Below are 57,671 nucleotides of genomic sequence, written 5' to 3'. Positions count from 1 at the left end.
ATAAGGATATAATTAGATATTTACTTGCTAGTTGCCGTATAATTTCTGTTGATTTATTCAAATAAAAAAGGGGATGCATCATTCATTATGCATCCCCAGAGTATTTTATTCTTAGATATCTATTGTAAAATAAAGTCTTTTAGAGCTTTAAAATCTGAAGATAACTTTGTTTTATGTCCTTCTTTTTTCAATATAGTATTTATACTACTAGGGTGGGGTATTGAAAAGTTAATACTATCAGCAACTTCGTTGGCAAATTTGATAGGATGAGCTGTACTTAGTATTATTTTTTCTTCGTTTTCGTGGTTGTAGTTTTTACTACCTAGATAACCTACAGCAGTATGTGGATCCAATACATATCCCAGTTTATTGTGTACTTCCACTATGGTTTCTACTGTTTCTTCATCTGAGATAGAGTATCCTAATATTTCTTCTTTAATATTGTTCCACGTGGAACCATAAAGATCTAAAATTCTATAGAAGTTAGAAGGATTACCTATATCCATAGCGTTGGATAGCGTTTCATATGCCTGTATTGGATTGTATTCTCCTGAAGCTAGATATTTGGGAAAAACATCATTTTTATTGGTAGCTGCTATAAATTTTGAAATAGGTAGGCCCATCTTTTTAGCCAATAAACCTGCTGTCATATTACCAAAATTGCCAGATGGTACTACAAAAGAAATAGGTAAGTCAGTTGTTAATTGCTTATAAGCTTCAAAATAATAGAATGATTGAGGAATTAATCTAGCTATATTAATGGAGTTAGCTGAACTTAAATTGCATTTTTCATTTAATTCAGGATCTAGGAAAGCCTGTTTTACTAGGGCTTGACATTGATCAAAATTTCCATCTATTTCTAAAGCCTTTATATTTCCTCCCCAGGTAGTCAATTGTTTTTCCTGTAATTTTGATACTCTACCTTTGGGATATAATATAACTACTTCAATATTTTCAATGTTGTAAAAGCCAGCAGCTACTGCGCCCCCGGTATCACCAGATGTAGCAACTAATATTTTAATTTTTTCATTGCTATCTTTTAGGAAATACTGCATTAGTCTAGCCATAAATCTAGCTCCGAAATCTTTGAAAGCTAGGGTAGGGCCATGAAATAATTCTAAGATGTGTGTTTTATCTTCAATAGTTACTACTGGAGCAATAAAATTGATGGAATCTTCAACTATGTTTTTTAGATCTTCCTTAGGTATAGTTTCACCAATTAGATTTTCGGCAACTTTAAAGGCTATCTCTTGAAAAGAATATTTATGTAGATTATTGATGAATTCATCGTCTAATTTTTTAATTGCAGTGGGCATGTATAAGCCTTTGTCTTTGGGAAGACTATGTAATACTGCTTCCTTTAAATCTACAATGTTGTTTTTGTCGTTGGTACTGTATAGTTTCACGTGGAACAAAAATTTATAATGTTATTTAGAATCTGTATGCACCTTCAGGATTAACTCTTGATACAATTACAGTGGATTCAATTTTTACGTTTTTAAACACTTCTTTCATTGCATAAGCGATGTTTTCAGCATCAAAACTATTTTCTGACAATGCAAAGATAGAAGGACCTGCACCTGAAATGCTACAGCCTATGGCATTGTTTTTTAGAGCAGCTGCTTTTACTTCCTCAAATTTTGGAATTAAATGTGCTCTTTGTGGTTCGATAATTATATCATTTAGACATTGCCTCATTAAATCAAAATTGCTTTGATATAGACTCGATACAAAACCAGCTAAATTAAAAGATTGGTCGATATGACTATTTAGAGAAATACTACTCTTTATAATTGATCGAGCATTTTTTGTCAATATTTCTATGTCGGGATGTATAATAGTAATGAATAAGCCTTCAGGAGTTGGAAGCCTTTGGTGAATTAGGTTTTCTCCGTTCTTTACCAAAATGATTCCGCCCAATAGGGAAGGAGCTACATTATCAGCATGGTATGATCCATCTGCTATATATTCACCTTGTACACAGAACGGAAGTAACTCTGCTTTAGTAAGTGGGGATTTAAGTATTTCATTTACTGCAAAAGCACCACCTACAGCAGATGCCGCACTGCTTCCCAATCCACTTCCTATAGGCATTTTCTTTATTATTTCTAATTCAATCCCTATATCAGTAATGTTGAGATGATCTAATACCGCTTGACCTGCCACAGAAGCGGTGTTTTTTTGAGCAGCCTTAGGAAGCTTTCCTCCGTCATTCCTAATATTACTTATTCTTACACCTGTAAAATCATTACTTATTTTGGCTATAATTTCATCCCCAGGAGATTCAAGAGCGAGTCCTAGTATATCATAACCTACCGCTAAATTGGCGATTGTGGCTGGTGCAAATACTTTTATTCCTGCATTCATATCTAAGATGGACTTATTTGACTTTCAATATTTATTATTTCCGCGAACACTCCAGCTGCAGTAACTTCTGCTCCTGCACCCGGCCCTCTAACGACCAATGGTCTTTTATTGTATCTACTGGTTGTAAATACAATCATATTATCACTTCCTTCTAAGTTGTAAAAAGGAGATGATTCGTTTACTGCTGATAAGGTTATATACACCTTGTCGGCTTCCATTGTAGCTATTACTCTTAGTCTTTTATTTTCTTTATTTGCTTCTACTATTAAATCAGAAAAGTATTTTTCATTGGATTTTAAACTCTCGAAAAATGCTGGAATATCTTTCGCTTCCATGCAATCTTGTGGAATTATTGGATCTACTTTTACCGATTCAGGTTCTATAACCATTCCCGCTTCTCTACTTAGAATAAGAATTTTTCTTTTTACATCCATTCCACTTAAATCAATTCTTGGATCAGGCTCAGTAAATCCTAAGGTCTTTGCTTCTACAACGATATCATGGAATGATTTTTTACCATTGAATTCGTTGAAAATATAGGATAATGATCCAGATAAAACTCCTTCTATCTTGAGAATTTTATCTCCAGAATGTATAAGATTTTGCAAGGTAGAAATGACGGGCAATCCAGCTCCTACATTGGTTTCGAAACCAAAAGTTACATTGTTCTTTCTAGCCAAATTTTTCAAATAGGCATATTGCTCATAGGAAGAAGAAGTGGCTATTTTATTCGGTGTTACAATATGGATACTGTTTTTAAGTATACCGTGATAAAATTCAGAAATGGAATGGTTGGCGGTATTATCTATAAATACTGAATTGATTAAGTTCATTTCATTCATGCGATGAGAAAATGTAGACATATCCATTTTCTCTGAATGATTAGCCAATTGTGATTGCCAATCATCCAAAGGAATACCATTTTCATTAAAGCACATTTTTTTACTATTGGCCAATCCAACAACTCTTATATCCAGTCCTCTTTCTCTCTGTAATAGATGGTGTTGATCTTTAATCTGTTGAATTAAAGTGCTGCCAATCAGTCCACTACCTACTATAAATATATTTAATACTTTTAAATTAGATAGGAAAAATCCCTCGTGCAATGCGTTTAAAGCTTTATTCTCATCGGCTTGACTAACAACTACTGATATGTTGCGTTCAGAACTTCCTTGAGCTATAGCTACTATATTTATACCATTATTACCCAAGGCACGCATCATTTTGGCAGCTACACCTGGAGTAAGTCTCATGTTGTCACCGATAATTGCTAGAATAGAGAGGTTTTCCTCAATATGTAAATGGTCTAGATCATTGCGATCAAATTCATTTTTAAACTCGCGTTTAATAGCGCCAACTGCTATTTTTATTTGTTTTGGTAAGATGGCAAAACTGATACTGTATTCAGAACTCCCTTGAGTAATCATCATTATATTGATATCAGCGTCTGCAAGGCATCTAAACAATCGAGCAGCTGTCCCTGGTACACCTACCATTCCATTACCTTGAAGGGTAAGAAGGGCTACATTATTGATAGAAGAAATCCCTTTTACAGGATATTCCGTAGCATAGGTTTGACCAGAAATATAGGTTCCTTCATGATCGGGATTAAAGGTGTTTTTGATGACCAAAGGAATATCTTTGTCCATGGCTGGCTGCATGGTTGGAGCGTAAATTACCTTAGCACCAAAATGAGACATTTCTACGGCTTCTAGGAAGGACATCTTAGGAATGGTAAAGGCTTGGTTAACCCTTCTCGGATCACTGGTTAGAACACCATCTACGTCAGTCCATATTTCTATGATTTCAGCCTGTAGACCCGCTCCGATTAAAGCAGCTGAATAATCAGATCCTCCTCTACCTAGGGTAGTACTTAAACCACCTTTGTTGGAAGCAATAAAACCGGTAACCACCTGTGTCTTATCGTTATTTGCATAATATTCGGCAATATTTTTATAGGTCAATTTTAAATTGACTTTTGCATTGCCAAAATTACGATTGGTTTTTATAATTTTTCTAGCATCCAAAAAATCGGCATCGATACCCAATTGACGTAAATATCGAGAAATGATAAATGCTGAATTTCTTTCTCCAAAACTCAATACATAATCCATGGTTCTTGGAGAAGCTTCCCAGACTAAGAAAATACCATATAAGAGATTTTCAAGTGTATTAATGTGTTCATTAATAACTTCGAGAACTTCTTGCTTATTTTCTTCTTCAAACAGGTGATCTATAGCTTCTAGATGCCTAGTTTTGAATATTGCTAATTCATCCTTGTACTCTTCATTACCAACACTGGCTTTCTCCGCCATTGATATCAACACATCAGTGATGCCGCCAAAGGCAGAAAAAACAACGGTATACTTGATACCTTTGTCTGAATAGCTTTTTAATATATTACCAACATTTTGTATTCTCTCGGCATTGGCCACAGAAGAACCTCCAAACTTTAATACCCTCATAAATGAATTTTATACAATAAAAATTTCTTCTTTCTGTATTTTATTTAATAAAAAGGCCAAATTATTAATAAATTTTAAAGGAAGGGAATAAATACCTGTATTAAATATTTTATATATGTCCAACTCTTAAGATGTTCAGATAGTAATCTTCCTTTTCACGCATAATTTTGGCGTCTTTTTCTGTTTTATCTTTATAGCCACAAAGGTGCAATATTCCGTGGATAATTACTCTATATAATTCATTTTCAAAGGGTATTTTCAAGGATTTTGCATTTTCTTCTACTCTTTCAATACTTATAAATAGATCACCTGATACTGGTTTATCTGTATATTGAAATGTGATGATGTCTGTCCAATCCTCATGGTTTAAATACTTTTGATTAATTTCAAGTAAATACTCATCATTGCAGAATACCGTACTGATTGAACTGGGTGGTAAACCTGTTTCTTCTATCACACAACTCTCAATCCATAAAACAAGGGATGTTTTATGTAAAAGTGTAAAGTCAATATTTTCTTCAAAAAAGTCGATTTCCGTGTGCAAGTCCATTCTAGTATTTTATACTAAAGTAAGGAATTTACGGATAAATGATATTGAAATTTAAGTCAATACCTTACAATTTGAATCTAAGTGTAACGCTATTGCCCTTTTCAGTAAAATGACAATCGTCAGAAAGATTTTTGATGAGATGAATTCCTCTACCTCCTGGATTGAGTATATTCTCAGATAGGGTAGGATCCTTTACTTCGTTGTGGTCAAAGCCACGACCTTGATCTAGAATTTTAATAACAAGAAAACCGTTCTCATTTTTCTCAGTAATAGAAACGGTTTTTTCGATGTCAAATTTGTTTCCGTGTATAATAGCATTATTGACAGCTTCGATAATTGATAGTTTTATATCAACAAATTTTCCAGGCAGGATATCGTAGTCTGTTTCCAATCTATTCAAGAAGGAATTTATTAATCTAACATTTTTTAAATCAGATGTAAAAGTTAAAGAAGATGCCAATTCTTATTAGTTTCTTTTAAGTTGTTCGTAATATTCTTCTACAAGTCTTTTATAATAAGGTTTTAAAGACGGAGAAAGTTTCTTAAATGGAGAAATATCTGCTCTTCTTTTTTCGAGATACTCCGCCAAATCAGGTGGTAAGGTCTTAGGAATTTGTTTAGCCGACTCTGACTTTCTCTTTTCATCGAGTTCTTGTTGCCTTTCGGCTTTTTCAGCTTCCAAGAGTTTGGTAAGGATTTCTTGTTGGCGTTTCATCATGGCATTGGTCAATTTTTTATTGACCAAATCGGTTTCCATTTGATCCATTAAATCGATCAATTCTTGTAATTCTTTAGAACCTTTGCCTTGTTCCATTAAACCTCGCTGTTTATCCTCAAGCATTTTTCTAAGAGCTGCTTGTTGGGCCGCTATTTGAGCAAATTCTTTACTCATACTTTCACCTTCACCCTTGCCCTTAACCTTGCCTTGTTGTTTTTCTTTAGCCAGTTTTTGCATTTCTTCAGACATCTTTTGTTGGCCTTCAGAAATTTTGTCCATAGGCATATTACCTTCACCACCAGGTTTATTGGGACTATTACAGTTGGCCGATGAAGATGACATACTCATTTGCATATTTTGCAGTGATTCGCTGAGTAATAGGGCGAGATCATTTACATTTTTCATGGTTCTACGCTGGTCATTGGAAGCGTTGGATTTTTCCCTTTCTTCCAGATAATCCATAGATTTATCGAGGTGATTTTCGATTAAATTCACTTTTTCGGTCACAGCTGTTTGGATTTGTGCATTTCTATTAGCCAAAGCCAATAAGCTATCTTGAATTAAACCAAAATCATTTTTTAATTTGAACTGTTCCTGAACCAACTGTACATATCTTGGTGTAGTCGTAGATGCTTGATTGATATCTTCTATAAGCGTTTCTTGATTAAATGACAATTTTACGAGATTATCTAAGATTTGACGCAATAATGCCATATCCTCCTGCATTTGTTCTTCCTGGGAATTAGCCATGCTGTTTTGCATCGATTGCTTCATTTCCTCCATTTTTTTAGCAGCATCTTTCTGCTTTTGGGAAGAGTTATTTTGGTCTCCTTTTTCTAGGCTCTCAGAAGCATCTTGTTGGTCTTTTTTAATTTCTTCAGATGGAGTCTTTGGATCCTCCATGTCCAATGGACTCTTAATCTCTTTATTTTTCTCAAATAACTTTTCTAACTCTTCACTCAGTTTTTCAAATTTTTCGTTTAATTTTTCTTGTTCGGCTTTAGGGCTATTTTCTTTATTGTCTTCTGTTTTTTCTTGATTAGAAGAATCGTTTTTATCGGATTCACTGTCAGAACTTTCTTCTGAATTTTCGTTTGAGTTTTCCTCATTCGATGAGTTTTCCTCACTTGATGAATTCTCTTCTTTCTCCTCGCTATTTTTCATCTCTTCTTCCTTAGATTGGTTTTCTTCAGCCAACTTCATTTGTTCTTCAGCTAACTTTTCCAATTTATCTATGGCGTCTTGAAGATCGCTTTCCATTTCCAATTTTTCATAGAGATCTTCTAATCTTTGCATATCCATTTCAGATTGGTTCATTTGCTGATCCATCTCCTGCAGCATTTCTATGGCTTCATCCTTTTTAAGCTTATCCATCAATTCCTTGATTTTTTCCATCAATTTTTCCATCTCAGGATTTTGGGCTTGTTCCATTAATTCCTGGATTTGTTGATTTTGCGGATCTTGCTCTTCCTTAAATTCAGATTGATTTTTCTGATTTTGTTCTTGTAATTTTTGTGTCTCCGAAAGAGATTTTTGAATTTCTTCTTGTTTTTTAATAAGGTTTTCCAATTCCTTTTTGTGTTGCCACTCTAGTTGCTTCTCTTGAAAAAGTTTATTTTTTAATTCCTCCGCTTCTTTTTTGAGTTGTTTTTGATCGTCTACCAATTTCTTAAGGTTTTCCTTAATGGTTTCTTCGGTGGCATCTTCCATTTCTTCAAATTCTTCTAAAGTCTTTTGAGTCCAACTCTGAATAGATGTTTTAGAAGCTTTGGGGCCATTGATTCTATCGTTGTCCAATACTTCAAAATAATATTGAAAGGTATGACCAGGGGGAAGAGAAATTTCTGACAAATCAATAACTTTTTGAAATGTAGACGCTCTATCAAGCGATTGATTAATAACTTCCTTTACAAATTTTGGGGACTCATTGGACGATGTGATAGCATAATTATAACTTAGTTCGGTTAGGCCATAATCATCTGAAACATCACCTAATATATATATTAATTCACTGTATTGTGAATCCAAATGTTTTTCAATTGAAATGCCTGGAAATTGATCTGGAATGGTTTCTATAAAATATTGAAGAGAGTCTGCATTGGGTAAACTAGAATTGTTAAAAGTCAATGCGTAGGGACTGCTCTTGTATATTCTTTTTTCAAAATGTGCTGTATTATTACTGGTATTTAATAATGTATCCAATTGATCATCAATAAATCTAAATTGTAAATTGGACATATTTTCCGTGTCAAAATTCCAGGTGATTTTACTTCCTTGAGGAATAGAAACATCGGCGGGATTCTTTAATACTTTATCTTCTACTTTGGTATAATCTGGGGCGTCAATGGTCATGGTCATTTCTATAAGGGCAGGCTTTTTGACCACTTTTATTTGATAATCAATAGATTGATACCCATTGGCTAAAAATGAGAAATCAACATCTTTACCAACATTTTTCAACGTATAGTTGTATATACCAGATTCATCTTTCGTCATTTTATACTGATATCCATCGAGTAAAATATCAATTGTACTGGGAGCTACTGAGCCAGAAGTAGATAATGATATGGTGATATCCTCAAACTGTGGAATCTCTAAGTCTTCGTTTTGTAAATCAAAACTAAAAGGAGCCTCTTTTACAAATTCGCGGTTATTGTGAATAAGACGATAAGAACTGTTGGTAATTAAACTGGGAGCACTAAATAATAGAGCTACGAGTACTAGAACAGGAGGAAGGGCGTATTTAAGATATTTTTTGTTCTTTTTTAAATCGATGGCTTTGGGAAATGGAACCCATTGAATTTCTTCTGTTTTTTGTTCAATACTGTGATAGATCAAATCGTTGTTGCTGCTATCATTTTGACGAGATAGATGTAATATGTTTAACAACTTGTCTTCCACTTCTGAAAAATGTTGACCTATAATGTTGGCTGCATCATCATAGGATAGGGTTTTCCCCAATTTCATCCATTTCAATAAAGGATCCAATACCCAAAAATAGGCAGAGGCTAAAAATATGCCAATCATTGAGTAAAAAAAGATTTTCCTTGTCGCTATCCCAAAATAAAACTGAGATTCTAAAAGGTTGAAAGCAATGAAGGCAAATAAATTTAGTCCTACCACCAATAGGGATCCTTTGATGATTTTATTCCAATAATATTTTCTAATAAATTGGTCAATCTTATGGATGAGGGATTGATAGGCTTTGGACTCTGTCATATACTTGTGTATCTTTCTTAATCTACTAAAATAATATATTTATAATAGTTGTTAGAAAATAGGGGACAATTATTGAATTTTTAACCGATCTAGCCCCCTATATGTTTACACATAAACGTTATTTTTTAATAAATATTGATTCAATTATATTGGTTTATAGCGAATTAGCCCAATCTTTTGAGACTTTGATCTATTTTCATTTCTGAAATCAATCAAATACCCTTCATTTTAGCCTCGGTTTATTTTAAGTTCAAGCTAAATAGCCTTGATTAACCTTAACATAAAAAGAGGGCATTAATGAAAATTTCATTAAAAATGGGAATATTTATTATTAGCTAGAGGTTATATTATAAACTTGAAATCACTTTTAAACTTAATTTGTTTGACACTATTAAGTATAACTCCTGTTAAATGCATTAACTTTTGTCAATTATTAGAATTTATTTAAACAATGACCGTCAAATTCTGTTTTAAATATAGAATCAGAAAATACTGATAGCTCAAACTAATAGAGGATTATAATTAGAAATAAAGAATAGTTTTAGAAAATACTAATATACGTTAAACTCTAAAATATTACCGATGTCTTTTTTAGCCAAATCATTGGTTAATAATTGTAATTCAATATATTAGGTAAATAGTTGTTGAGACAATATAGAAGGTTAAATTACATTAATAATAAAATTACATTATGGAAAAATTGAATGCCATTGGTCTAGAAGTTGGCCAAGCCAAAGAACTAGAGAAGAAACTTAACGTATTATTGGCCAATTATTCAATATTCTATCAAAACACTAGAGGTTTTCACTGGAATATTAAAGGAAATAAATTTTTCGAACTTCATGTCAAATTCGAAGAATTGTATAATGATCTATTGATAAAGATAGATGAACTGGCTGAGCGTATCCTTACATTGGGCTATACACCAGAACACAATTATTCAAGTTATGCAAAAATTTCTTCTATTAAAGAAAGTGGAAAGGTATCAGATGGATATGAGGCCGTTCAACATATTTTGGATGCATTTAAAATAGTCATTGTATTGCAAAGAGAGTTGTTGGATTTGTCGGGTGAAGCTGATGATGAGGGAACCAATGCATTGATGAGTGACTATATAAGGGAGCAAGAAAAATTGGTATGGATGTATTCTTCTTTCCTTAAGTCTGAGTAAGAACGGTGTATAGGAAAGGAAAATATTTTATAGGAAGTAGTATTGGTTAAATAGTTCGTCTCCTAATTGGATTTGAGTGAGGAGTGAATAGATCTAACTATTCGGAGTGGATGCGAACTATTTTTTATCAGACAAAATATTAAAAGAAGGGTCGATTTGTTCACAAATCGACCCTTCTTTTAATATGCTATTATTCAGTATGCTATAATTACTTTTGTTGAGATAAAAAAGCAACCAGAGAAGCGAATTCTTCATAACTCAATGCATTGGCCAAACCAGCAGGCATCATGGAAGATTCCATTTCTTTTCGTTGAGTGATATCTGCAGTCTTAATAGTAGTGGCTTGACCTACAATATTTCTAATGACCAATTCATCCGCCGATTCTTCAGTGACAAAACCGACATAGGAATCCCCATTTTTGGTGGAAATTTGAACGGTTGAAAAACCTTGAGATATAGATGCATTGGGTTTGATAATGGATTCAGCAATTTGCTGTCGATTCATAATTGAACCAATTTGACCCATAAAAGGTCCTTTCATTATTTCACCTTTATCAATGGCATGACAGGTAGGACATCCTTGCTTAGCAAAAAGTAGTTTACCCTGTTCAGCATCTCCTTTGAGTTTTTGTAGAGCCAACATAATGTCTTCAATAGATGCTTTACCAATTTGTCCTTTTTTATTTTTAAGTTTTTCAAGGTCAACGGCAGGTGCATCTTCTTTGGGTTGGTTGATTTCAATAATTCCAAAATCATCAATTCCCAATCTGTATTTAGTATTTAATTCGGTGTAGAAATCTTTATCTCCATCAGATTTCCAAGAGTTGACTAAAAATTCTCTAATTAAGGGACTTTCTTCCCACTCCATGGTCTTGTAGTATGGACCATGGGTATCCGGTCGAGTACTCCACCACCAAGAAGCATCATAGGGCTGCTCTTTGAAATATAGTCTAGCCAGAGTGTTTACAATCTTATGCTTGTCGATAATGTCGGCATCATCATAGGATTGAATTAATGCTTCTATTATTTTTTTATCGTGGATATACCGCATTGCCCATAATGCCAAATCTCGATTGTCAGTTTTCAATGATTGAATTATGGGATCAATCGCCCCTATTTTTACCAATGACTGAACGGCTAAATGAGCGGGGATCAGACTGGCATTGGGATTGGCGTGTTTACCTTCTGTACCTATGGCAGGAGCCACAAAACTTTGGTCTAATTCTGTATTTAACAATGGATTTGCAGCCTCGGGATTTCCAATTCTTCCCAGACCGATAATAGCAGCTAAACGACTGTGTATAGATTCGTCATTGAGGGCCGATAAAAATGGTTGAGGATCTAGGTCTTTGGCCCAATCCAATCGATCGGTCAATGTTCTGATAACATGTGGTTTTAATTCATTGTCTGCCAATAAAGTAGATATTTTTTCTTGACCATCTTTTCCCATTATTTGGCTATACGTATACAGAGCAGCAACGCGAATGGCTAAATCAGTGTTAGCGTTTTTTACTATTTTCCATATCGATGAGGTTGTTTTTTCCTTAGGGCGATTCAATAATTCGTATTGAGCGTACTGCCTTGTCTTAGCATTATTGGACTGGAGGTATTGAATCAGTTTTCTAACAGAGCTAGAACCCAAGTCAGGTAAGGTTTCATATTCCATAGATTTAGGGATGACTCTCACTACATAACCCTTGTTGGGACTTCCAGAATATCCGGCTCCATCCCAGGCAGACAAGTACATGGCTCCAGATCCATCTATGTCAACATCGGTAATTTGGGGCAGGGTGATAAATGGTTTTTCGGTTTGGGTAAAACTGCCTTGGTCTGGACTCACAGAATGTATATACAGTTGGTTTCGCCCCCAATCAGCCATTAGAGGTTGATGATTATAAGCAGCTGGCCATCTATCATCGTCGAGATAAAGCGCGCCAGTACCAGATCCTCCTCCAACATCAATTAAGGCAGGAATAATTTCTTCAGTAAAATGTTTAAATAGCATAGGATAGCCGTATTCTCCACTTTGGATTTGATGGGCAAAACGCACATTCCATCCGCCGCCATCATTGGTATTTCCCCGAGTAAATATGTTCATCAGCGGATCTATGGCTACATCGTAAATATTTCGGAGGCCATGGGTATATACTTCCATTTCAGTACCATCAGGTCGGACTCTGACTATACCTCCGCCTAACATGGTAAGCTGTTTACCAGATTTATCTGTCGCGTTGTAAAATCCAAAATCGCCTACAGCTATATATATCCATCCATCTATTCCCAATTGGATGCCATTGGTGGCATGATCGGTTCCTCGCTGTTGCAAATAAGCCGGATTGCTTAAGTCGCGAATCAATTCATCAGCTGGTCCATCAGCTATTCCATCTCGATTTAGATCTTCAAATACAATAAGATCCATATTTTCTGCTTTTTCAGTCTCTTTTGAGAATCGAGTATGTAAGACAAATACTTGGTCGCCGATGGCGATTATACCCCTAGGATTGTCCACTTGAGCAAAGGCAGTGTATTGGTCAATGATTCCGTCATGATTGCAATCGATAATTTTGACGATAGAACCCTGGTTCATTTCTTTACCCAATGAACCCATTTTGTCTACCCCTACAAATACTTCCCCAGTGGGTGAGACCGCTAAACAGGCCGGGCTAGGGGTAATATCTGAACCGGCAAAGACGGCTATATCTAAATCTTCTGGCCAGTTTAGTTTTTCTCGCAATGAGTCGGTTTTCGGAAATGATGACACATAATCTCCTCCATCACAGGGGGGACTTTCATTGTCACAAGCATAGAAAGCCATTATTGCAAAAAACAGAAAATTCCTTAATAAACTCATATATCCTTTTTTATTATTGTGATAATGAGATCAAAAATAAGATGAATATTTAAAAAATTGATATTAAATATTGTGTATGGCTATATTGTAGCCAATTATAAATGGGTGTTGTATTCATTTATCTATTCAAGTTTTATTTTATAGCTACGTAAGCGCCAAAACAAAGATTCTTGTGGAGGATATCTATGGTTGAAAAACCAGCATTGTACAGTGTTTTCATTTGAAAGTTGAGTGATCGTGGACTATCTTCTTTATCGATATAGGCCAAAACATCATCTTTGTAGGATTCTCCTCCCAAGTCGATTAAATATTCACCATATTGATTCCAAATAAATTGGCTAACCATACTGGATTCATGTTCTATTAAATCCACGACGAATAAACACCCTCCTGGCTTAAGGGCCTTGTATATTTTAGTAAATACGGTCTGCCAATCACCATCAGATCTAAGATGGTGCAATACGGCTCCAGCCAAAACGATGTCTAATTGAGAATCACCATAATGATATTGAAGAATGTCTTGTTGCTGAATGTTTACTTGACCATGGGTAATATTTTCCACCCTTTCCTTGGCTTTGTCCAACATGGCTTGACTGAGATCGACAAGGCTACAATTTAGATTGGGCAATTTTGATAACAATTTTACCGTATAGTTGCCAGCTCCACAACCTATGTCTAATACTTGATCGGCATTAGGGCAGAGGATTTGGGCTGCTGAAGTAATGAGTTCAAGAGTAAAAGGGGCATCGATGGTGGTCTTTTGTCCAGTATCGAGGTTGGAAAATCTTTCAACATCGTTGTCAAATCGCTGTCTTATTTCGTCGAGGCTAGATTTCTGCATAATTTAAGATTTTAGGAAAGATAAAATGCCTTGGACAAACAAAAAGACCTAATAACGAGTTAATTACGATTTTTAAATAGATAAATTTTTATCTATTATTTTGTATATTAACTAATTGTGATAATAAATTTTCCTTTCTTTTCAAATTTAAATACTAGTAATAAGAGGAATAATAATGAACAAAATTTACTATTTCGAATGATATTCCACAAGATAACAAGGTAATAAAATAGAATACAGTCAATATCCTCCCAAAGAGGTGGTCGATTCTCATAGATTGTTCTAATGCAATAGGATAGATTGGAAAATAAGTAAAAATTTAACTTTAGCGATGAAAAGGAAAATTGCCGTCAAAGGCAAAAATGCCAGTATTATAAATGCATTTTCTATTATATATAGATGGTTAAGTCTGAGAGAGAAGATTGATTTAATTATTTGGTAATGTATATTTTAAGGTAAAAATTTTAATATTAGCTGTTGTCATTCATAATCTTACATGGAATTTGTCCTAGTAGGCCGAAAAAATGAAAAAAATGGAAAGAAGAAGTTTTGTCAAATTTATGGTAGGCGGTATTGTAATGATACCTAACAGTAAATTATTAACTTCTGCCGATAAGCGTGAGGAATTGCGATTTGGAATTTGTACCGATGTTCACAAGGATATCATGCACGATGCCGATGAACGATTACAAGCTTTTATTGACGAGGCCAAAGAAAAGTCATTAGATTTTATAATTCAATTGGGTGACTTCTGTCGACCTTATGATTACAATCTGCCATTTTTATCGATTTGGAATCAATTTCCAGGTGATAAATACCATGTATTGGGCAATCACGATATGGATGGTGGATTTTCCAGAGAGGAAGTAATTCAGTATTGGAAGGCAAAAGGGAAGTATTATTCCTATGATGTTAAGGGCTATCATTTTGTGGTATTAGATGGAAATGATAAATCAGAAAAAGTACCCAATGGCTATGCCAGGTATTTGGGAAGGGAGCAATTGGAATGGCTAGAGAGAGATTTAGCTCAAAGTGATTTGCCCACTATTGTATTTTGTCATCAGGGATTGGACAATGACATGGGCGGGATATATAATGGGACGGAGGCGAGATTGGTTTTGGAAAATGCCAATCGACAATCCAGCTATAAGAAGGTTAGGTTGGTGTTTTCTGGCCACCATCATCAAAATTATCACAATGTGATCAACGACATTCATTATGTTCAGATCAATTCAATGTCATATCATTGGTTGGGAGGAGATTATTTACAGGTTAGGTATAGTGAGGAAGTAGATAAGAGTCATCCATGGATTAAGTATACGGTCCCATATCAGGATCCGATTTGGGCTTTAGTTGAGATATCATCAAAAGGTAAATTGACTATTATGGGTAGGGAGAGTAGTTTTGTGGGGCCAACACCGGAAGAAATGGGAGTAGATAAAAGCAGATATGGATATCCAATAGAGGCAAAGATTTCAGATCGAAAAATCAAATAGTAAATGGATGTTTTCGATTGATTATTTTGATTGACATTCGAAAGATGTATTTGATGTTGAGAAGGTTGGATGGATAAGGATGAACGAGCAAAGTGCGAAGCACCAGAGCCCGTAAATCGGGCTCTGGCGAGAACGACCGAATATAGTACAAAGTACCCAATCCATTAAATATGGATTGGATGAGGGAGCCGAGGTTACTGTACCTCGGGTGGGTTAGCCACTGCGCTGCGACGAGATTCCATGAAATTCCCTATCGACATACGGTGCAGTCACACCTCAGCACAGGTTTTTATCTGTAAGCGACCAAGCAACTACGTCTTTATGCAATAATCAATCGAGATGAACCTTTTGTAAAATGAACAGCTTAATTAATTAGGTTCTATCATAGAATACTCAGTCATACCCAGACATCTTTATAAATAAGTCCTGAAAGGACGTAGTCTAATAGCCGTGGGTGAAACCCACGGTATTGGCATCAAACAATGTTGATTTGGCGGACTTTTTGCTCTATAGGATTTCTTTGACAGATAATCATTGTTTTAATTCAATGATACTAGATATAATATGATTATTTCGGCAAAAAGTGTGACAAATCCATGAGCATAACCATTCATGGTATCATTCAATTCACGTCAAACTTTGATTTTAATAGAAAAATAATGTTTGCTGGGGATTCTCTCGGTAATTTAATATTAAAATATATTTCATGGCATTTCCACCCCCTACCCCCCGCCAGCGGGGGACATAAGAGATACTGGGAAAAAAATGTGACAAATCCAGAATCATCGTAATCTCCCTCCTTTCAAATTATTCAATCTGTTCATGTCCGTGATTTAAACTGAGGCATCGATGATTTCTGCCGACAGAAATGAATTCCTTCGTCCCTTCAGGACTTTTTCTAGGAAGGCATTCATTTCATAAGGTTTCACCCTATGCTATTAGACTACGTCCACTTCGACCAAGCTCAGTGCGCCGCTTTCAGTACTTCTTTATCAAGCTGGTTTGGCGTAATTACGCTTCAATTCGGCAGCGAAATACCCCTCCTAAGGAGAGGTATCTGACTTGTCAAACGGAAGGTTCAATTGAAAAAATTTAATTTTAATAATCCCTACAGAATTTACAAACCACCCCGTCAGTAAACTGACACCCCTCCATTGGAGGGGAATTCGACTATCGAATTACGTTGCAGTCATGCAAAAATCACAATATAAAAAGTCCTGAAAGGACGACATGTATCAGCATAGGGTGTTAACCCTATGAATTGATACTAGCATTGAAAATAAGTCCTGAAGGGAGGACATAATAAATTAAAGTAGAAACCTGATGAATTACAGGGCAGTCACGCCTCGACGTAGAGACGCAAGATCTTGCGTCTCTACGTCATTAAAATAAATTAACAAGATCATTCCTCTTTAATTCGCTGTCGATATACGGTGCAGTCACGCCGGAGCACAGTGGCTCCGGTTCCTTCATCCTTGGAAACCCACTCGATGCGCAGTGGCTCCGGTTAAATATCCTCGGCACAGTGGCCTCGGTTCCTTCATCCCCAGCCCTCCCGAAACGCGGAGGTTTCGGCTCCTTCATCAGATGGACATTTAGTCCATCTGGTAGACCTATTGGTCTACTTATTTCAGTCGTATTTAATCAATTGGGTTGCACATCGTGCAACTATATTCAGTCATTTTAAGAATCTAATCTTTCTATTTCTACGGTAAAAGGCAGGATTATGCGACCATCAGGACTCTTATAAAATGGGGTCAAATCAGTATCCATTTTGGGGAAGTCAATATCCATCCATTCAATGTAATTCCTGTCTTTTTTACTGTGCTTTTTAGTGTGAATAAAACTGTTGGCCTCCAATATCATTGAACCTCCCTCCTTGATCGGTTTCAAAAAAGTATATTTTATTTTATACCTACCGGCATTAGTGGAAACCCTCCATTGACCAAACGCCTCTTCTTGTCTCCAGATATTTCGTTGTCCACCTACATCGTTGCGATTTAATGTGACAGGATTTTCGTGTTCACTGCCTATGATTATTCGAGGTCCATCCAGTAAGTTGTCAGAAACCACCAATTCTTCGTAAATATTCGTCATATCTTCCTTTAGATCAGCTGCCTTTGAAGAATTGGAATGAATGATATTGTCTTTTTCATAGGGATCATTCTCAATATTATATAATTCAAACTCAGCCAATCTCGCATCATAGTCGGCATATGCTACCAATTTATATGGACCCTTTTGCAAGGCCATGTTTTGATATAGCTCGGGGTATTTTCTCGACCAATAAAAAAACAATGGACGTTCAGCCCAAGTATATTTAGCATCATTAATTAATGGCATAAGGGAACGACCATCAATGATGCGATCAGTAGGAAGTTGACCCCCACAAAGTTCTACTAATGTAGGAAGGACATCGATATGGGCTGTAGGAGCATCGATATCTCGATTGCCAGAAAATCCATCGGGGTAGCGCAGAAAGAAGGGTACTCTAACTCCACCATTGTAAACCGTAGTCTTTAAACCTTTCATACCAGCTACATATCGCATTTGTTGAGGACCATTGTCGGTCATAAATATCACTATGGTTTCACCCTCTATGTTCAATTCTTTTAATTTATCCAATACCCGTTTGACATTATCGTCAATGTTGGTCACCATTCCATAAACCTTGCGAGCGTCTTCCTTATCCTTTTCGGTCATTGGACGTCGGATTTGAACAGAATCTGGCCATCCAAGACTGACATCTACATCCTTGTACATCTGATAATATTTGTCTGGCACTTGTAGGGGAGTGTGAGGAGCGTTAAATGCCAAATAACAGAAGAAGGGCTTGTTTTTGTGTTCTTCGATAAAACTTATCGCTTGAGTAGTAAATATGTCTGAACAATACCCTTGGTATGACTTAGCTTTATTGTTGTCCCATAGTATGGGATCAAAATAGCTACTGTCTTTTCGATAATAGTTGGCATGGTCTCCGGGTTGGCCCATACCTCCTCCTTGGTGGATGACGGATTTTTGAAATCCTTGATCCGATGGCCTCATGGGATAATTGTCGCCCAAATGCCACTTCCCAAAAGCTCCTGTATGGTATCCGGCATCCCTTAGAATTTCAGCGATGGTTATCTCAGATGATGCCATCTGTGCTCCCCCATTGTTGGTGTCACGTACCCCTGTGCGAAGAGAATATCTTCCCGTAATTAAACTAGAGCGAGTAGGTGCACAAACTGGGGTAACATAAAATTGATTAAATCGTATGCTTTCTTTGGCCAATGCATCTAGATGAGGTGTCTTAATATAGGGATTGCCATTGATACCCAGATCTCCATACCCTTGATCATCGGTAAGGATGAGGATTACATTGGGTTGTTGTTGGCTGTAAATGGGCAGAACAAAGAAAGTATAAAGAAGGAGAGGTAATAGGAATTTAAAGTGCATGGTATCCGATAATTTAATATTATTTACTGCATAAGGTTGAGGACAAGTTACTGAAATACTGTAAAATTTTAATTTTTAAACAATTTATATTTAGTTCACGACTACAGATAAGAGAAGATGAAAATTTAATCCATTGTTAATCTCTTATATAATTGTAATACAAGGGATTTTTAATTAATTTAACAATTTATTCACAGAATTCATATCTAAACCTTTCACAATCAATTTTTATACTATGAGACTTATCATTTATATATCAGTACTGCCATTGTTGATATTACTAACTCAATGCCAAATGGAGGAAGAAGAATCTACTCAAAATTGGTATAAAGGAAATCTCCATGCACACTCATTATGGAGTGACGGTGATGATTTTCCTGAAATGATCATGGATTGGTATAAGAGAAATGATTATGAGTTCGCCGTGTTAAGCGATCACAATATATTGGCCGAAGTCGATAAATGGATTACCATTGGCGATAATAAAGGAAGACAGCAGGCTTATGAAAAATATAAAATGGCTTTTGATTCTACTTGGATTCAGACTAGGAGAGATAGCCTGGATCGCATCGAAGTTAAACTAAAGATGCTGTCTGAGTATAGAGGTTTATACGAAGAGGCAGATAGTTTTTTAATAATTAAAGCTGAGGAAATCACCGATTATCACGATGGCAAACACATCCATGTTAATGCGACCAATATTCAAGAGTTGATTCCCGCACAAGGTGGAGATAATGTGTCTGATATATTGCAAAATAATATTGATGCTGTAAATGAACAGCGAGAAAGACTGGGAGTCCCTATGATTCCCCATATTAATCACCCTAATTTTTACTGGTCTATTAATGCGGAGGATATTAAAAAATTGGACGGTGAAAGATTTTTTGAAGTATATAACGGTCATCCCGCGGTGTTTAACTTTGGTGATGAAACGCATCCAGGAATGGGTGAAATGTGGGATGATATCCAAACCGCTTATTTGACCAATGACAAACCAATGATGTATGGATTGGCTACTGATGACTCACATCGATATCATAATATGGAGGTTGGGCTGTCTAATCCCGGAAGAGGTTGGGTCAGGGTAGGAGCCGACAATTTGACGGCCAACGCTATTGTTGAGGCCTTGGAAAGGGGTGATTTTTATTCTAGCTCTGGGGTAGAATTGAAATCAATTAGTAATTCAAATGGAAAATTAGCTTTTACCATCGACCCTGAAGAAGGTGTAGAATATAAAATACAATTTATTGGTACTAAAAAATCAGATTTGGGACAGCCAGGTGTAGTTTTTGAGGAAGTTAGTGGAACTGAAGCTTCATACCATCTAAAACAAGATGATTTATATGTTCGGGCAGTGATTATATCCAATAAAATAAAAGAAAATCCATTTCAGGAAGGTGAAACGGAAATGGCATGGATACAACCGATAACTCATCCGTAAAATTTTGATATTCTATGGTATTTTAATAATATTGTTCAATTATAAATTAAAATACAATTTTTATGACGGATCAATCGAAAAAAATCTGGGGAAGGAGAAAGTTTATGCAATCGTCTCTATTAAGTGCGGGTGCATTGTATTTGCCTAATCAATTGGCTTCTTCACCCAATATTATCCAAAAGAGACAGAGCTCTGATGTTATTCGTTTGGGCTATATAGGATTGGGAAGACGTTGTATGAATTTATTGTATGGTTTTTTGCCTTTTGAAGGGGTAGAAGTGGTAGCTGGAGCCGATGTGTATGAAGTTAAGCGCCAACGTTTTAAACAAAGAGCAGATAAATACTACGAAGAACAGGGCAGTACACTCCGTGTTGATGTATATGAGGATTATCAAGATATATTGAGTAGGGATGACATAGATGCTGTAGTTATTGTTAGTCCAGATCATTGGCATGCCAAAATGGCCATTGATGCCTGTCGAGCCAAAAAGGATATTTACATTGAAAAACCTTTGACATTTACCATCTATGAAGGTCAACAATTGGTAAAAGCGGTTAGAGAGAATAAGATTATTCTAGCGGTAGGTTCACAACAACGATCATCCAGCAATTTTCAACATGCAGTAAAGATGGTTCAAAAGGGTATGATTGGCGATATTGAAAAAATTAATGCCTATGTAGGTGAAGGACCAAAACCATACAATTTGCCAAAACAACCAATTCCTCAGGGATTGAACTGGGATAAGTGGTTGGGGCCATTGGATACTGATATACATTTTAATGAAGAGCTCAATCCCCCTATTTCGCTCAATCCCAAAAAAGACGAAAAATTTTGGGGAGGATGGAGATGGTATAAAGAGACTGGAGGAGGTCTAACCACGGATTGGGGTGCACATATGTTTGATATTGGACAGTGGGGCTTGACCATGGATAGGGAAGGACCTGTAAAGATTATTCCCCCAGGTCATGAGGATTGTTCAGCCTTGACTTTTGAATATGCCAACGGTGTGCGTATGGAACAGTCGCCTTTTAATGAAAAACAAACCAAGGGTGTTAAGTTTACTGGAAAAGACGGATGGATTGAAGTAGCCCGCGGATATTATAAAGCATCTCATCCTGAATTGGATTTTGTGGAGGCGGAATCAACCAAAGGATTGCCATACAAAGAACAACAGCCACATTATTATGATTTTGTGCAGTCGGTTCAACGAAGAAAAGACCCATTTGTAACTGTGGAAATTGGTCATAATACCTGTACCACCTGTACCTTGGGAAATATAGCATATGAATTAAATCGTCCCTTGATCTGGAATGATAAGGAAGAGCGATTCGACAATGATTACGAAGCATCTACCTATTTGCATCGATCTTATAGACCGGGTTATTCCCTGTAAGCCTCTAGTTATATAGAACGTACACAGATTTTTTTAAATTATTTTAATATAAAACTGTGTACGTACACCCATGTGTGAATTATGCTTGTTATGCATAATTTTGTTTTTACATATATATAGCATTGACTTATAGTTAATCTATTTACAATAATATTTTTTGCAACTTTGTGTTTATTAGATTGTGTGTATCACACTAAACAACACAATTTGGACACATATGTGCGGAATATTTTGTTATATAGGAATGCAAGATGCCGTTGCCTTGGTAATGGACGGATTAAAAAAATTGGAATATAGAGGGTATGACAGTGCCGGAATAGCCATTAACAACAACGGTATTTTAATTCATAAACGCCAAGGTAAATTAGAAGCATTGTCTTCTTCTGTACCTCCCGCTTTTCGTGGTAGCAAGGTGGCTATAGGACATACCCGCTGGGCAACTCATGGATCACCAAATATTGTAAATGCCCATCCCCATGTCAGTGCAGATGGAAAAATAGCCATGGTTCACAATGGTATTATTGAAAATTATGAAACTTTTAGATCTTCATTTGGTGAAACTGATATCCAATGTGAAGGGGAAACAGATTCAGAAGTTTTGGTCAAATACATTGCCCTTCAATACCAAGAACCGTTTCAAAATCTGGAAGAAGTAGTCGCCAAAGTTCTCAGTGAAGTTCAGGGTTCTTATAGTTTGGTAATCATGGAAGAATCCAAGCCCCATAAAATTATTGCCGCACGACGAGGTAGTCCTTTAGTGGTCGGTAGATCTGATGATGGTTACTATTTGGCCTCTGATATATTACCGATTTTGCCTCATACTCGAAAAGTGGTTTATTTGGAAGATGGTGAAATTGTAGTCATTGAAAATAATCAATTACAGATTTTTGATTTTAGTTATCAACAAAAGCAAGCTGAATTCCAATACTTAAATATTGATTTGCACAGCGCCGATAAAACAGGTTATAAACATTACATGTTAAAAGAAATACATGAGCAACCCAAGGCATTGAGGCGGGGTCATGGTCAGCAAATGTCAAATGATAATTTATTGCCTGAATTACAACCTTTTATGGAAACAATATCTAAGGCAGGCAGAATAATTATTTTGGGTTGTGGTACTTCATGGCATGCGGGTTTGGTGGCAGAATATGTAATTGAAAAATTGTGTAGAGTGCCGGTTGAAGTTGAATATGCCTCTGAATTTAGATATCGCGATCCCGTTATATATGCCGATGATGTAATTGTCGCTTTGTCACAGAGCGGGGAAACTGCCGATACATTGGTGGCATTAGAAGAGGCCAAGAAACACGGTGCCTTATTGTATGGCGTAGTAAATGTGCCGACTTCGTCCATTGCTAGGTTGGTTGATGTTTATAGTAATATTTTTGCAGGGCCGGAGATAAGTGTGGCCAGTACTAAGGCTTTTATATGTCAGTTAAATGCCTTGTACCTTTTTGCTATAAAGTTGGGAAAGTATAATGGGAATTTGTCACCGGATTATTCTTTATCCGTACTTAAAGAATTGCGGCAAGTGCCAGATATCTTAAAAAATTATCTTTCATATATCGTTTATCGCATTAAGAACATAGCCATGATTTATAGTCATGTAAATCACACCTTGTTCCTCGGTCGTGGTTTACAGTTTCCCATAGCTTTAGAAGGAGCATTAAAACTAAAAGAAGTATCCTATATCCACGCTGAGGGTTATCCAGCAGCAGAAATGAAACACGGTCCTATCGCCCTTATTGAAAAAGGTTGGCCGGTTATTATTATTGCTTTAAAATCAGATCCACATTATAAAAAAGTATTAAGCAATATCGAAGAAATCAAGGCTAGAGGAGGATCGGTTATAGGTATTATTTCTGAAGGAGACGAATCCATCAAGGATAATGTAGAAAATTGGATAGAAATACCTCGTATATCGTTTCTATTGTCTCCCATGTTTACAGTCATTCCCATGCAGTTATTAGCCTATTACATAGGACTTCATAAAGGTTGTGATATAGATAAACCTAGGAATTTGGCAAAATCTGTTACAGTTGAATAAATCGAAATATGAATATTACAATAAAAAAACCCTTAACTGCTTTAGGTTATGGGTTTGTCCCTCATGGGGGTGATGCATCCCAGTCGCCTATTTATAAGGATGAATATTATTATAGAAAATCAGTAAATAAAGTCAGCTATAGATCTCTAACTGAAGATGAAATATCGTCTTTAATAAGTTGTGGAAATACAGCGGGTAATTGGGCTGATGTAATGGTTTCCAAAGAATTTTCTCCGCATTTAATACAGGACTGTCATTTTTATGGCCTGGTAAGAATTGGCAATTTAGCCCCGATGGCTTTGTCTCACAAAGATTTAGAATTACCAGTTGGACTCTATAATAGTACGATTGTCAGTTGTGATTTTGGCGATCACGTTAGCATTACCAATGTGCACTACATTTCTCATTACATTGTTGACAGTGAAGTGATATTGTTTAACATTGATGAAATGGTCACTACCTCTAATGCCAAATTTGGTAATGGGATGGTGAAAAAAGGAGAGGATAGCAAGCATAGGATAGTATTGGAATTGTGTAATGAGAAAGCAGGTCGAAGCGTCATACCGTTTGCGTCTATGTTGCCAGGAGATGCATATCTATGGACTAGGTATAGAGATGATGGTATATTTCAACAAGCATTACTTCGTATGACGGACAAGACTTTTGATATCTATCCAGGTCATTATGGGAGAGTGGGGAGTGGTACAGTAATCAAAAATTGTAAGATGATTAAGGACGCCAAAATAATGTCTTATGTCTATATCAAAGGGGTCAATAAGTTAAAAAATGTTACGGTAAAGTCATCTCAACAGGCTCCTACTCAGATTGGTGAAGGTTGTGAATTGGTCAATGGTATTATTGGTTATGGCTGTAAAATTTTCTATGGGGTAAAGGCGGTTCGCTTTATATTGTCTTCTCATTCTCAACTAAAATACGGAGCGCGATTGATCAACTCTTATTTGGGAAATAATTCTACGGTATCATGTTGTGAGGTGTTGAATTCACTAATTTTTCCAGGTCATGAACAGCACCACAACAATTCATTTTTATGTGCTGCTTTGGTAATGGGACAATCAAATATGGCTGCGGGAGCCACCATAGGTTCCAATCACAATTCCAGAGGTGCGGATGGAGAATTGATAGCTGGTAGAGGTTTTTGGCCTGGTCTCTGTGTAAGCTTAAAACACAATTCTTGCATTGCCTCCTTTGTTTTGTTGACCAAAGGCAATTATCCACATGAATTAAACATTAAATTGCCATTTACTTTGGTGGCCAATGACGAATCCAAGAATCGGTTGATTTTAATGCCGGCTTATTGGTTTATGCATAATTTTTATGCCCTGGCTCGAAACTGTTACAAAGCCTATGGAAGGGATGAGCGGCTGATTAAAAAACAAAGTCTAAATTTTGATTTTCTAGCGCCGGATACCGTTTATGAAATTGTGAACGGAATAGAGCTGTTAGAAAAATGTGTAGGGTCTATTTTTTGTGATCAATCAGCTTCAAATCAAGATCAACAAAAAGAAGGGAGAAGAATTCTTAATCATTTTCCAGAATTGACAAAGGAAATTGAGGTATTCAACAGTAAGTTTGAGAATGGAAAACGACCTGTGATTTTGCGTAAAGTAGGAAAAGCTTATGGAATTTATTTAAAATTACTGCGTTGGAATTTAGCTCAATCCATTTTGGAAAAGGATAGAAATACCTGGGAATATGAATGGAATAGATGTAAGGAACTTTCTAAGGAGGAGTTAGTTCTTCCAAAGTGGATGAACGTAGGCGGCCAATTGATACCTGAAGATTCTGTGTTTCGATTGAAAGAAAAAATAAAGACGGGGCTTATAGAAGAATGGACAGAAGTTCACGATTTCTATTTGAATGAAAGTAAATTTTACAATAAAAATAGATTAATCCAGGCAATTGTCGCTTATATGATTACCCATGATGAGGGAAGCAGCCCTCAAGTATTGACTAAAATATTGGAAGAGAGTAAAGATATTCACCGGTGGATGATGGAAGGAATAAAAGAATCTAGGCAAAAGGATTACGACAATCCATTTAAAAGAATGGTTTATGAATCTATGTCAGAGATGGAAACTGTAATAGGAGCCCTCGATCAGGACGGATTTATACAACAGAGCAGAGTAGATTACGAGTTGTATTGTAATAAAGTAGATGAATATTTAAACTCTTGATTATTAGGATTTATTAGAATTAGGGTGATTTTTGTACATTCGGAAAAATCAATTATGACCTTATGACAAGAAAAATGTTAATGTTCTGGATTATGCTCTGTATTGTCAACAGTGTAAGTGGGCAAAGTGAGATTAGTCAAGATGAATTATATGGCCATATTGAGTTTTTGACCAGTGATAAAGTTGCAGGCAGATTTCCAGGAACTCAAGGAAGTAAGAAGGTGAATAAATACATACGCAAAGAATTTAAGCGTGGAAATATTCAAAAACTAGGAAAGACATATTACCAAAAATTTGATGCTAAATTGAGATTGCCAAAGGGAGAGGAAGGTGAGGCAGTAGCTTCAACTTGCAATGTAATCGGATATATTGAAGGGCAGCATCCTATATTAAAAAATGAATATATAGTTTTAGGAGCCCACTATGATCATTTGGGTATGGGAAGTCCTTCTTCTAGAGCGGGAGATACAGTAGCCATACATTATGGAGCCGACGACAATGCCAGTGGAACAGCGGCTTTGTTGGAAATTGCTGAACAACTGGCCAATCAAAAGGATGAATTAAAACGCAGCATTATCTTTGTTGCTTTTGGAGCTGAAGAACAAGGTCTATTGGGGAGTAAATATTTTGTAGAAAACAGTGCTATTCCTTTATCAGACATAGTATTGATGATCAATATGGATATGGTCGGTAGACTCAACAATAATAACCACTTATATATGGGAGGTGCTGGTACTTTTCCCAATGGAGTAGAATTTATGAAATCTATGGGAGAAAATAGCGACCTGAATCTCATTGTCCATGCCGGTGGAGTAGGTGGATCTGATCATGTGTCCTTTTATAAAAAGCAGATTTCTGTTTTGGGACTCCATACAGGAGGCCATCCTCAATATCATAGACCAGAAGACACCATTGATTTGATCAATTTTTCTGGGATGGAAAAAGTGTGTCAATACATATATCAGACCATATTTACATTGGCCAACTCAGATGAAGACTTTAAATTTATCCCTAGGGATTGATTATTTAAAAAGACCTAGATAGTGTTTGGAATCATCAAAGATGCCACCGCTTTGTTTATAAAATTCCGATGACAAATTAAATACGCCATCTTTAACTTCAGTCCATGGAGCATGTCCCTGTGGGTGATAACCTCTTAGTTCTTCCCAACGGGCATAATTTTGATGACCATTGGTTTCCAACAATCCCGTATCCAATCCTGGTAACGGAAGTAATCTAGCAGCTACTGATTTATTCCAATCGACCAAAACTGGGTTTACGGTTAAGTCGGCACAAAGGCAAGGTATATTGCGCTCGTAGGCTAACTTGGCAATTTTTAAGGTCATGCTCAGAGTCTTGGCTATGGGTTTAAGTGCAATAGCTGTATATCCCATTTCTATCCTGCGCAATGCATCGCGATCGGTATGAGCACTTTCGTCGGCGGCTACCCTCAATCCCATATCAGACACATCAATGTCTAAGTTTTCATTAAAAGGTTCTTCCAGGATGGATATCTGATCTAAAGCGCCAATTTTGCGACAGTGATCCAATAATTTCATCATATCGTCCTTGGATTGATACCGTCCATTGGCATCAAAATAATATCTAATTTTTCCGTCCGCCGTATTGGGTGTTGAAAATTGACCAATGGTTTTGTGGATTAAGGTCATTCTCTCCATATCTCTGCGCAACATTTCCTCTTGGTTTCCGGGAGATCCTATTTTTACTTTTAAAAAGAAAAAACCATCGGTTACTGTATTTGCAATTTCTTGATCAGAGGTAGAAAACGATATAGAAGGTATACTTGCTACCTTTTTGTGTTGATAACTCAAAGCTTTGCGATAATCCTTGGGCAACATTTCGTCGAAGGAAGATAATTTGTTTTGAGCAGCATAGAGTAACCAAGCAGCATTGTCTACAGAGACTAAAGCATTGAGAGCGTATGTCATACGCAAATCCTTTTTCTGACTGATGGATTTGCCGTAGTCGTACACTTCTTCCAATATCTGATCTAACATATCAATTGGAGATTCAAAGCTTTGCTGCTGAATAAGTTGGGTGGCTTTGGCCGTCATGGCATACATTAAGGCATTGCTACCGCTTTCACCCCATTGGCCTGTCAGGGTAGAATCCGACCATAGAGGACTTTGAATTCCCAAACCTACTTTTTTGTGTGAACCCTGTGACAGTTGAGTCACTATCTGCCATAATGTGGTAATATATCCACCTTTAAAGCCATAGGAATGAATGAGGGGTTCTCTTTCAAATACCGCTTCCGCTTTTTCTATTTTCAATGATAAATTTTTATCCCTTGAAGGAGCAATGACAGGCAATCCTGTGGCTGAAATAGAGCCAAGTACAGCGGCAGATTTTACAAAATTTCGACGATCCATTTTATTCATAGAAGGTCAAGATATAATATTTTTTTGTATTAAAAAATGTTGACTTCTAAATGGATTTAGGAGTTATTGACTATGGCTTCAAAATTTATAAATAAAAAATGGATTTAGTCGAATAGATAAGTTGAGTTCTCTAGGTTCGAATAAATAAAAATTTGGATTCATCATGGTTAAGACCTCATAAAAAGGCCCTCGTGTTTTATTAAATATATTTATAATTGTCCTTCAAATGAATTGTTGAATACTGATGACCATTGTCTTTTAAATTGAGTATTTTGATATTCTAGGATATAAAATGCCTCTTTTAGTGTACTCCATTTAAATTTAATGGTATCTCCGGGACCCAGATATGCCAATTTGTAAAGATCAGCTTGGATGACTTGGGCGAGTCGTGGATATCCTCCAGAGGTTTGTGCTTGATTTAATAATAATATGGGTTGATTCCCCGAGGGCCATTGAAGAGTGCCAACTTGCACACTGGATGACAACATAATTGGTTTTAGAGTATCAAAATTTATATTCGTATCCAATCGCATACCCATACTATTGCTAGTTGGATCTATACTAAAGTTGTGATCTTCTATAGCCGACTTTTGAGAAGTTGTGAGAACTTCAGATTCAGGGGCGGTTAAGATTCTAATGGTTTGATGGTTATTCGGTTGAATGGTTGTGTTCTGTGGTAGTGATATATTCTGGAAGATAGGTTGTTGTGGAATGATGTTCACTTCATCGTCAACCATAAGACTACGACCTAATAGTCCCTCGAATGGTGTTAATAAGTCACTGGAATAGCTATTATAGATTTTGGGCAATTGCCATTGACCATCGATAGCCAAGTAGATAGTCCCGTTTCTAAACCGAGATTTGATTTCAAGTATTTGACCTTTTTTAACGTATAAGTGACCTTGTGTTTTTACTTCGAATTTATCTATGGTCAATATGGCTGGAGAGCCGGTAACAAAAATGCTGTGGTCTTCAGTAAACTCCAATTTGGGGCCAAGGGTTTGAATGCTGAGGATAGGCATAGATAAATCGTTGCCCAATAATCCATTGGCCCAATAATAGCGGTATTGATCTAAAACTCCTGACCTTGGGATACCAAATTTACGTAAGCCGGGTCGTCCGAGATCCTGAACTGTGGTTTGCCAACCCGGTTTAATTACTTTAAATCCCATTAGACGTTAGTTTTAAGATATTAATGCCTTTGGAGGCCTGAGATTTGAGTTCTAAAAACTGTGTTTTATCGATTTCTTTCCAGTGAATGATGTCAAGTGGATGAAAAACGGGAAAAGTATGTGGATTAAAATTATTGAGAACGACAGGTGTTTGACCAATAATATTCCATCCACCTGGACTGTCAATAGCATATATTCCAGTCTGTTGGTCTGCTATACCAATAGAACCGCCTAAAACTTTTGTCCTAGGTTTGTCTAGTCGTTTACACGACAATCGACTATCCATACCACCCAAATAGACAAAGCCCGGGATAAATCCCAACATATAAACTCGATATTCATTGTGACTATGAATTTGTTTGATAATGTTCCAGTTTAGGCCAAGTTTTTCTTCTAAGCGAACCTTATCTAAGGCATATTCCTCGTCGTAACAAATGGGAATAGTGTATTTTGAAATTTCATTTCCGGGAAAAGTAAACACAGATTCTTGAACTACCTGATTGAGTTTTTCTTTAAATGCTTTAAGACTTCCAGATTGAGGGCGAATGGTTATAGATATTTCGTGGTAAGTAACCATGGTTTCTCGGATGAGATCGGGGTATCGATTTAATACAAATCTTTCAAGACCATATAACCACTTGAGTTGATCGAGATCGATTTTTTCTTTGAGTTGCAATACCAAAGTCGTTTCACCAAAATATTTAAACCGGCATTCGTCAATCATAGTGCAAAGGGGATTCCATTGTAATATTCAATTCTGATAATCTATTTTTTACCGCTTTTGCCAATTTTATGGCATCGCTGTGATCACCGTGAAGGCAAATGGTTTGGGCCTGCAGAGGGATATAGCTTCCATCATCTACTTTTACCTTATTTTTGATTACAATTTCTTCTAATTGTTCCAATGCCTCTGACAGGCTATGGATGACACTTCCTATTTGATTCCTCGGTTTCAATTGGCCATTGGCAAGATATTTTCGATCGATAAATGCCTCAGCCATTACTTCTATATGATGGTTTTGGGCAATGTTATAGAGTAGGGAATGGGCTGGACAGTAAAGAGCTAACTCAAGTGGCCAATCGATTAGAGTCTGGACTACAGTTTGTGCAATTTCTTCAGAAAGGTTGGCATCATTGTATAAAGCGCCGTGAAGTTTTACATGTTGTATTGGAATTCCTTGTATCCAAGCCATACCGTACAGAGCGGATAGTTGATATTTTATAATAGCTTTGAGTTCCAAAGGAGGAATCTTCATTGACCTACGTCCAAATCCCATTAAATCTGGATATGAAATATGGGCACCAATTTGGACTTCATGTTGGGCTGCCAATGCAATACTTCGTTCAATGGTCAGGGGGTCTCCTCCATGAAATCCGCAGGCAATATTGCAACTGCTGATGAGGGACATCATCTCGACGTCATCGCCTACTTTAAAGTGACCATAGCTTTCACCGAGGTCACAATTGATGTCAATTTTTCTTTGGAGCATGGTCTGGTTGTTTCTGAGTGAGAAAGATATAAAAAAATAAGGCAATATCAATATCGCAGAAACCCCATTTAAAAACTATTTCATGCTTGTATATTACTGGCTATTTTAGGGAGAATAATAAGGTGTTTATGTAATTATAATATTGAATGTCAATGTTATAGGAGAAAGCTTGCCATCTATATTTGGATATAGCCTAGCTATTTCCCATCTATCTATGATTCAATAATTCCTTGGATTAGAAGGATATATCAGGTAGTAATTATTGAATTAGCAATAAAAAATTAATATTGAAGTCAATATATGTGAATTAAGTGTTTTGAAAAGAATGGAATCCTTCAATCCATTATTATATCTAGATTAAGTGAAAAGATAAAGGAGGGTTGTGGATTAAACACTGCTTAAGTGAGGAAGCATTACAATTTACCTCACTTAATACCTTGTATTTAACACCTACTTTTACTTAATCTTCGTAATAATTATTCTCCCTGACCAAATTCGAAAACAACTTTTTCTGACATTTTCTCACCTGGTTTTACGATGGTATTGGGAAAGCTTGGAATATTTGGACTGTTTGGAAAGAATTGTGGTTCCATACAGAAGCTACCCCATTTTTGGTATTTAACTCCATCTTTTGCAGGATTAGGATTATTTGAATTACAGGTATAAAATTGTAGTCCTGGCAATGTAGTATGGATTTTCAAAAAACGTCCGCTATTATTTTCTTTTACGGTTGCGGCTAAGAGTAATTTTCCTTTACTGTAGTCCTTTAAAATGTAATTGTGATCGTAACCGCCGGCCAATACTATTTGTTCATCGTCGGAAATAAGTCCTTGTCTGATAGATTTAGGTTGACGCAAATCAAACACTGTATCTACCACTGGACTTGCATTTTCACTTACCACCAAGTATTGGTTCATGGCCAGAATTTCATCGCTATTGATCTGAAAAACATGGCTGTCAACATTGCCAGCATCGTGACCAGCTAGATTGAAATAGGGATGAGAGGCTAGATTTATGGGACATGGTTGGTCTGTTTCTGCCTCCAAATCGAGGTGTAATGCCTGTCCATCTATTCGATAAGTTACTTTAATTTGAGCATTACCAGGGTAACCAGCGTCACCGTCAGGGGAAGCGTATGTGAAAATTATTTTGTCGTCAGTATGAGAAACTACATCCCATTGTTTGGTTTGAAACCCTTCCACTCCACCGTGGAGACTGGCTCCGGGTACATTTTCGGAGAGATTATAGGTTTTACCATTTAATGTAAATGAAGCTCCAGCAATTCGATTGGCCACTCTACCACATATGGCACCGTAGGCATTGGTAATATTGGCAAAATCTTCAAGGTTTTCATAAGCTTGCAATACATCTACTTTGTTACCGTCTATATCAGCAATCTCAGCACCTATCCATCGGGCACCTAAGTTGATAAATGTAAATTTTGCTAAATCATTTTCTAAGACAAACTTTTTAATTTCCATGTTAGTTTGGTATTGGCCAATAAAGGGTTCAAAAGTATTATTAAATTTTTAAGTGTGAAAAGAAATGCATAACTTATACAAAAGAATTTTTGACATGAAAAAGGAATATAAAAAGGACGATTTAACTGTTACTTGGGATGCGAAAAAGTGCATTCATTCCGAAAAATGTTGGCGAGGATTGAATGCTGTATTTCAGCCTCGTTCTCGACCATGGATTGTTGTGGATAATGCAAGTGCTGAAGCAATAACCCGGCAAATCGATCAATGCCCTTCTGGCGCATTGGGCTATTATTATGGCCAGGAAGAAGAGTCAAAGAAAGTGACTGAGGCGGAGGAGATTGTGATAGAGGTTATTTCCAATGGACCATACAAGTTAGTGGGCCAGCTTTCGATTACTAAACCCAATGGTGAAATTGAAAAAAAGGATAGAGCTTTTCTTTGTCGATGTGGTCATTCTGAAAACAAACCCTATTGTGATGGATCCCATAAGGGTATAGGTTTTATTGGTTAGCACATATATTTTAGAGAATAATAGGTGTTAGCATATTATAGTAAAAGTCATGTTGGCTATAGATAAATTATTGGCAAATGTCTTTTACATTAGACAGATATTGTACTATTCAATATGAATATTAGCTTATAGGGTATGAATCTATCAATAATCTATTGGTTAGATTTAACTGGGCTAGTTGATCTATTACCTAGATGAAATTAAAATAGTTCTTCAAATCCATACTTATCATAGGGACTTTAAGGGAATTGGATTTTATACCATAATAGGTTCGAGGTCAATGGAATGTCTTCTGGTGTATGTTTGGATATAGGGGCATACTGCTTTTACTTTCCAGCCCAATTTTGATGCCTCTTCCAAGGCAAATTGAGTTAATCGAGCTGCAATATTTTGCCCTCTTAATGCAGGGGGCACATAAACGTGGGTATAGGCGTACACTGAATCGGATAATGTAACATAATCTAAAATAGCAATTTGTCCATCAATGTCCCAGATAAATTGCTGCTGCTGTGTATCGTGTTTTATTTGATCTTCCCTCATCGGATTAATATTTGCTTAGTTAGTATAACGTAATTATTAATATTTAAAATTGTTCAAATACGTTTTTTTCTGCCAGTTTGAAAAATCCTATCTTTGTGATTTTGATTTCATTTACTTACTAATTAAGATCTATTATGGCTTCCATTCAATATTCTGAATATATTTCTCCTCTTTGCCAAATGGTAAGAAAGGCGGGAAGGGTTTTATTGGAAATCTATCACAGTGATAATTCCATTGACGTAGAAAAAAAATCCGACAATTCACCAGTTACCATTGCAGATTTCAAATCCAATGAAGTATTGATTGCTGGATTGACTGCGTTAGATTTAGATATTCCTATTATTTCAGAAGAGAATGTTGACATTCCCTATGAAACGAGAAAGGAATACGAATATTTTTGGATTATTGATCCTTTAGATGGGACGAAGGAGTTTGTAAAAAAATTGGATGAATTCACTATACATTTGGCTTTAGTGAAAAACAATCGGCCGGTATTGGGTATTATCTATGCTCCTATATATGACGATATGTATTATGCATGGAAAGATGGAGGGGCATGGAGAGAGTATGAAGGGAAGAAAACTCAGCTTTTTGGTCATGAGGTAGATTTAGATGACAATGGTTTGAGAGTTGTACGATCACGATCCAATTTAGATCCCAAAACTCAGGCTCAAATTGAAAATCTAAACAATCCAATTAGTTTGACTCTTGGCAGTGGATTAAAATTTATGCGACTGATCACTGACGATGCCGATTATTATCCTCGCGTAGCTACCAATATGAAGGAATGGGATGTAGCTCCTGCGCAAATTTTATTAGAAGAAGCTGGAGGTGGTTTATTGGATTGGGATACAAAATTGCCTTTGGTTTATAATAAGGAAGAGTTATCGGTTAAAGGTTTTGAAGCTGTGTCCAAGGTGTAGATATATTAATTGAGGAGTTGATTAATCTTATGGTTGAGATTCATTTAATTTAGATTGTGAATCTGAATTAAAACCCAAAGAATCCATTTTGCACTGAGTAGTGGATACTATATTTTCTAAGCACAGATCTTGTAAAAATTTCGAAATAGGAATTTCAAAGATCTGGAATTATGCCATTTTATCTTGAAGTGAGTGGAAATTTTTTGGTTTAGAATTTTGAATAAAAATGAAAAAAATCTGGAGTGATGTGGATTATAGGCATTGCGATTTTTAATATTTTATTTCAGTATTAAAGAGCATGTAGGGGGAATTTAAGTTATAATTTTAGTATTGTATTTTTTTATTTGCAATAATTTGGTGGATGATTTAGGATGAGTTGGCTGTGGGAATATTTCTCGAAATAGGCGCGTACGTAATAATCTCTTTGTAGGTTCTCGGGGGGTGATTTATCATGCGTTCAAGTAGGTGGTCAAAAATTTCTGCCTTCATACGATTTCTATTAAAACGATAGCAGTATTCGTCGAGGTAGTATTGCATTAATTCCGCATGGCCATGCATTCCTCGCAACCAAGCTTTCAGACCTTTTGATACTCGATTGGATAAGGGTAAAATCTGTCCTTCGCTTTTTTTCAAAAATTTTACATCGGTAAAAATATCGTTGAGTTTCCTGTAACCTGGATTACCGTAACATTTAATTGCGGTGTCCCCTTGAATATAAGAATTAGCAAAATTCAATATTTCTCTTCCGTTCTTTGATATAGTGACTTTGGCATAAATGTGAGATACACCCTTCTTCCATTTTTCAATCCCAATAATAACTTGTTTAACCAATGTCACGGTATTACCATTGATCGCAACTCTTTTGTGACCTAATTCAAAATCAGAAATTTCAACCCTTCCAAAGAGGCCAACATTTTTTTTACTTTTCATCGCTTGTAAAACCTTTACTCTAAATAGCCAACAGGTCTTTTGTCGTATTTGAAGTTTTCTACTTAGCTCTGTAGATGAGATACCCTTTTTATTAGTAGAGACAAAGTAAACTATTGTGAATGCCTTTTGTAAACTAAATTTCACCTTGTGAAATAAGGTGTTGGCCGTTGGCGATTCTTGGTATCGACACGCCGTACATTGTCTGTAATACTTTTTTCTTCCCCTGCAAAAATGTTGATGTCCACAGCGGTGACATTTAAACCCATTTTCCCATTTCTTTTCGGTCAAATACTTAAGACAACTTTCATCATCGGGGAATCGTTTTTGAAAGTCGGAAAGTGACACACTTTTGTATTTTGCTTCCATTTTTCAAACTATTTTCCCTAATATACTCATTTATAGGGTAATATCTATGCGCCTAATTAAGGAATTTTCCTTTCTCTCCCTCTTTTCCCCGCCTGTCATCCAATCTAATTTCCCCCTTTTTTTACAATTAATCCTTTCTTCCCTTACTAGTAAAATCTCTTTCTTCTCGCCAAAACTCTCAATTTGCCGATTGTAATTAGCCTGATTAACATATGTTAGTATCGTTTTGATTTTATTTGTCCAATTACCTTGCTCTAATTTGGTATTTTCAATTGTCAATGTTGAATAAATGGAAACAGGGTAGATTATAATTTATTGAGAACTGGTCACATTGATATCGATCTATAACTCTTCAAAAAAAAAAGAGTTTAGCAATACTGCTAAACTCTTTAGGTTAATCTGATTAAGTATTGTTATTCAAATTTTTAGATAGATATTTTTCTATTTCTAGCCGTTGTTTTCCAGTTCTCCGTCCACTTTCCATCTTCAATGATTAATAATTCATCATACATGGCAAGAGTAGGACAAATGTGAATGGGTAAGGCATAGAATATATCCCCTACACTATAGGATTCAGTGGAATCGACTTCTACCACCATGTGTTCTTCACTATGACCTACTAATTTGCCATTGGGCTCATTTAAAAAATAGACTCTTCTCTCGTATGGATTTTCCGATGCTATCGATTTATACCCTAAATCGATACATAATTTTTTATCGTCAATAATGCTAATAACTCGACTTAAAAGCACGGCAGCGGGTTGAAATTCTTGTTCTGGGCAGATCTCTAAATACCCTTTGTCCCAAAATATAAATGTACCTGGGCTGCATTCTCCATTCTCCCTTGCTGAGTGAATCGGAAAAGTAGGCGAACCTCCTATTACCCATTGCGTTCCTAGGTTTTCATTAGCTAAAATTTCACTAATCTTATTAATAGCTGGCATATAACCATCCACTTTTTCTTGTCTAATAGCCAAGTCAACATCGTGAATATGACCATCATACACGTGTATGCCCTTTACTTCTATGCCTTTAATTTTGGCCAACTCTGATGCCCATTCTGCATTTAAGCGATCCGCAGCAATCCCCGTTCTGTTCATACCGACATTGACATCTATGTATACCGACAATACTAGACCTTCGCTCTCTGCCAATTGCCCTAGCTGTTTGGCATTATCCAAATGGTCAATAAGACATGAAAAACTGGTATTGGGAAAAGTTTTTACTAGGGTTATAAACCTTTTCATTTTAGGCCCAACGGGCTGATATGCCAACAAAACATCTTTAGCTTGACAATTACCCAGCATTTCACCTTCTGCAATGGTGGCACATTTGAATTTTTGGATACCAGCTTCCATAATTAGCTTTATAGTATCTGCGGATTTATTGGTTTTTACATGGGGGCGAAGTCGCTCAATATCATCCACCATTGATATCAAATGTTTAATATTATATATGGCTCGATCTTTAAAGATCATCAATGCTGGACTATCAATTAGGTCGGTGTTTTCAACAGTATACCAAGGTGTGGCCATTAGTTTTTTTTTAAGAATAAATAAGAGTAATATTAAGAGAATTTTTTGATTAAACTAGCCATTATTTGTCGACTTTCTTCTTCTGCATTGGCTTCCATACAACTGTATCGACATCTCCAGGTTTCATAACCACCTTTTTCAATTTCGTGCTTGGGTGGTACATAACCGATGTTGTCATTGGCTAACCCTACAGTAAAATAATTCATCTCACTGCTTTGTTTTTTTAACCACAATCCCGTTTCTGCAAAATATTCTCCAGGAAGACCTCCAACTAGGGTTTTTCCTATTTGATGAAGTTGAAATATGGAAGTTCTGCTGTCTGGAAACTGATATAACATAGATTGTTCTCTAGCATACAATTTCCTTAGGTTGGCATCGTCGTAATTATAGGTTTCGTAATCACTTACCGCAATAATCTTTTCTGCCTCAGTTAATTCTTCTTTACTTGGTTTTCGCAAAGCAAAACTGGCTTCAACAGTCTGACTTCTCAATCTCGGTGAAGATTCCCATTCGAGGCTGTCCATAGACTGTATAAGTTTAGCAGCTAAGTCCTCGCCGATGAGGATGGATTTCTCAAATAATCCACTAGGGTGATTTTTTAAACCTTGAAAATCCCAAATATTGATATCTCCACTAGTACCATTGGACATCATAGCTACAAACTGGTCGGCAGTATTTAAATGGTTTTCTAAGTATTGAGCAAAATACCCATAATAATCTGCAGAGATGGTTCCATTTTCCCAGTCCCCTACATAGTGTAGTGAATAATTGGCGTAAATGCTAATACACTTTCCTTCTAAATTGTTGATGGCTAAGTAACTGAGCTGTGGATCCGGTTCGGCAATGGGTTCAATAATGTATTCCTCAATGCCAATGGGATTGGTTTTAATAGCATCGGTAGTATGAGATACCGGATTAATAGGCTGATATTCGTCCTTCATTTTATACCGTCTACACAATACGTGATCGGGAACATCGATGCGACCGCTGGCTAATACCGCAGGTTGTAAATTGGAAAAAGCTATTACTGCAGATTCGGCAATTTTTGGCGCGAGTGATTTCCTATAACCCACGTCCATTGGACTTAAATGTACTTCAGCTATGGATCCCGCAGCATGGGTATGAGTACTGGAAATTAAGATGTTCTGACCATCAATATCAATTTTCTCAGTTATTATCGATTTGACTTGATCTACAAATTCAATATCCATACTACAGATATCCACAACGATCATTAAAATTGAGGTTTCATCATTTTTAAGGAAGAGGGATTTTGCATATAAGTCATCGTGGATAGTGGTAGCATAATGAAGTACAAAGTCTCCATTAATACCACTGCCCAATGGGGGTGTAATATTGGTTTTACCCACACCAGCACTAAAATTGTTTGCCGTATTCATTACCTTGTATTATTTTGTATAATCAAATATTTATGACCAAGCGTTCTCTAGGAAACGCAGCCAGTTTTTATTAAAAATATTGTCGATATCGGTCTCACTATAGCCGCGTTTTCTCAGTATTTCTTCATATTTCTGTAAATCTGCTATAGAATTCATATCCCATGGACTTTGTTCAGTGCCGAAGATTCCATCTAAATCACTCCCTATAGCGATGTGTTCAGCATTTCCCGCAATTTGGCAAATGTGATCCCAGTGGTCGACGAGGTTTTCTAATTTTATATCCAGTTGCCATGGATCTGAAATCGTATCAATAAACCGAACATCCATGGCCCAACAATCCAACATACCGCCGATAACTCCTCCTCTATCTACCAAAGCTTTAATCTGTTCATCTGATAATTGTCGTTGGTTGGGTACTATTTTTCTCACGTTGTGATGACTTGCCCATATCGGTCCTTCATAGGTTTCCAAAGCTTGATCAAATCCCATATCAGTTAGGTGGGTCACATCTAATATCAATTGTTTATCCGTATTGACCAAACTGTTCATTTCTCGGATTAATTCAAATCCCATTGGAGTTATACTGCCTTGCTTTTTGGTGCCAGGTGCATATCTTCCCGGTCCAAAATGAGATAAATTAATGGCCTTTAATCCATATTCACACGCTCGGTGTAGGTAAGAGATGTCTACCAGTGAGTCGGCACCTTCCAAACTTAAAATATAGCCTATAGGTTTGTCGGCTGCGTCAATTTCTTCATTGGACCAGAGAGCTAAGTGATTTTTTAGACCTTGGAGATCGGTGATCTGAACCATTTCATTTAAAGCCTCCATTTCCCGATACCAAGTCAGCTGAGCTTGTGTCATAGCCCAAGCTTGTTGCGGTGAACGCCAGCCTGACAATGCACTGCCTTTGGGGCTGACTCTAGCCAATTGGGTGGCGACAACCAAACCAATATTGCCTTCTCTCAGAGCAGGTAAACAGACGGTACCCTTGCCTCTATCTGGCTTATCTGACATATTCATTTCTCGCTCTCGGATTTCTTCTAACGGAAGTCTGAGATCGCGATTCCATTCTATGGCATTCATGGATAGATCCAAATGAGCATCAAAAATTAGTCGTCGAGTCATGCGTTTATATTGATATTTTGAGATTTATGTATAATCTTATTATCCGTTGGATTTGCTTTTGTAAGGTCAAAGGGATATCGCTCCATGATATCTTTAATTTCACCACTAAAAGTTAGTGCTTTTTTCTCCCAATCGTATATTTCTTCTTGTGTATAAGAATAAAATCCCTGTTTAGTTTTCATACCCAGGTGATTGTTATCTACAATTTCCTTGAAGAAAACCGGCACTTCAGTAGACTTTGACAATTCTTTGTTTAATTCCTGCATCACTTTACCGTAGGCAAAGGTGCCCATTAAGTCCATGTATCGAAAATTGCCGGCAAATGGAAGATAAGTGCCTGCATCGTTTCTGCAAGCTCTGTCTATATCCTGCAATGAAGCATAGCCATTGCTTACCAAATAGAAAGCTTCTCTAATGAGAGCCGATATCATTTTGGATCTAATGCCTTGCTCCCCCGATACAATGTAGGGATCTTTATTCCACTTTTTAGACCCGTGTTCAGCTATGGTTTCCACTAGGCCTTTGGTAGTAGTTTGATTGTGTATGAGTTCTAGGAAGAAAGTGTGATGAGCTGGTAATACCCAATTCATTCCAAATATTTTTTCGGGATAGGTAGTACAGCACTGTATCTCATCGAGAGATAAGTAATCATTGGCTACTCCAATCCACTGAGGTTCTATCTCATTTTTTGCCAGAGCATTAAAGATAGATTTCAATTCAGTTTGGTCGCATTCTTTAGAAATGATGACCATAGTATTGTTACTTTTTATCTGATAATCTTCGGTTAGCTGTATGGTATTGATTTTACTTTTTTCATCCTTGGTTAAATGATTAATGTAGTGGTGTAAAGTCTCGGTAGTTGCACTGTAATTGTCCGACAATAACCTCACTTTTTCGTTGGCAAGTGTGAGATTAATGGCGATGGTACAGGCCAATCTATCCGATCCAATAACTAATATTTCGTTTACCAAAGATGTTTCAATATTCTTATTCATAGGCGATCGTTCTTAAAGAGATTTTAATACGCGATCGCTAGCTTGAATCGCAGTGGTAATATCTTTTTCTGTGTGGGCTGCACTGATGTACCATAGACCACGACCAATAATTCGAATTCCTTCTTGTTGCATTGCAACGATAAATCTTCTCAACTTGGCATTGTCAAAGGATAGGGTGTCTCGATAATCTTTGATTTCTTTTACATCAGTAAAATAACTACCTACCATTGGTCCAGGTCCTGCAACTAGTAAATTTTGACCGTATTTAGCGGCTACTTCCCGGAGTCCATTTTTCAACATATTTCCCAATTCAAACATTCTTTGGTGGGGTTTGTCCCGTTCCAATATTGAGATCGTTGCCAGAGCTGCCGCTACAGGGGCGTTGCCCGAGTTTAGTGTTCCTGCATGGATTACACTACCATCTTCCAATGATGCCATCCATGATTTTTTTCCTACTATAGCACTAATAGGATAGCCATTGGCGATGGCTTTTGCGAAAATAGATAGGTCGGGAGTAATGCCAAATAGGCTTTGTGCTCCACCCAAAGACAATCTAAATCCAGTAATTACTTCGTCGAATATTAAGGCGATTCCGTACTCATCGCAAAGTTCTCGCAAACCTTCTAAAAACCCTTCATTGGGTAGGATACAGCCTTTGTTACACATTACGGGTTCGGTGATAATAGCCGCTATTTCGTGATGTTGTTCGGCGAGGGTTTTCTTTACTAGGTCGAGATCATTCCATGGAAGTATGGTAAATTCTTTGCTAGTGTGTTCGGGCAAACCCTTGGTCCAAGGAAAAACATTGGGAGCCGATCGGTCCCCTAAATCTTCTGGACTAGGCTGGGATAATCCCCAGGTCACATTGTCCAACCATCCGTGATAATGGCCTTCGAAACGAATAAATTTATGTTTCCCCGTTTTAGCTCGAGCAATTCTAAATGCTGTTTGTACGGCTTCTGACCCACTTAAACTAAATCTTATTAGTTCAGCAGATGGGATGATGCTTTGTAATTTTTCAGCTAATTCAACTTCCTGGATGTGTTGTCCAGCGAACAACTGACCAGTGGCACTATAAGATTCAATGGCTTTAATGACTTCGGGATGTGAATGTCCCAAAATCATAGGGCCTTGGCTAAGGGTAAAATCTAAATATTCATTGCCGTCTACATCGTAGATTTTCGTGCCTTCTGCATGTGAATAAAACAGTGCATGTGGATAGTTGTATTTTCTAAATTCTGACGATACACCACCGGCCAACACTTTTTTGGAGCGTTCGAGTAAGGCGGCTGATTTACTATATTTATTTTCCATGGTTATCGTTTTTTGATTTAAATTCATAAGGGTATTTATTGGCTAAATGGTACATTTCATTATTGAATTCAGCAAATGATTCTTCCCAATGTTTTGCTTCTTCCGCTGTATATTCATAGAGTCCTTTTTGAGAGTAAATCCCTCTCGCTTTGACTTCTAATAGTTCGGCCATAATAGGCGGAATTTCTTCGCAATTCGAAAGGTTAGGCAGGTTTTTATCTAACATTTTTGAAAAATGGTCGATGCCTATGTAGTCCATTCTTTGAAAAATACCCATGAGGGATATCCAAGATCCTACATCATATCGGAAACATTTGTCTAAATCTTCTATACTGGCTTTTTTGTCCTGTTCGAGGGCTAGGCCTTCTCTGTACACGGCGTACATCAATCGATTGGTAATAAACCCTCGGATGTCTTTTCGCAATAAGGTCGGTTCTTTGCCCCAAGATTTAGCGGTGTTAAATAAAAAGTTAGCTTTTTCTAAATCCGTTTTTTCACCGCATATTATTTCTAGAAAACGGGTCGCATAAGCTGGTTCTGCCCAGTGTATTCCCACAAATCTATCGGGGTATTTTAGGTGCTCTTGCAGTGAACTAATGGGAATAGCTGATGTATTTGTGCCGATAATGGCATGTTCATCAACACATGCTTCTATTTTATTATAAATATCAACTTTAATATCAAAATCCTCAATTACACACTCCATTACCAAGAAGCAGTCCTTTAATTCGCTATAATCGTATGATATTTTAATTTCTTTTAAATATTCTGCTACCGGTTTATTGAGAAGACCTAGAGATTCGCTGTGGAACAGTTGTTTTTCGATCTGTGTTCGTGCTGTTTCAAAGTCTGATGGAATGGGCGCGATGGCTTTTACACTATAGTCAGACAACAACAAATTGGTGGCAATACTTGTCCCCATTAGGCCAAGACCAACCAGTCCAACACTTTTTGTAGATAAATGGGGATTTTCTGTTTTCTGATATTTATTCATCAGTTTTGATTTTCCTTTACATTTTTTAATTTGAGAATGTCTATTCAAACATCAATAAAATATCAGTTGATTATACCGTGTAAAACTGATCGGAAAGTAAGATAATTAGATCAATTATATAGGTAGAACAAAATAATAGACTTTATATTGATATCAAAATATTATACATCTCTTGCTATGCAAAAGTATATCTAAGCGTATTTTTTACCTACTACTTTTATTTATAATACTTGTACTATTTTTTAAGGGCAAAAAATATTAGTATTAAGTTAATCTGGCTATTTTTTGAGCAATATAGATTCCTAAGAATAATATTAGGCATATAATAGTCTAATTTACAAATAAATAAATACAATTGTTTTGTTATTTCTAGAACTATGGTAATTGTGTAGTAAATGAACGATTAGCCAATCTTTATTTTATAAAATGCGGGTAATGTGTCTAATTGATGTGGGGTTAATTGGTGTTTGAAAAATAGTATAAGTTTTCGAAATGAAAGTAGTAGGCTGATGGGAAGATAGTATATAATTTTGCTGAACACGATTTATTTCACAAACATCAAATCTTATCCTTATGGAAAAAACAAAAACACATCATTTTAATAAGAAGCTGTTGCTATTGCTTCTATTTTCCATCTTTACCTCCTTGGCTACTTATGGTCAGTCAACTAGCCAAGTGACTGGGAAGATTGTCGATGTATCGGGAGAGCCTCTCATTGGGGTAAACGTCTTGGTTCAATCAACCAATGTTGGTACGGCATCTGATTTCGATGGAAATTTTACATTAAGTAATGTAGACTTAAACAGTGCTGTATTAGTAGCTAGTTACATAGGTTATAAAACTCAAACACTAGCACTAGAAGGAAATTCAAATGTGACGATAACCTTAATATCTGATTCAGAAATTCTAGATGAATTGGTAGTGGTAGGTTATGGATCTCAATCGCGAGAAGTATTGACTACTTCAGTGAGTAAGTTAGATAATGCCGTATTGGAAAATGTACCTTTCGCCAATGCTGCTACTGCTATGCAAGGAACTGTGTCGGGAGTTAGAGTACAGAGTACGTCGGGACAGCCGGGTGCAGCCCCTCGAATAATAGTTCGTGGAGGTACTTCTATCAACAATCCCGATGGAGCGGCTCCACTGTATGTAATCGATGGAGTGATTCGACCCAATATGGACAATTTGTCTGCTGATGATATCGAAAGTTTACAGGTGTTGAAAGATGCTGCTTCTACTGCCATTTATGGAGCTAGAGGTTCTAATGGTGTTGTAGTGATTACTACCAAAGGTGGTCAAGTGGGACAAGCCAGTATAACCTATTCTTCGGATTTTACATTTTCTAGCGCCGAGAGATTGTATGACTTAGCTTCGGCCAGAGATTATATCTATTTTGGAAGAAGAGCTATGGTGGTCAATGATGCTTATCCCGACGCTTCTTTTCGATTGACAGGAGCTTCTGGATTTGGAACCGGTAATGATTTAACCAACAACACCGCCTATACAACGCAATATTTGACTCCAGAAAATCAACATAAATTGGACGAAGGATGGGAAAGTATGCCTGACCCTATCGATCCATCTAAAACGATTATTTTCAAAAATACGGATTATCAAGACGTATTATTTAGAGAGGCTTTTTCTCAAAATCACTATTTGTCGGCTTCAGGAGGAACTGAAAAAGCGACTTTTAGTGCGAGTTTGGGCTATCTCGAAAATCAAGGGATTGCCATCTCTACTGATATGTCTCGATACACCCTCAATGTGAATGGAGATTTTAAAATAAGTGATCGATTGAGCTTTTTTGGACGAACCAATTACGCTAAATCTAAAGATCATCAAGTAAATAATATTACTAATAATTTTGCTAGAGGACTTACCTTACCTCCAACAGCCAAATACTATTTTGAAGATGGAACTTTGGCTCCAGGTGAAAAAACAAGTGAGGGTAATCCTGAGTATTATTTGAACAATAGAGATGCTGAAAATACTTCGGAGAACCTAACTTTAAGTTTTGGTTCTAAGTACAATATCTTGCCAAATCTAAGCTTTGAGCCCCAGGTTTCAATCTATAATGTGAATGATGATTCTTATGATTTTCAGCCGGGATTTTTTGAAGGAGTATCCAATTTTGTCGACAGTAGAAGAGCTAGCGTGTCCAATTATAAGTGGCGACAAACTCAAGCAGATGCGGTATTTTCTTATTTAGAGACTATTCAGAATGTACATAATTTTGATATAAAAGCAGGTCTTTCGTATTTCGATCGTACCATTTCTACTTTTAGTGCAGTTGGTCAAGGAGCTTCTACAGATTTAATTCCTACCCTAAACGCATCGGCAGAACCCATATCAGTGAGCAGTTCTGTGTCTGATCAGGTCATCATGGGTTATTTTGGTAGAATTAATTATGACTTTGATAGCAAGTATTTGTTGTCTATCAATATGAGATACGATGGAGCTTCAAACTTGGGAGCAAACTATAAATGGGGATTTTTCCCAGGAGTTTCTGTAGGTTGGAATTTGCATAAAGAAGCCTTTTGGAGTAGTTTACCTGAAGACTTATTGACATTGAAACTACGTGGTAGTTATGGTGTGAATGGAAATATTGGAAATCTTGGTGATTTTACTTCACAGGGAGCATATGGTGTAGGAGCCATCTATTCGGGATTGGCAGCTATTCAAAATACCATTATTCCAAATCCCGAATTGCAATGGGAACGATCAAAAACCCTAAACATAGGAGCTGATATCGGATTGTTCAACAGACGGGTGAATGTAATCTTCGATGCATACCGCAGAGAAACGGATAACTTGATCACAAGTTTGGCCTTGCCACCATCAACTGGTTTTGGCAGTTCGTTGACCAACTTGGGAAGTTTGGAAAACAAAGGGGTAGAATTGGAATTGAACATCAATGTATTGCCCAATGAAAGTGAACTTCAATGGAATATAGGTTTTAATGCTTCTAAAGTGAGCAATAAAATATTGGCTCTTCCGGAAAACGGTGTTGAGAACAATAGAATTGGAGGATTTAATGTATGGGATGAAGCCAGTCAAGAATATGTATGGAAAGGAGGATTGCAGGAAGGTAGTCCAATAGGAGAATATTATGAGTACAGAAAATTAGGGGTTTATGCTACGGACGAAGAAGCAGCCAACGCTCCTTATGATAACATTCCAAGAGTAAAAGACGCCAAGTATGGAGGAGATGTGATCTGGGATGACATCGATGGAAATGGTGAAATTGATGGTAGAGACCGCGTATATATGGGTAATATTTATCCTGATTGGACGGGAGGTATGAGCAACTCTTTCTCTTATAAGAACTTATTTTTATCCTTTAGATTGGATTATACAGTTGGACATACCATCTGGAACTTTGCACGAGGATTTATGGATGGACAGTGGAAATTAAATATGAACCTGACACAGGACATGGTGGACAATGCATGGCAAGAACAGGGAGATATTACCAATACGCCAAGGTATGACTGGGAAAGTACTCGTGCTCAAGGAAATATTTCACCGGGTAGAGCTGGTCAAGATTATTATGAAAAAGGAGATTATCTAGCGGTTCGAGAAGTGACTTTTGGTTATGAATTGCCACAATCTATCTTGTCAGCGGTGAACATTAACAAACTTAGACTGAATGTGACGGGGAACAACTTACACTATTTCACCCAGTATAAAGGATTAAATCCTGAAGAAGGTGGAAGAGATTACGGTAGATATCCTGTACCCAGAAATTTAATCTTGGGATTAAGCATTTCTTTCTAATCTATTAAATCAATAATAATGAAAAAAATAAAACAACTTTTTATATTATTTACACTTTCTGTCGCGTCCTTTTCTTGTACTGATGTATTGGATGTAGAACCTACTAGTGTAATTACTACTGCTTCCTTTTGGCAGACTGAAAACGATGCTCAAGGAGCCTTGGTGGGCATGTATGTCAATTTGAGAACCATCGCTACCACAGATTTATACGTTCTAGGAGAAGCACGAAGCGACGTGTTGACGTTGGGTATTGTCGGTGGCGGAGGCTGGGATAAATACTATTTCAACACCTTACATGCCGACAATGCTGGACCTAGTTGGCAGAATTTTTACTCATTAATCAACAGTGCCAACTTGATTATTAAGTATGTACCGGATATAGATTTTGCATCAGAGGAAAATAAAAACAATATTCTTGCACAAGCCTATGCCATGAGAGCCTATGCTTACTACGTGATGACCAGAACATGGGGAGATCTACCATTGAGAATAGAGCCTACTGAAAGTACTGATGCTGAAGTAACTCAGATAGAGCGAAGTAGTCAAGCCGAAATATTCACTTTGATTAAGAGCGATATAGATCAAGCGAATCAGTTGTTTCCAGATAATTCGATTCATACTGATAGAAGCTTTTGGTCAAAGCCAGGAGTCAATGCTCTAAAAGCAGATGTGTATTTGTGGTCAGCTAAAGTATTGGGCGGAGGTCAGTCTGATCTTCAAACCGCATTGTCAGCGATTTCTGAAGTGGAGTCAGCTGATGTGGCCTTGTTAGATGATTATGCCAGCGTGTTTGCATATGAGAACAAAGGAAATGATGAGATCATCATGGCAGCACGTTTCGCAGAATTTGAAGTAGGAAACAACTATCACAAAGATCTTTACCTTATCAACAGTGCCATTCCATCTAATATTACTGCTGAAACCAGAGCCTTGATCGGACCAGTAGGAGGTGGGAACAACATTATTCGACCTACTGACTTTATGAAGTCTTTGTACGATGTGACCGATTCTAGAAAAGATGCTACTTTTTATGAAATTTTCACCTTGGACGACAATGGACAACCTACGGTATACTATACTACGATTGGAACCAAAGGTTCGGGAACCGTATCTGGTGGAGCGCGATTGTATGTAGATGATTATATTATCTATCGATATGCTGACATATTGTTGATGAAGGCTGAGATTAAAAATGCTTTAGATCAAGATCCAAGTACAGAAATCAATCAAATCTTAATGCGGGCCTACGGAGATAATTTTGCCGGCAAAGAATTTGTGTCTGGAACTAAGGCAGAAAACGATGCTTTTATTCTGGAAGAAAGATTGAGAGAGTTGGCATTTGAAGGTAAAAGATGGTGGGATTTGATACGCTTTGACAAAGTATTGGAAATGGTTCCTACTTTGAACAATGATAGCGACAAGTTATTGTGGCCTATTTCTAGTTCCATCCTTAGTTTAGAAACAAAAGTGACCCAAAATCCTGGGTATTAAAATTCATACTATGATTAATATTAAGAGTATTGCAATACTGTTATTGATAAATTTTGTATCCAACCTAACCATAGTTTCTGCTGTAACATCAGCAGAAACTCGGTTAGATACCATACCTGGAGTTACAAAAATTAAAGATGTTGTTATATATGAAGATGAGCAATATTTCTCTTCATTCCCTTCTGTTATTAAAAAGGAGGATGGAGAAATAATAGTTGCTTTTAGGAGAGCTCCGGATCGAAGAGAAGTATTTGGTGAAAAAGTGACATGGCATGTTGATCCCAACAGTTACTTGGTGTCGGTCAGATCGAGAGACAACGGCCTGTCTTGGTCCAAAAAACCCGACCTGATCTACGCCCATGATTTTGGCGGATCACAAGATCCATGTATGCTCCAACTGAAAGACGGTACGATAATATGTACGAGTTATGGCTGGGCTAGCGTGCGACCGAATGGTTATTCAAAACTGACAGAATTGAACGAAAAAAATAGATACGGCTCTGTCTTTTTAGGGGGTTACATTGTTCGTTCTACCGATGGTGGTGAAACATGGGACGGTCCAATTTATCCACCAAAAATGGCTAAAGATTTTAGGATTAATCCTATGAATAAGCCAGTGCCCGCCTATAATAGGGGAGCTTTGTACGAGGGTAATAATGGTGATATTTATTGGGTGGTTGCCGGTAAAACCGAAGAAAATCCCAAAAATATGTCTACTCATTTAATGGTGTCCAAAGATAAGGGCCTTACATGGGAATACAGTTCAGAGGTAGCTTCTGACAAAGAAGTGGTATTCAATGAAACCTCAGTCTACGAAACACCTAAAGGTGATATTGTAGCCTTCCTCAGAACAGCGAATTATGATGATCAAGCTTGTATAGCCCGATCTACTGACGGAGGAAAAACATTTCAACCATGGAAATCAATGGGATTCCAAGGTCACCCTTTGCAAGCTACTCGCTTACCCGACAATAGAGTGTTGTTGGTATATGGATATCGTCATGAACCTTTTGGAATTAGAGCTCGAATTTTGAATGAAGAATGTACTGATTATGAAACTGCACCAGAAACCATTTTGAGAACCGACGGTGGGGGCTATGATATTGGTTACCCTTGGTCAGTAGTCATTGATGAAAACAAAGTATTGGTAGTATATTATATGAACCACAATGATGGTACAAGATATATAGCTGGTACAATATTAGAAATCGATTAATACAATAAATATGGTTGTCAATAGAATATATTCAATATTAGTAATACTGCTAGCAATGTTTTCTGTATTCCCCAAGGCTAGTTTTGCTGGGATATTAGGAGGATTACCTCCGTGGGTACAGAATAATGATACTACAAAATATCAGATCATTTCAAAAGGTGGAGAAGCTGGGGAATATCAAGCTTTTCCCGATGCTTGTAAATTAAAAAATGGAGATATTTTAGCGGTGTTTTACGGCGGTTATGGACATGTTTCTTATCCCAATGAAGGCTATCCCAATGCCGGAAGAATCTGTATGGTTCGATCGAAAGACGAAGGTAAAACATGGTCCAAACCCATTACTATATTTGATGATATCTATGACAATCGAGATCCGCACATCAGTCAATTGAATGATGGTACTATTATGGTCAGTTTTTTCTCATTGAATCTAAAGTCCAATCCAAAATCAAGAACAGGTGTAGGAGTCCAATTTATACAATCTTTTGACAATGGATATTCATGGACGGAGCGACCGAGACAGGTTTCAATTACTGGAACGGATTGGTATTGTTCTGCTCCTATTCGCGAAATGTCAAACGGTACCTTGGTATTTCCTGTGTACAAACAAGTTCTGGGTTCAGAACATGCTTGGGGAGGTGTATTTTTGTCCTATGATAAAGGGAAAAGTTGGACTGACCCCATAGCCATTGGTGAAGAGGCAGAGTTGTTTTTAGCTGCTGAAACTGATGTGGTTCGATTGAATGATGGTACTTTGTTAGCTGCTCTTCGAGGTCAAAAAGAACTGCCCATGCATTATTCTATAAGTAATGATGTTGGGAAATCTTGGTCAGAAGTTCAGTCTATTGGATTCTTGGCACATTCTCCACATTTCAATAGATTGACCACTGGTGAAATATTAATGACTTATCGGGGAGTGGAAGGTAGCGAAACATTTGATTGGGACAAGGCTTATACCGCACTGCGGATTAGTTATGATGAGGGTAAGTCTTGGCAAGGACCATTTAAAATGGATGAAAGTCGGGGTGCTTATCCTGCTACGGTGGAATTAAGTGATGGTAATATTTTACTCATTTTTTATGAGGAAGGAGAAAACAGTGGTGTGGGTGCTCTTAAATTTGAGATGCCAGATAAATCCTATCATTTGGCGCCGGTGGCTCAACCGATAAATATATTAGAAAATTAGGGACGATATCGCAAGGTTAACTCGACATTATATGCCTTGCAAATGGATCTATATTATAAATGTAATTCGTAATAAATATAGAGAGGGGTTAAAAAGGAAAATGTAGTTGTAAAAGGAAATAAGGTAAAATAATATATAAATATTAACAGAGTATAGAGACCTAGAATAATAGATAGATATCATTGGATATGACTTAAATTGACAGCATTTGAGTTATGGTATTTTCGGGTAAATGAAGTCTGTTAATTGAATTTAAAATTTTAATATGAAAACAAAAAGTAGTAATTTATTAAGAAGTTTATGCGTAGCGTTGTTAGCGTTATCGATTACAAGTTTATACGGTCAAATAACACCACTGGAAGTCTCGGCGGTATCCTTTTCAATTTCGCCTAAGGTCGGTACCCCAAGTGGTCATTCAAGAACAGGACATAAAATTGAAGAAGTTCACGGCGATTTAATAAATACCCTAGTCTTGTTTAAACAAGGGGATGAAAAATATTGTATTATTTCTTCTCCGTTGGGTATAGAAAAAGGTACATTGAATGATGTTGCTGTAGCGGAATTGTCAAAAATTTTAAATATTCCGGCAACCAATATTACCGCTAATTCTTCCCATAATCACACCATACCCTATCTCGAAGTAAGAGATGTTGAAAGACCTGAGGAGGGTACACCTTATCTATTGTCTTGGGAATTGGGAAGAGAATTTTTAACAGAATTCAAAAAAGCGGCTCATGAACTAGAAAAGAATTTACAGCCTGTATCGGTAGAATGGGGAGTAGCAGAAGAAAAAAGAATCACCTATAATCGAAAAGGTGTTCATCTAGATGGAACGACTTATTTTATGAGAGAGCAGGATCGTTTGACTTTAAAGGGCGAAGGTTATACAGGAGTGATTGATTCCGATGCTGGTGTTGTAGTGTTTAGGAATGCAGCTGGAAAACCTGTTGCTGCCTTAAGCTTCTTTACTGGACATCCAGTAGGAGCTTACAGTCCTGAAAAATTGATTAGTTATGGTCAATTTCCGCAGGTCGGTTCGCAAATATTGTCAAAATATTTGGGTGATATCCCTGTAGCGTTTTTACAAGGCTGTGGAGGTAATATCAATTCAAAACATATGTTGATCGGAACATTTGAACAAGCCGAAGAATTGGGCGAGCAATTGGGAGAATCATTTATTATTGCCGCGAAATCATTGCAACCTTCTAAAAGAGTCGATATAGAGTGGAGTCGTGAAAAGGTAAAAATTCCTTTAGATGAATTACCTAGCTTAGAAAGCTTAGAGCAGGATTTGGCTACCATTGATGACTTTATTAAAAGAGGTAATGAAGGCGATGAAAATACCCTGTATTGTGTAGGTTTAAATTTCCCTAAAGCATTAACTCCCGCTTATCGAGCTAAATTAATTGATTTAATCCGTCCGTGGTATGTATGGGCAATTAATCAACATAAAACATATAATTGGAGAAATATTCCAACTCATTTACCCTTCGATATTTTAGTGGCTAGATTTGGAGATGTTGGTTTTGTGGGTATGCCTTATGAAACATTTGTTGAAACCGGTTTAAAAATTAAAAAGCACAGTGCGCTTCCCTTTGTTTTGACCTGTGGATATACTGATGGAATATATGGTTATATTCCAGATGCCAGTGGGGTAAAGGATATGGAGTATATGTCTAGTAATTATCGATATAGAGGGAAATATGGAGTTTTCCCAGAATGGAAAAACAAAAAAGATAGCGTTCCTGAAGCTATATATTCTGCATATGAATTTACTCCACCGTACAAAGCGCCGGCTGGTGATGCATGTGCTGATGTTGCGATTAAAAAATTAGCGGAATTTGCTAAGTAGGATATTTAAATAGAGGATTATGGAAAATATGAAATCCGGACAATTTGTTTTGGGTAAAGAAGCTGAAGTAGCTCCCAATGTAATATTGGGCTATACCTATAAAGATTGGCGGGAAAAACTAACCATTGGAGATTATCCTCGTATTCACAGTGGTAGTGTGATATATGCCGATACTACGATTGGACATAGATTTACATGTGGACACAATGTAACTATCCGAGCTCATTGTCAGATTGGAGATCGGGTAGTATTGCTCCACGGGACGACTTTGGAAGGAAATTTGAAAATTGGTAAGGGGGTAAAAGTCATGGCCAATGTATACATCCCAAGTAATACTAGTATTGGAGACATGGTATTTATTGGACCTGGAGTGAATATTCTCAATGCAAGATTGCCAATGAGAGTTTCTGGGCTTGCCAAAGTAGTCATAGGAAATCATGTAGTTATTGGAGGTGGCGTCACTATCGGCCCGGGAGTAAATATAGGTGATAATGTATTTATTGGTGCTGGTGCTGTAGTCCTTAAGGATATTCCTTCTGATTCTTTGGCCTATGGTAATCCAGCGAGATATAAACCATTGCCAGAAAAATTTGGTAAGGGCAATGATCCAGAACAGATATTTACCGGATTGGATCTATGGAATCAGGTAGAGGATGATGGAAGTTGGAAAGAAGAAGAATATCCGGGCAAATAAAGCCTTTATTACTGGATCGAGTTAAATTGATTAAACTATATAACGATGAAATATCTAGGATGTATTTTTGCTATAGTTCTATTGTTTAGTAGTTGTCAGGAAGATGATCCAGTAAGACGGCCCAATATTTTGTTAATTGTTTCAGAAGACAATAGTTCCGATTTAGGTTGCTATGGCAATTCCATTGTTCATACCCCGAATATTGATGAATTGGCCAAACAAGGTATGCGATTTACTAATGCCTATACTACCTATGCTGTATGTAGTCCATCAAGGGCCAGCATTTTTACAGGATTATACCCTCATCAAAATGGACAATTGGGCTGGGCTACCCAAGGGTATAGTATGTACGAAGGGATGAAGGTCTTGCCCAATTATCTCAATGAAGCTGGCTATAATACGGGTTGTTTAGGCAAAATTCACGTTAATCCTGATTCTATTTTCGATTTTAATTTGTCTGAATTAAATACTTCGAATTTTGCTAAAAAAGATTTGTCTGCCTATGCCCATGAAGCAAAAAAGTTTATAAGTAATAGTCGGGATCAGCCTTATTTTTTAATGGTTAATTTTCCCGATGCTCATTTGCCATTTCAAAATGATGTTGATGGTTTGCCAAGCATTAAAGTCGACACCAGTGAGATCACCACTACCTTGCCCTTTGTTGGTGTCAATACCGAAAGGTTAAGAAAAGTTACCCAAAAATATTACAACTGTATGAATCGCCTAGACGAGTCGGTGGGTATGCTGTTGGATAGTATTGGTGATCTGTCGAATACCATGGTGATTTATATGAGCGATCATGGGGCTCAGTTTAGTCGTGGGAAGTTGACCAATTATGAAGGAGGTTTAAAAATTCCTTTTATTGTTCATTGGCCGGATAAATATAAATTTTCAAATACGGTAAGTCATGCATTAATTTCTGTCATTGATTTACTTCCTACTTTTCTAGATGTTGCCGAGCAGCCAATACCTGAAGAATTGCCCGGAATGTCGCTATTGACTTTGTTGGATGAGGATGGTAGAGATGATCATTGGAGGCCTTATTTGGCAGCCGATGGTGAGGGAGCTTCTCCGGTTATGTATTATCCTCGACGAAGTATTAGAAATCGCCGTTACAAATTGATTCACAATATCGATGTAGGTCGACAGGATTTTCCCGCATATCATACCTATGCCAGCGAAAAGTTTTATTCGGGGGCCAATTACGATGAGATTCAACAAGCTGGTGCTGATGTGCAAGAAATGTATAAGATTTGGAAAAACCCACCTACCTATGAATTATATGATTTAGAAAATGATCCATGGGAATGGAAGAATTTATCTCAAGATCCTAAATACAGTGCAGTATTGCAGGAGTTACTGGCGGCCATGATTCAGTGGAGGAAAGACAGTAAAGATCCTTTTTTAGATTCTGATAAATTAGATCGTTATACCGAAGAGATGAATTATATAAATGAAACTTACCCTAACCATACATACAAACAAAATGGTATTACTCAATTGGATTATGTAAATTATTTAAAAATAAACTGATTATGATAAATACGGATATGCAACAACTAAAACAAGAGTTTGAAGATTGTGGATATTTACATCTTAAGGGTTTTTTTGACGGAGATGAAATAGCGGAAATTAAGCAACATTTAGCCGACTATATCGAGAATGTGGCACCAATTCTACCCCCAGAACACGTGTTTTATGAAGATGAAAAAGATAAATCTTCGATTAAGCAAATGTTCTATTTGTCCAATTACGATCCTTTTTTTGAAAAATGGTTGCGTGGTAGTAAAATTGAGAAAATGGCGGAACTGCTATTAGGGGAAAAAATGGGAAAAGGCTTTGTTGAATATTTTAATAAACCACCTAAAATTGGGAAACCCACCCCCCCTCATCAGGATGGTTATTATTTTATGTTGGAGCCACAAAGTGCTATAACGTTTTGGATACCATTAGAAGATGTAGATGAAGAGAATGGTTGTCTTAAATATGTGGCTGGGTCTAATAAATTGCCGATGAGAGAACATGGCAGAAGTGAAATATTAGGATTTTCGCAAGGCATTGTTGATTATGGCACTGAGGCGGATCTAAAGGATGAAGTATCTGTTCCCGCTGTTGTTGGCGATGTGTTGACTCATCATTCTATGACCATTCATAGCGCCAATGCCAATCAAAGTGAGACCAGATCTAGAACTGTTCTCGGTATGGTGTATTTTGGAGAGTCTGCCAAAGAAGATATCGAGGCCAAGAAAGCCTACCAAGAAAAATTGAAAAAGGAGACTATTAAATCATAATCCTTTAAAGAATTGATAGAGATATTTTGAAATTTACTTAAAATTATGAATAGTATTAATACATATATTAATTGTTTTTTTTGCCTAGTTTTTCTTTCTGTATTCCAAACTCCTGTCTGGGGTCAGGTAGAGGACAAAGGACATTCTGGTCTTTCCAAAATTGAGGATATTATTATTTATGAAGACGACGATTTTTTCTCTGCTTTTCCATCCGTAGTCAAAAAACAAGATGGCGAAATCCTGGTTGCCTTTAGAAGGGCACCCAATAGAGCGATATTCGGAGAAGGAAAAAATTATCATGTGGACCCCAATAGCTATTTGGTCTATGTAAGATCTAGAGACAATGGACTATCATGGACATCAGAACCAGAATTGTTATACGCTCATCCCTATGGAGGATCACAAGATCCCTGTATGTTGTTGCTCAAAGATGGGTCTATGTTGTGTACTAGCTATGGCTGGGCCGCTGTGCGGGATGATGGTTTGCCCAATTTAAAACAGCCCGTTTCACAAAATATAAAGGGAGCCATTGCCTTAGGAGGTTATTATCTGCGATCATTCGATGGAGGAGAAACTTGGAAGGGCCCATATTACCCACCCAGTATTCCTTCAGAAGTGCGCTATACCGCTAAAGGAGATCCTTTTCCTTCTCTCAATAGAGGAGCATTGACAGAGGGTAAAGATGGAAGACTGTTTTGGGTAGTAGCCACCAGTTATGACAAAGATAATATTGCTAGAAAAATGACGAGTCTTCTGATTTCTGAGGACAAGGGAATGACATGGGAATTGGCTTCAACAGTGGCCGTGGATGATAAGATAGACTTTAACGAGACTTCTATATATGAAACTCCGAAAGGAGATTTAGTGGCATTTCTGAGAACGGCCAATTTCGATGGTCAGGCTTGTATTGCACGATCTGTTGATGGGGGTAAGAGTTTTCAACCCTGGCAACCTATGGGTTTTAAGGGTTATCCACTTCAGGCATTGCGTTTGCCCGACAATAGGGTATTGTTGGTGTATGGTTATCGATCAAAACCCTATGGAATCCGAGCTCGAATACTAAATGCCGAATGTGATGATTTCGCAACGTCTAAAGAATTTGTTATCAGAGATGATGGAGGTAGTACTGATTTGGGCTATCCATGGGCTGTGATGTTGGATGACAATCGAGTTTTGGTAACCTATTACTACAATATCGATAATGGAACACGTCATATAGCTGGATCTGTACTAAAATTGGATTAATATTCCCCATTATTTAGTCTTTATTCTCAAGAGGCTTTAATACTGTAATTGTTAATTTCTACATAGATCATTTTTTATTCAGTCTTTATATGTGGAATTTTCGAATTGATAAAAAACCATAGTGGTTAAATATCTTAAATTCTTCAATTGGAATTTCTAGTGTGGCTAGGAATTCCATTTTTATTATATGCCAATCTTAAGTCTATCATTTTTTTTCTTCTCACTACAGTTTCTCTTATAGTTTATGGTAGTGTTCAGAAAAGTGTGTATTTATAGTTCTAGTGAATTCATGGTGCTAAAATAAAAATTTTTTAAAGTAACGCGTTTTCCATGGAAAATTTTTTAGACGTCAGCCCCTCAAAAGGCTAAGGCGTATAAAAAATTTTATGTGGTAAACATAATATAACAACTTCATTGATTATATCTTCCTAAATCCATTTAATAAAAATCAAGTTCAGATGATGTACTAAATTGATATATCGGATAATTATACTCGGGCCGATTCATTGCTGTACTACCCATTAAAAATAGTACTGCTTCTG

At 36.8% G+C, this 57,671-nt stretch carries 40 protein-coding genes; 18 read left to right on the top strand and 22 right to left on the bottom strand.

Annotated features, from left to right (window positions below; all coding sequences use genetic code 11):
- Positions 1 to 119: 119 nt before the first annotated feature.
- The 6 genes from thrC to LVD51_RS00175 form a co-directional block, all read right to left on the bottom strand.
- Positions 120 to 1,406, bottom strand: a complete 1,287-nt coding sequence (gene thrC / locus LVD51_RS00200; protein ID WP_236969145.1) for a threonine synthase — start codon at positions 1,404 to 1,406, stop codon at positions 120 to 122.
- A gap of 25 nt (positions 1,407 to 1,431) precedes the next feature.
- A complete protein-coding gene (locus LVD51_RS00195; protein WP_236969144.1) occupies positions 1,432 to 2,367 on the bottom strand; it encodes a homoserine kinase in 936 nt (311 codons plus the stop codon).
- Between the two features lie 2 nt (positions 2,368 to 2,369).
- Complete coding sequence (gene thrA / locus LVD51_RS00190) at positions 2,370 to 4,832, bottom strand: bifunctional aspartate kinase/homoserine dehydrogenase I (RefSeq protein ID WP_236969143.1); 2,463 nt, start codon at positions 4,830 to 4,832, stop codon at positions 2,370 to 2,372.
- A 109-nt stretch (positions 4,833 to 4,941) separates the two neighbouring features.
- Positions 4,942 to 5,382 carry an rRNA maturation RNase YbeY gene (gene ybeY / locus LVD51_RS00185; RefSeq protein WP_236969142.1) on the bottom strand — a complete coding sequence of 147 codons (441 nt, stop codon included), beginning with the start codon at positions 5,380 to 5,382 and terminating at the stop codon, positions 4,942 to 4,944.
- Between the two features lie 64 nt (positions 5,383 to 5,446).
- Positions 5,447 to 5,842: an ATP-binding protein gene (locus LVD51_RS00180; protein ID WP_262912690.1), complete on the bottom strand. Its 396-nt coding sequence runs from the start codon at positions 5,840 to 5,842 to the stop codon at positions 5,447 to 5,449.
- A gap of 6 nt (positions 5,843 to 5,848) precedes the next feature.
- Positions 5,849 to 9,319, bottom strand: a complete 3,471-nt coding sequence (locus tag LVD51_RS00175; protein ID WP_236969140.1) for a DUF4175 family protein — start codon at positions 9,317 to 9,319, stop codon at positions 5,849 to 5,851.
- 691 nt (positions 9,320 to 10,010) lie between these two features.
- Here LVD51_RS00175 and LVD51_RS00170 point away from each other — a divergent pair.
- Positions 10,011 to 10,490 (top strand): Dps family protein, encoded by a 480-nt coding sequence (locus tag LVD51_RS00170; protein WP_236969139.1) that lies wholly within the window; start codon positions 10,011 to 10,013, stop codon positions 10,488 to 10,490.
- A gap of 208 nt (positions 10,491 to 10,698) precedes the next feature.
- Here LVD51_RS00170 and LVD51_RS00165 read toward each other — a convergent pair whose 3' ends face one another.
- Both LVD51_RS00165 and LVD51_RS00160 read right to left on the bottom strand, forming a co-directional pair.
- Positions 10,699 to 13,341 (bottom strand): DUF7133 domain-containing protein, encoded by a 2,643-nt coding sequence (locus tag LVD51_RS00165; RefSeq protein WP_236969138.1) that lies wholly within the window; start codon positions 13,339 to 13,341, stop codon positions 10,699 to 10,701.
- Between the two features lie 133 nt (positions 13,342 to 13,474).
- Positions 13,475 to 14,182: a class I SAM-dependent methyltransferase gene (locus LVD51_RS00160; RefSeq protein ID WP_236969137.1), complete on the bottom strand. Its 708-nt coding sequence runs from the start codon at positions 14,180 to 14,182 to the stop codon at positions 13,475 to 13,477.
- Positions 14,183 to 14,715: 533 nt separating this feature from the next.
- Between LVD51_RS00160 and LVD51_RS00155 the strand changes: the two genes are divergently transcribed.
- Positions 14,716 to 15,678 (top strand): metallophosphoesterase family protein, encoded by a 963-nt coding sequence (locus tag LVD51_RS00155; protein WP_236969136.1) that lies wholly within the window; start codon positions 14,716 to 14,718, stop codon positions 15,676 to 15,678.
- 1,683 nt (positions 15,679 to 17,361) lie between these two features.
- Here the strand turns inward: LVD51_RS00155 and LVD51_RS00150 are convergent.
- Complete coding sequence (locus tag LVD51_RS00150) at positions 17,362 to 19,116, bottom strand: arylsulfatase (protein WP_236969135.1); 1,755 nt, start codon at positions 19,114 to 19,116, stop codon at positions 17,362 to 17,364.
- A 235-nt stretch (positions 19,117 to 19,351) separates the two neighbouring features.
- On the opposite strand from LVD51_RS00150, the gene LVD51_RS00145 reads away from it, so the two are divergent.
- The 5 genes from LVD51_RS00145 (at position 19,352) to LVD51_RS00125 (ending at position 27,218) form a co-directional block, all read left to right on the top strand.
- Positions 19,352 to 20,557, top strand: coding sequence for a PHP domain-containing protein (locus tag LVD51_RS00145; protein ID WP_236969134.1), 1,206 nt, complete (start codon positions 19,352 to 19,354; stop codon positions 20,555 to 20,557).
- A 62-nt stretch (positions 20,558 to 20,619) separates the two neighbouring features.
- Entirely contained in the window at positions 20,620 to 21,951 is a 1,332-nt protein-coding gene (locus tag LVD51_RS00140) for a Gfo/Idh/MocA family protein (protein ID WP_236969133.1), read from the top strand.
- A 217-nt stretch (positions 21,952 to 22,168) separates the two neighbouring features.
- Positions 22,169 to 24,001 (top strand): glutamine--fructose-6-phosphate transaminase (isomerizing), encoded by a 1,833-nt coding sequence (gene glmS / locus LVD51_RS00135; RefSeq protein ID WP_236969132.1) that lies wholly within the window; start codon positions 22,169 to 22,171, stop codon positions 23,999 to 24,001.
- An 8-nt stretch (positions 24,002 to 24,009) separates the two neighbouring features.
- Positions 24,010 to 26,196 carry a DUF4954 family protein gene (locus tag LVD51_RS00130; protein ID WP_236969131.1) on the top strand — a complete coding sequence of 729 codons (2,187 nt, stop codon included), beginning with the start codon at positions 24,010 to 24,012 and terminating at the stop codon, positions 26,194 to 26,196.
- Positions 26,197 to 26,258: 62 nt separating this feature from the next.
- Positions 26,259 to 27,218, top strand: coding sequence for a M20/M25/M40 family metallo-hydrolase (locus LVD51_RS00125; RefSeq protein WP_236969130.1), 960 nt, complete (start codon positions 26,259 to 26,261; stop codon positions 27,216 to 27,218).
- On the opposite strand, the gene LVD51_RS00120 is transcribed toward LVD51_RS00125, so the two are convergent.
- The 5 genes from LVD51_RS00120 to LVD51_RS00100 form a co-directional block, all read right to left on the bottom strand.
- A complete protein-coding gene (locus tag LVD51_RS00120) occupies positions 27,219 to 28,598 on the bottom strand; it encodes a mandelate racemase/muconate lactonizing enzyme family protein (RefSeq protein ID WP_236969129.1) in 1,380 nt (459 codons plus the stop codon).
- 209 nt (positions 28,599 to 28,807) lie between these two features.
- Positions 28,808 to 29,770: a 5-oxoprolinase subunit C family protein gene (locus LVD51_RS00115; protein WP_236969128.1), complete on the bottom strand. Its 963-nt coding sequence runs from the start codon at positions 29,768 to 29,770 to the stop codon at positions 28,808 to 28,810.
- On the bottom strand, positions 29,760 to 30,494 hold the full coding sequence (locus LVD51_RS00110) for a 5-oxoprolinase subunit B family protein (protein ID WP_236969127.1): 735 nt from the start codon (positions 30,492 to 30,494) through the stop codon (positions 29,760 to 29,762). The genes LVD51_RS00115 and LVD51_RS00110 overlap by 11 nt, the downstream gene beginning before the upstream one ends.
- Positions 30,487 to 31,260, bottom strand: a complete 774-nt coding sequence (locus LVD51_RS00105) for a 5-oxoprolinase subunit PxpA (protein ID WP_236969126.1) — start codon at positions 31,258 to 31,260, stop codon at positions 30,487 to 30,489. The genes LVD51_RS00110 and LVD51_RS00105 overlap by 8 nt, the downstream gene beginning before the upstream one ends.
- Positions 31,261 to 31,736: 476 nt before the next feature.
- Positions 31,737 to 32,741, bottom strand: coding sequence for an aldose epimerase family protein (locus tag LVD51_RS00100; RefSeq protein WP_236969125.1), 1,005 nt, complete (start codon positions 32,739 to 32,741; stop codon positions 31,737 to 31,739).
- A 94-nt stretch (positions 32,742 to 32,835) separates the two neighbouring features.
- Between LVD51_RS00100 and LVD51_RS00095 the strand changes: the two genes are divergently transcribed.
- A complete protein-coding gene (locus LVD51_RS00095) occupies positions 32,836 to 33,252 on the top strand; it encodes a (4Fe-4S)-binding protein (RefSeq protein ID WP_236969124.1) in 417 nt (138 codons plus the stop codon).
- 255 nt (positions 33,253 to 33,507) lie between these two features.
- Here the strand turns inward: LVD51_RS00095 and LVD51_RS00090 are convergent, their stop codons facing one another.
- Positions 33,508 to 33,792, bottom strand: a complete 285-nt coding sequence (locus LVD51_RS00090) for a GNAT family N-acetyltransferase (protein WP_236969123.1) — start codon at positions 33,790 to 33,792, stop codon at positions 33,508 to 33,510.
- Positions 33,793 to 33,926: 134 nt separating this feature from the next.
- Between LVD51_RS00090 and cysQ the strand changes: the two genes are divergently transcribed.
- Positions 33,927 to 34,715 carry a 3'(2'),5'-bisphosphate nucleotidase CysQ gene (gene cysQ, locus LVD51_RS00085; RefSeq protein ID WP_236969122.1) on the top strand — a complete coding sequence of 263 codons (789 nt, stop codon included), beginning with the start codon at positions 33,927 to 33,929 and terminating at the stop codon, positions 34,713 to 34,715.
- A 366-nt stretch (positions 34,716 to 35,081) separates the two neighbouring features.
- Here cysQ and LVD51_RS00080 read toward each other — a convergent pair whose 3' ends face one another.
- From LVD51_RS00080 to LVD51_RS00050, 7 genes are all read right to left on the bottom strand, one after another.
- A complete protein-coding gene (locus LVD51_RS00080) occupies positions 35,082 to 36,011 on the bottom strand; it encodes an IS1595 family transposase (protein ID WP_236969121.1) in 930 nt (309 codons plus the stop codon).
- A 425-nt stretch (positions 36,012 to 36,436) separates the two neighbouring features.
- Complete coding sequence (locus LVD51_RS00075; protein ID WP_236969120.1) at positions 36,437 to 37,546, bottom strand: D-TA family PLP-dependent enzyme; 1,110 nt, start codon at positions 37,544 to 37,546, stop codon at positions 36,437 to 36,439.
- Positions 37,547 to 37,578: 32 nt separating this feature from the next.
- Positions 37,579 to 38,946, bottom strand: a complete 1,368-nt coding sequence (locus tag LVD51_RS00070; RefSeq protein WP_236969119.1) for a neutral/alkaline non-lysosomal ceramidase N-terminal domain-containing protein — start codon at positions 38,944 to 38,946, stop codon at positions 37,579 to 37,581.
- 30 nt (positions 38,947 to 38,976) lie between these two features.
- Entirely contained in the window at positions 38,977 to 40,074 is a 1,098-nt protein-coding gene (locus LVD51_RS00065) for a dipeptidase (protein ID WP_236969118.1), read from the bottom strand.
- On the bottom strand, positions 40,071 to 41,069 hold the full coding sequence (locus LVD51_RS00060; RefSeq protein ID WP_236969117.1) for a 3-hydroxyacyl-CoA dehydrogenase family protein: 999 nt from the start codon (positions 41,067 to 41,069) through the stop codon (positions 40,071 to 40,073). The genes LVD51_RS00065 and LVD51_RS00060 overlap by 4 nt, the downstream gene beginning before the upstream one ends.
- A 12-nt stretch (positions 41,070 to 41,081) precedes the next feature.
- Positions 41,082 to 42,383 carry an aspartate aminotransferase family protein gene (locus LVD51_RS00055; RefSeq protein ID WP_236969116.1) on the bottom strand — a complete coding sequence of 434 codons (1,302 nt, stop codon included), beginning with the start codon at positions 42,381 to 42,383 and terminating at the stop codon, positions 41,082 to 41,084.
- Positions 42,373 to 43,377, bottom strand: coding sequence for a 3-hydroxyacyl-CoA dehydrogenase family protein (locus LVD51_RS00050; protein ID WP_236969115.1), 1,005 nt, complete (start codon positions 43,375 to 43,377; stop codon positions 42,373 to 42,375). Before LVD51_RS00050 ends, LVD51_RS00055 begins: the two co-directional genes overlap by 11 nt.
- A 573-nt stretch (positions 43,378 to 43,950) precedes the next feature.
- Between LVD51_RS00050 and LVD51_RS00045 the strand changes: the two genes are divergently transcribed.
- The 9 genes from LVD51_RS00045 to LVD51_RS00005 all read left to right on the top strand — a co-directional run bounded on the left by LVD51_RS00045 (position 43,951) and on the right by LVD51_RS00005 (position 57,129).
- Positions 43,951 to 47,154: a SusC/RagA family TonB-linked outer membrane protein gene (locus LVD51_RS00045; RefSeq protein ID WP_236969114.1), complete on the top strand. Its 3,204-nt coding sequence runs from the start codon at positions 43,951 to 43,953 to the stop codon at positions 47,152 to 47,154.
- A gap of 18 nt (positions 47,155 to 47,172) precedes the next feature.
- Positions 47,173 to 48,645: a RagB/SusD family nutrient uptake outer membrane protein gene (locus LVD51_RS00040; RefSeq protein WP_236969113.1), complete on the top strand. Its 1,473-nt coding sequence runs from the start codon at positions 47,173 to 47,175 to the stop codon at positions 48,643 to 48,645.
- A gap of 10 nt (positions 48,646 to 48,655) precedes the next feature.
- Positions 48,656 to 49,861, top strand: a complete 1,206-nt coding sequence (locus LVD51_RS00035) for a sialidase family protein (protein WP_236969112.1) — start codon at positions 48,656 to 48,658, stop codon at positions 49,859 to 49,861.
- 55 nt (positions 49,862 to 49,916) lie between these two features.
- Entirely contained in the window at positions 49,917 to 51,047 is a 1,131-nt protein-coding gene (locus LVD51_RS00030; RefSeq protein ID WP_236969111.1) for a sialidase family protein, read from the top strand.
- A gap of 265 nt (positions 51,048 to 51,312) precedes the next feature.
- Entirely contained in the window at positions 51,313 to 52,899 is a 1,587-nt protein-coding gene (locus LVD51_RS00025) for a hypothetical protein (protein ID WP_236969110.1), read from the top strand.
- Positions 52,900 to 52,918: 19 nt separating this feature from the next.
- Entirely contained in the window at positions 52,919 to 53,593 is a 675-nt protein-coding gene (locus LVD51_RS00020) for an acyltransferase (protein WP_236969109.1), read from the top strand.
- Positions 53,594 to 53,638: 45 nt separating this feature from the next.
- On the top strand, positions 53,639 to 55,126 hold the full coding sequence (locus LVD51_RS00015) for a sulfatase family protein (RefSeq protein ID WP_236969108.1): 1,488 nt from the start codon (positions 53,639 to 53,641) through the stop codon (positions 55,124 to 55,126).
- A gap of 2 nt (positions 55,127 to 55,128) precedes the next feature.
- Positions 55,129 to 55,884, top strand: a complete 756-nt coding sequence (locus LVD51_RS00010; RefSeq protein ID WP_236969107.1) for a phytanoyl-CoA dioxygenase family protein — start codon at positions 55,129 to 55,131, stop codon at positions 55,882 to 55,884.
- Positions 55,885 to 55,929: 45 nt separating this feature from the next.
- A complete protein-coding gene (locus tag LVD51_RS00005) occupies positions 55,930 to 57,129 on the top strand; it encodes a sialidase family protein (protein WP_236969106.1) in 1,200 nt (399 codons plus the stop codon).
- Positions 57,130 to 57,671: the final 542 nt, after the last annotated feature.

It is taken from the genome of Membranihabitans marinus, from assembly GCF_021729155.1.
Taxonomy (GTDB): Bacteria; Bacteroidota; Bacteroidia; order Chitinophagales; family Saprospiraceae; genus Membranihabitans; species Membranihabitans marinus.
The sequence above is the reverse complement of the archived record's forward strand: the minus strand, read 5'-3'. Positions and strand labels throughout refer to the sequence as shown.

Coding starts and splice junctions, on each gene's coding strand:
- LVD51_RS00080 (WP_236969121.1), bottom strand. CDS start 36,011: ATGGAAGCAAAATACAAAAGTGTGTCACTTTCCGACTTTCAAAAACGA.
- LVD51_RS00165 (WP_236969138.1), bottom strand. CDS start 13,341: ATGAGTTTATTAAGGAATTTTCTGTTTTTTGCAATAATGGCTTTCTAT.
- thrA (WP_236969143.1), bottom strand. CDS start 4,832: ATGAGGGTATTAAAGTTTGGAGGTTCTTCTGTGGCCAATGCCGAGAGA.
- LVD51_RS00025 (WP_236969110.1), top strand. CDS start 51,313: ATGAAAACAAAAAGTAGTAATTTATTAAGAAGTTTATGCGTAGCGTTG.
- LVD51_RS00140 (WP_236969133.1), top strand. CDS start 20,620: ATGACGGATCAATCGAAAAAAATCTGGGGAAGGAGAAAGTTTATGCAA.
- LVD51_RS00050 (WP_236969115.1), bottom strand. CDS start 43,377: ATGAATAAATATCAGAAAACAGAAAATCCCCATTTATCTACAAAAAGT.
- LVD51_RS00065 (WP_236969118.1), bottom strand. CDS start 40,074: ATGACTCGACGACTAATTTTTGATGCTCATTTGGATCTATCCATGAAT.
- LVD51_RS00150 (WP_236969135.1), bottom strand. CDS start 19,116: ATGCACTTTAAATTCCTATTACCTCTCCTTCTTTATACTTTCTTTGTT.
- LVD51_RS00170 (WP_236969139.1), top strand. CDS start 10,011: ATGGAAAAATTGAATGCCATTGGTCTAGAAGTTGGCCAAGCCAAAGAA.
- cysQ (WP_236969122.1), top strand. CDS start 33,927: ATGGCTTCCATTCAATATTCTGAATATATTTCTCCTCTTTGCCAAATG.
- LVD51_RS00010 (WP_236969107.1), top strand. CDS start 55,129: ATGATAAATACGGATATGCAACAACTAAAACAAGAGTTTGAAGATTGT.
- LVD51_RS00090 (WP_236969123.1), bottom strand. CDS start 33,792: ATGAGGGAAGATCAAATAAAACACGATACACAGCAGCAGCAATTTATC.
- LVD51_RS00060 (WP_236969117.1), bottom strand. CDS start 41,069: ATGAATAAGAATATTGAAACATCTTTGGTAAACGAAATATTAGTTATT.
- LVD51_RS00155 (WP_236969136.1), top strand. CDS start 14,716: ATGGAAAGAAGAAGTTTTGTCAAATTTATGGTAGGCGGTATTGTAATG.
- LVD51_RS00115 (WP_236969128.1), bottom strand. CDS start 29,770: ATGGGATTTAAAGTAATTAAACCGGGTTGGCAAACCACAGTTCAGGAT.
- LVD51_RS00160 (WP_236969137.1), bottom strand. CDS start 14,182: ATGCAGAAATCTAGCCTCGACGAAATAAGACAGCGATTTGACAACGAT.
- LVD51_RS00145 (WP_236969134.1), top strand. CDS start 19,352: ATGAGACTTATCATTTATATATCAGTACTGCCATTGTTGATATTACTA.
- LVD51_RS00015 (WP_236969108.1), top strand. CDS start 53,639: ATGAAATATCTAGGATGTATTTTTGCTATAGTTCTATTGTTTAGTAGT.
- LVD51_RS00110 (WP_236969127.1), bottom strand. CDS start 30,494: ATGATTGACGAATGCCGGTTTAAATATTTTGGTGAAACGACTTTGGTA.
- LVD51_RS00030 (WP_236969111.1), top strand. CDS start 49,917: ATGTTTTCTGTATTCCCCAAGGCTAGTTTTGCTGGGATATTAGGAGGA.
- ybeY (WP_236969142.1), bottom strand. CDS start 5,382: ATGGACTTGCACACGGAAATCGACTTTTTTGAAGAAAATATTGACTTT.
- LVD51_RS00040 (WP_236969113.1), top strand. CDS start 47,173: ATGAAAAAAATAAAACAACTTTTTATATTATTTACACTTTCTGTCGCG.
- LVD51_RS00175 (WP_236969140.1), bottom strand. CDS start 9,319: ATGACAGAGTCCAAAGCCTATCAATCCCTCATCCATAAGATTGACCAA.
- LVD51_RS00120 (WP_236969129.1), bottom strand. CDS start 28,598: ATGAATAAAATGGATCGTCGAAATTTTGTAAAATCTGCCGCTGTACTT.
- LVD51_RS00045 (WP_236969114.1), top strand. CDS start 43,951: ATGGAAAAAACAAAAACACATCATTTTAATAAGAAGCTGTTGCTATTG.
- LVD51_RS00130 (WP_236969131.1), top strand. CDS start 24,010: ATGAATATTACAATAAAAAAACCCTTAACTGCTTTAGGTTATGGGTTT.
- LVD51_RS00055 (WP_236969116.1), bottom strand. CDS start 42,383: ATGGAAAATAAATATAGTAAATCAGCCGCCTTACTCGAACGCTCCAAA.
- LVD51_RS00075 (WP_236969120.1), bottom strand. CDS start 37,546: ATGGCCACACCTTGGTATACTGTTGAAAACACCGACCTAATTGATAGT.
- LVD51_RS00070 (WP_236969119.1), bottom strand. CDS start 38,946: ATGAATACGGCAAACAATTTTAGTGCTGGTGTGGGTAAAACCAATATT.
- LVD51_RS00195 (WP_236969144.1), bottom strand. CDS start 2,367: ATGAATGCAGGAATAAAAGTATTTGCACCAGCCACAATCGCCAATTTA.
- LVD51_RS00105 (WP_236969126.1), bottom strand. CDS start 31,260: ATGCTCCAAAGAAAAATTGACATCAATTGTGACCTCGGTGAAAGCTAT.
- LVD51_RS00125 (WP_236969130.1), top strand. CDS start 26,259: ATGACAAGAAAAATGTTAATGTTCTGGATTATGCTCTGTATTGTCAAC.
- glmS (WP_236969132.1), top strand. CDS start 22,169: ATGTGCGGAATATTTTGTTATATAGGAATGCAAGATGCCGTTGCCTTG.
- LVD51_RS00035 (WP_236969112.1), top strand. CDS start 48,656: ATGATTAATATTAAGAGTATTGCAATACTGTTATTGATAAATTTTGTA.
- LVD51_RS00100 (WP_236969125.1), bottom strand. CDS start 32,741: ATGGAAATTAAAAAGTTTGTCTTAGAAAATGATTTAGCAAAATTTACA.
- LVD51_RS00005 (WP_236969106.1), top strand. CDS start 55,930: ATGAATAGTATTAATACATATATTAATTGTTTTTTTTGCCTAGTTTTT.
- LVD51_RS00095 (WP_236969124.1), top strand. CDS start 32,836: ATGAAAAAGGAATATAAAAAGGACGATTTAACTGTTACTTGGGATGCG.
- LVD51_RS00020 (WP_236969109.1), top strand. CDS start 52,919: ATGGAAAATATGAAATCCGGACAATTTGTTTTGGGTAAAGAAGCTGAA.